59 protein-coding genes (1 of these 59 only partly in view) are annotated in these 56,420 nt (G+C 48.9%); 26 read left to right on the forward strand and 33 right to left on the reverse strand.

The genetic code is table 11. From position 1 onward, the window contains the following. Positions 1–132 precede the first annotated feature (132 nt). Together BMW93_RS08750 and BMW93_RS08755 are read left to right on the forward strand one after the other, a co-directional pair. Positions 133–1,131: an NAD-dependent epimerase/dehydratase family protein gene (locus BMW93_RS08750; RefSeq protein WP_090374834.1), complete on the forward strand. Its 999-nt coding sequence runs from the start codon at positions 133–135 to the stop codon at positions 1,129–1,131. Between the two features lie 76 nt (positions 1,132–1,207). Further along, the gene (locus BMW93_RS08755; RefSeq protein WP_090374835.1) at positions 1,208–2,614 is read left to right on the forward strand and encodes a lipopolysaccharide assembly protein LapB; all 1,407 of its coding nucleotides are present in this window, start codon (positions 1,208–1,210) and stop codon (positions 2,612–2,614) included. On the opposite strand, the gene BMW93_RS08760 is transcribed toward BMW93_RS08755, so the two are convergent. Next, positions 2,615–3,733, reverse strand: a complete 1,119-nt coding sequence (locus BMW93_RS08760; RefSeq protein ID WP_090374836.1) for a glycosyltransferase family 1 protein — start codon at positions 3,731–3,733, stop codon at positions 2,615–2,617. A 90-nt stretch (positions 3,734–3,823) separates the two neighbouring features. Here BMW93_RS08760 and BMW93_RS08765 point away from each other — a divergent pair, with 90 nt between their 5' ends. Beyond that, positions 3,824–5,116: a pitrilysin family protein gene (locus BMW93_RS08765; protein WP_090374837.1), complete on the forward strand. Its 1,293-nt coding sequence runs from the start codon at positions 3,824–3,826 to the stop codon at positions 5,114–5,116. 68 nt (positions 5,117–5,184) lie between these two features. Here the strand turns inward: BMW93_RS08765 and BMW93_RS08770 are convergent, their stop codons facing one another. Further along, positions 5,185–6,426, reverse strand: coding sequence for a pitrilysin family protein (locus tag BMW93_RS08770; protein WP_090374838.1), 1,242 nt, complete (start codon positions 6,424–6,426; stop codon positions 5,185–5,187). 138 nt (positions 6,427–6,564) lie between these two features. On the opposite strand from BMW93_RS08770, the gene BMW93_RS08775 reads away from it, so the two are divergent. Next, entirely contained in the window at positions 6,565–7,683 is a 1,119-nt protein-coding gene (locus BMW93_RS08775; protein WP_090374839.1) for a lipopolysaccharide assembly protein LapB, read from the forward strand. An 8-nt stretch (positions 7,684–7,691) separates the two neighbouring features. Here the strand turns inward: BMW93_RS08775 and BMW93_RS08780 are convergent, their stop codons facing one another. Genes BMW93_RS08780 through BMW93_RS08790 form a run of 3 tightly spaced genes read right to left on the reverse strand, consistent with a single transcriptional unit; the run spans position 7,692 to position 9,823 of the window. Beyond that, a complete protein-coding gene (locus BMW93_RS08780) occupies positions 7,692–8,831 on the reverse strand; it encodes an amidohydrolase family protein (RefSeq protein WP_090374840.1) in 1,140 nt (379 codons plus the stop codon). Between the two features lie 28 nt (positions 8,832–8,859). Next, on the reverse strand, positions 8,860–9,363 hold the full coding sequence (gene ispF / locus BMW93_RS08785; protein ID WP_090374841.1) for a 2-C-methyl-D-erythritol 2,4-cyclodiphosphate synthase: 504 nt from the start codon (positions 9,361–9,363) through the stop codon (positions 8,860–8,862). A gap of 19 nt (positions 9,364–9,382) precedes the next feature. Further along, positions 9,383–9,823: a hypothetical protein gene (locus tag BMW93_RS08790; protein WP_090374842.1), complete on the reverse strand. Its 441-nt coding sequence runs from the start codon at positions 9,821–9,823 to the stop codon at positions 9,383–9,385. Positions 9,824–10,027: 204 nt separating this feature from the next. Between BMW93_RS08790 and BMW93_RS08795 the strand changes: the two genes are divergently transcribed. Continuing rightward, a complete protein-coding gene (locus BMW93_RS08795) occupies positions 10,028–10,498 on the forward strand; it encodes a Dps family protein (protein WP_090374843.1) in 471 nt (156 codons plus the stop codon). Positions 10,499–10,572: 74 nt separating this feature from the next. On the opposite strand, the gene BMW93_RS08800 is transcribed toward BMW93_RS08795, so the two are convergent. Together BMW93_RS08800 and BMW93_RS08805 are read right to left on the reverse strand one after the other, a co-directional pair. After that, entirely contained in the window at positions 10,573–11,034 is a 462-nt protein-coding gene (locus BMW93_RS08800; protein WP_090374844.1) for a hypothetical protein, read from the reverse strand. Positions 11,035–11,046: 12 nt separating this feature from the next. Next, positions 11,047–11,499, reverse strand: a complete 453-nt coding sequence (locus BMW93_RS08805) for a hypothetical protein (protein ID WP_090374845.1) — start codon at positions 11,497–11,499, stop codon at positions 11,047–11,049. A gap of 245 nt (positions 11,500–11,744) precedes the next feature. Here BMW93_RS08805 and BMW93_RS08810 point away from each other — a divergent pair, with 245 nt between their 5' ends. Continuing rightward, positions 11,745–12,401, forward strand: coding sequence for an HAD family phosphatase (locus tag BMW93_RS08810; RefSeq protein ID WP_090374846.1), 657 nt, complete (start codon positions 11,745–11,747; stop codon positions 12,399–12,401). 18 nt (positions 12,402–12,419) lie between these two features. Here the strand turns inward: BMW93_RS08810 and BMW93_RS08815 are convergent, their stop codons facing one another. From BMW93_RS08815 to BMW93_RS35390, 3 genes are all read right to left on the reverse strand, one after another. After that, the gene (locus BMW93_RS08815) at positions 12,420–14,072 is read right to left on the reverse strand and encodes a hypothetical protein (protein ID WP_090374847.1); all 1,653 of its coding nucleotides are present in this window, start codon (positions 14,070–14,072) and stop codon (positions 12,420–12,422) included. Beyond that, complete coding sequence (locus BMW93_RS08820) at positions 14,069–15,289, reverse strand: hypothetical protein (protein ID WP_177194047.1); 1,221 nt, start codon at positions 15,287–15,289, stop codon at positions 14,069–14,071. Before BMW93_RS08820 ends, BMW93_RS08815 begins: the two co-directional genes overlap by 4 nt. A 118-nt stretch (positions 15,290–15,407) precedes the next feature. Beyond that, positions 15,408–16,064, reverse strand: coding sequence for a C40 family peptidase (locus BMW93_RS35390; protein WP_177194048.1), 657 nt, complete (start codon positions 16,062–16,064; stop codon positions 15,408–15,410). Positions 16,065–16,218: 154 nt separating this feature from the next. Here BMW93_RS35390 and BMW93_RS08830 point away from each other — a divergent pair, with 154 nt between their 5' ends. From BMW93_RS08830 to BMW93_RS08865, 8 genes are all read left to right on the forward strand, one after another. Continuing rightward, on the forward strand, positions 16,219–16,830 hold the full coding sequence (locus BMW93_RS08830) for a fumarylacetoacetate hydrolase family protein (RefSeq protein ID WP_090374848.1): 612 nt from the start codon (positions 16,219–16,221) through the stop codon (positions 16,828–16,830). Positions 16,831–16,883: 53 nt separating this feature from the next. Further along, positions 16,884–18,842, forward strand: a complete 1,959-nt coding sequence (locus tag BMW93_RS08835) for a M23 family metallopeptidase (protein WP_090374849.1) — start codon at positions 16,884–16,886, stop codon at positions 18,840–18,842. 3 nt (positions 18,843–18,845) lie between these two features. Then, a complete protein-coding gene (bcp, locus tag BMW93_RS08840) occupies positions 18,846–19,304 on the forward strand; it encodes a thioredoxin-dependent thiol peroxidase (protein WP_090374850.1) in 459 nt (152 codons plus the stop codon). Positions 19,305–19,410: 106 nt separating this feature from the next. After that, positions 19,411–20,268 carry a transketolase gene (locus BMW93_RS08845; RefSeq protein ID WP_090374851.1) on the forward strand — a complete coding sequence of 286 codons (858 nt, stop codon included), beginning with the start codon at positions 19,411–19,413 and terminating at the stop codon, positions 20,266–20,268. A gap of 50 nt (positions 20,269–20,318) precedes the next feature. After that, positions 20,319–21,272: a transketolase family protein gene (locus tag BMW93_RS08850; protein WP_090374852.1), complete on the forward strand. Its 954-nt coding sequence runs from the start codon at positions 20,319–20,321 to the stop codon at positions 21,270–21,272. 268 nt (positions 21,273–21,540) lie between these two features. Next, positions 21,541–22,083, forward strand: a complete 543-nt coding sequence (locus BMW93_RS08855; RefSeq protein WP_090374853.1) for an RNA polymerase sigma factor — start codon at positions 21,541–21,543, stop codon at positions 22,081–22,083. Positions 22,084–22,137: 54 nt separating this feature from the next. After that, positions 22,138–22,578 (forward strand): hypothetical protein, encoded by a 441-nt coding sequence (locus tag BMW93_RS08860; protein ID WP_090374854.1) that lies wholly within the window; start codon positions 22,138–22,140, stop codon positions 22,576–22,578. Between the two features lie 66 nt (positions 22,579–22,644). Further along, positions 22,645–23,061 (forward strand): hypothetical protein, encoded by a 417-nt coding sequence (locus BMW93_RS08865; RefSeq protein ID WP_229240284.1) that lies wholly within the window; start codon positions 22,645–22,647, stop codon positions 23,059–23,061. A gap of 85 nt (positions 23,062–23,146) precedes the next feature. Here BMW93_RS08865 and BMW93_RS08870 read toward each other — a convergent pair whose 3' ends face one another. The 4 genes from BMW93_RS08870 to hisB form a co-directional block, all read right to left on the reverse strand. Then, entirely contained in the window at positions 23,147–24,724 is a 1,578-nt protein-coding gene (locus tag BMW93_RS08870; RefSeq protein ID WP_090374856.1) for a SulP family inorganic anion transporter, read from the reverse strand. Positions 24,725–24,779: 55 nt separating this feature from the next. Beyond that, a complete protein-coding gene (can, locus tag BMW93_RS08875) occupies positions 24,780–25,427 on the reverse strand; it encodes a carbonate dehydratase (protein WP_090374857.1) in 648 nt (215 codons plus the stop codon). A 113-nt stretch (positions 25,428–25,540) separates the two neighbouring features. Next, positions 25,541–25,840: a hypothetical protein gene (locus tag BMW93_RS08880; protein ID WP_090374858.1), complete on the reverse strand. Its 300-nt coding sequence runs from the start codon at positions 25,838–25,840 to the stop codon at positions 25,541–25,543. A gap of 332 nt (positions 25,841–26,172) precedes the next feature. Then, positions 26,173–27,297 (reverse strand): bifunctional histidinol-phosphatase/imidazoleglycerol-phosphate dehydratase HisB, encoded by a 1,125-nt coding sequence (gene hisB, locus BMW93_RS08885; RefSeq protein WP_090374859.1) that lies wholly within the window; start codon positions 27,295–27,297, stop codon positions 26,173–26,175. Between the two features lie 145 nt (positions 27,298–27,442). On the opposite strand from hisB, the gene BMW93_RS08890 reads away from it, so the two are divergent. The 4 genes from BMW93_RS08890 (at position 27,443) to BMW93_RS08905 (ending at position 31,067) form a co-directional block, all read left to right on the forward strand. Next, positions 27,443–28,036, forward strand: a complete 594-nt coding sequence (locus BMW93_RS08890) for a riboflavin synthase (RefSeq protein WP_090374860.1) — start codon at positions 27,443–27,445, stop codon at positions 28,034–28,036. Between the two features lie 70 nt (positions 28,037–28,106). Beyond that, positions 28,107–28,901, forward strand: a complete 795-nt coding sequence (locus tag BMW93_RS08895) for a PASTA domain-containing protein (RefSeq protein WP_090374861.1) — start codon at positions 28,107–28,109, stop codon at positions 28,899–28,901. Between the two features lie 46 nt (positions 28,902–28,947). Further along, a complete protein-coding gene (locus tag BMW93_RS08900) occupies positions 28,948–30,741 on the forward strand; it encodes a T9SS type A sorting domain-containing protein (protein WP_229240286.1) in 1,794 nt (597 codons plus the stop codon). 26 nt (positions 30,742–30,767) lie between these two features. Continuing rightward, positions 30,768–31,067: a rhodanese-like domain-containing protein gene (locus tag BMW93_RS08905; RefSeq protein WP_090374863.1), complete on the forward strand. Its 300-nt coding sequence runs from the start codon at positions 30,768–30,770 to the stop codon at positions 31,065–31,067. A 46-nt stretch (positions 31,068–31,113) separates the two neighbouring features. Here the strand turns inward: BMW93_RS08905 and miaA are convergent, their stop codons facing one another. After that, positions 31,114–32,028 (reverse strand): tRNA (adenosine(37)-N6)-dimethylallyltransferase MiaA, encoded by a 915-nt coding sequence (gene miaA / locus BMW93_RS08910; RefSeq protein ID WP_090374864.1) that lies wholly within the window; start codon positions 32,026–32,028, stop codon positions 31,114–31,116. A 44-nt stretch (positions 32,029–32,072) separates the two neighbouring features. Between miaA and BMW93_RS08915 the strand changes: the two genes are divergently transcribed. Together BMW93_RS08915 and BMW93_RS08920 are read left to right on the forward strand one after the other, a co-directional pair. After that, complete coding sequence (locus BMW93_RS08915) at positions 32,073–32,741, forward strand: DUF4230 domain-containing protein (protein WP_090374865.1); 669 nt, start codon at positions 32,073–32,075, stop codon at positions 32,739–32,741. Positions 32,742–32,855: 114 nt separating this feature from the next. Continuing rightward, positions 32,856–33,476: a hypothetical protein gene (locus BMW93_RS08920; protein WP_090374866.1), complete on the forward strand. Its 621-nt coding sequence runs from the start codon at positions 32,856–32,858 to the stop codon at positions 33,474–33,476. Positions 33,477–33,550: 74 nt separating this feature from the next. On the opposite strand, the gene gldN is transcribed toward BMW93_RS08920, so the two are convergent. The 8 genes from gldN to sucD all read right to left on the reverse strand — a co-directional run bounded on the left by gldN (position 33,551) and on the right by sucD (position 42,762). Continuing rightward, a complete protein-coding gene (gene gldN, locus BMW93_RS08925; protein ID WP_177194049.1) occupies positions 33,551–34,615 on the reverse strand; it encodes a gliding motility protein GldN in 1,065 nt (354 codons plus the stop codon). Positions 34,616–34,653: 38 nt separating this feature from the next. After that, complete coding sequence (gene gldM / locus BMW93_RS08930; RefSeq protein ID WP_090374868.1) at positions 34,654–36,246, reverse strand: gliding motility protein GldM; 1,593 nt, start codon at positions 36,244–36,246, stop codon at positions 34,654–34,656. Positions 36,247–36,341: 95 nt separating this feature from the next. Beyond that, positions 36,342–37,157: a gliding motility protein GldL gene (gene gldL / locus BMW93_RS08935; RefSeq protein WP_090374869.1), complete on the reverse strand. Its 816-nt coding sequence runs from the start codon at positions 37,155–37,157 to the stop codon at positions 36,342–36,344. Positions 37,158–37,276: 119 nt separating this feature from the next. Further along, complete coding sequence (locus BMW93_RS08940; protein WP_090374870.1) at positions 37,277–38,350, reverse strand: SUMF1/EgtB/PvdO family nonheme iron enzyme; 1,074 nt, start codon at positions 38,348–38,350, stop codon at positions 37,277–37,279. Between the two features lie 355 nt (positions 38,351–38,705). Next, positions 38,706–39,683, reverse strand: coding sequence for a PorP/SprF family type IX secretion system membrane protein (locus BMW93_RS08945; RefSeq protein WP_177194050.1), 978 nt, complete (start codon positions 39,681–39,683; stop codon positions 38,706–38,708). Between the two features lie 138 nt (positions 39,684–39,821). After that, on the reverse strand, positions 39,822–40,604 hold the full coding sequence (locus BMW93_RS08950; RefSeq protein ID WP_090374871.1) for a uroporphyrinogen-III synthase: 783 nt from the start codon (positions 40,602–40,604) through the stop codon (positions 39,822–39,824). Positions 40,605–40,645: 41 nt separating this feature from the next. Continuing rightward, positions 40,646–41,827 carry a DUF4271 domain-containing protein gene (locus tag BMW93_RS08955; RefSeq protein WP_090374872.1) on the reverse strand — a complete coding sequence of 394 codons (1,182 nt, stop codon included), beginning with the start codon at positions 41,825–41,827 and terminating at the stop codon, positions 40,646–40,648. Between the two features lie 56 nt (positions 41,828–41,883). Then, positions 41,884–42,762: a succinate--CoA ligase subunit alpha gene (gene sucD / locus BMW93_RS08960; RefSeq protein WP_090374873.1), complete on the reverse strand. Its 879-nt coding sequence runs from the start codon at positions 42,760–42,762 to the stop codon at positions 41,884–41,886. A 103-nt stretch (positions 42,763–42,865) separates the two neighbouring features. Here sucD and BMW93_RS08965 point away from each other — a divergent pair, with 103 nt between their 5' ends. Further along, positions 42,866–43,468, forward strand: coding sequence for a hypothetical protein (locus tag BMW93_RS08965; protein WP_090374874.1), 603 nt, complete (start codon positions 42,866–42,868; stop codon positions 43,466–43,468). A 97-nt stretch (positions 43,469–43,565) separates the two neighbouring features. Then, entirely contained in the window at positions 43,566–44,063 is a 498-nt protein-coding gene (azu, locus tag BMW93_RS08970) for an azurin (RefSeq protein ID WP_090374875.1), read from the forward strand. Positions 44,064–44,119: 56 nt separating this feature from the next. On the opposite strand, the gene BMW93_RS08975 is transcribed toward azu, so the two are convergent. Beyond that, positions 44,120–44,683 (reverse strand): TlpA disulfide reductase family protein, encoded by a 564-nt coding sequence (locus tag BMW93_RS08975; RefSeq protein ID WP_090374876.1) that lies wholly within the window; start codon positions 44,681–44,683, stop codon positions 44,120–44,122. Positions 44,684–44,823: 140 nt separating this feature from the next. Here BMW93_RS08975 and BMW93_RS08980 point away from each other — a divergent pair, with 140 nt between their 5' ends. After that, positions 44,824–46,167, forward strand: coding sequence for a tetratricopeptide repeat protein (locus BMW93_RS08980; protein WP_229240296.1), 1,344 nt, complete (start codon positions 44,824–44,826; stop codon positions 46,165–46,167). Between the two features lie 172 nt (positions 46,168–46,339). Here BMW93_RS08980 and BMW93_RS08985 read toward each other — a convergent pair whose 3' ends face one another. Genes BMW93_RS08985 through BMW93_RS08995 form a run of 3 tightly spaced genes read right to left on the reverse strand, consistent with a single transcriptional unit; the run spans position 46,340 to position 48,024 of the window. Further along, on the reverse strand, positions 46,340–47,065 hold the full coding sequence (locus tag BMW93_RS08985) for a superoxide dismutase (protein ID WP_090374878.1): 726 nt from the start codon (positions 47,063–47,065) through the stop codon (positions 46,340–46,342). Positions 47,066–47,088: 23 nt separating this feature from the next. Next, positions 47,089–47,703, reverse strand: coding sequence for a recombination mediator RecR (gene recR, locus BMW93_RS08990; RefSeq protein ID WP_090374879.1), 615 nt, complete (start codon positions 47,701–47,703; stop codon positions 47,089–47,091). Between the two features lie 45 nt (positions 47,704–47,748). Next, positions 47,749–48,024: an ATP-dependent Clp protease adaptor ClpS gene (locus BMW93_RS08995; protein WP_090148045.1), complete on the reverse strand. Its 276-nt coding sequence runs from the start codon at positions 48,022–48,024 to the stop codon at positions 47,749–47,751. Between the two features lie 105 nt (positions 48,025–48,129). Here BMW93_RS08995 and BMW93_RS09000 point away from each other — a divergent pair, with 105 nt between their 5' ends. The 3 genes from BMW93_RS09000 (at position 48,130) to BMW93_RS09010 (ending at position 51,005) form a co-directional block, all read left to right on the forward strand. Beyond that, positions 48,130–49,596 (forward strand): sodium:solute symporter, encoded by a 1,467-nt coding sequence (locus BMW93_RS09000; RefSeq protein WP_090374880.1) that lies wholly within the window; start codon positions 48,130–48,132, stop codon positions 49,594–49,596. A 199-nt stretch (positions 49,597–49,795) separates the two neighbouring features. Beyond that, positions 49,796–50,368, forward strand: a complete 573-nt coding sequence (locus BMW93_RS09005) for a hypothetical protein (protein WP_090374881.1) — start codon at positions 49,796–49,798, stop codon at positions 50,366–50,368. 238 nt (positions 50,369–50,606) lie between these two features. Beyond that, positions 50,607–51,005: a hypothetical protein gene (locus BMW93_RS09010; RefSeq protein ID WP_090374882.1), complete on the forward strand. Its 399-nt coding sequence runs from the start codon at positions 50,607–50,609 to the stop codon at positions 51,003–51,005. A 54-nt stretch (positions 51,006–51,059) separates the two neighbouring features. Here the strand turns inward: BMW93_RS09010 and BMW93_RS09015 are convergent, their stop codons facing one another. The 6 genes in view from BMW93_RS09015 to rfbB are tightly spaced (at most 38 nt apart) and all read right to left on the reverse strand, a layout consistent with a single transcriptional unit that may run on beyond the window. After that, positions 51,060–51,392, reverse strand: a complete 333-nt coding sequence (locus BMW93_RS09015) for an MGMT family protein (RefSeq protein WP_090374883.1) — start codon at positions 51,390–51,392, stop codon at positions 51,060–51,062. Beyond that, a complete protein-coding gene (locus BMW93_RS09020) occupies positions 51,376–51,975 on the reverse strand; it encodes a DUF3109 family protein (RefSeq protein WP_090374884.1) in 600 nt (199 codons plus the stop codon). Before BMW93_RS09020 ends, BMW93_RS09015 begins: the two co-directional genes overlap by 17 nt. Positions 51,976–51,986: 11 nt before the next feature. Further along, entirely contained in the window at positions 51,987–54,575 is a 2,589-nt protein-coding gene (locus BMW93_RS09025) for a LysM peptidoglycan-binding domain-containing protein (RefSeq protein ID WP_090374885.1), read from the reverse strand. Positions 54,576–54,608: 33 nt separating this feature from the next. Next, positions 54,609–55,250, reverse strand: coding sequence for an O-methyltransferase (locus BMW93_RS09030; RefSeq protein WP_090374886.1), 642 nt, complete (start codon positions 55,248–55,250; stop codon positions 54,609–54,611). Between the two features lie 38 nt (positions 55,251–55,288). Further along, complete coding sequence (gene rfbA, locus BMW93_RS09035; RefSeq protein ID WP_090374887.1) at positions 55,289–56,155, reverse strand: glucose-1-phosphate thymidylyltransferase RfbA; 867 nt, start codon at positions 56,153–56,155, stop codon at positions 55,289–55,291. 35 nt (positions 56,156–56,190) lie between these two features. Beyond that, positions 56,191–56,420 carry the final stretch of a dTDP-glucose 4,6-dehydratase gene (rfbB, locus tag BMW93_RS09040; protein WP_090374888.1) on the reverse strand. 826 nt of this gene lie beyond the right edge of the window, so only the last 230 of its 1,056 coding nucleotides appear in the window; its start codon lies beyond the right edge, outside the window; it ends in the stop codon at positions 56,191–56,193.

A 56,420-nucleotide genomic window follows, 5' to 3' on the forward strand; every position in this document is an offset into this window, starting at 1 on the left:
TTGGTTCAATCATCGGAGCATAGCGTCGCTCCCCGGTGTGGCCGGAGCGTAAAATTAGTAAAAAGGCTTGCAATGGTGTGACAAACTACTTTTTTACTACGAACTTTGACCCAAACAATTTGTTCTGCTTACATGAAAGTACTCATTACCGGTGCGACGGGCTTGGTGGGCAGTGCAGTGGCCAGGAAGTTTCTGTCGGAAAATCATGAAGTGTTCGCACTCGCGCGCCCGGGCGCCGACAAGCGGCTGCTCGCGGATACACATGCGAACCTTACCTGGGTAGAAGGGGATATTCTCGATATTCTCTCGCTCGAAAAACTCATCGAACAGGTTGATTATGTGGTGCATACCGCAGCGGTAGTGTCGTTCGTGCCGCGCGACCGGAAAATGATGTACAAAGTGAACGCGGAAGGCACTGCCAACGTGGTGAACGTGTGTTTGAAATATAAAACACAAAAACTGGTGCACGTCAGCAGCATTGCCGCTATCGGTCGGCCAGATAAACGTAAGCAGGCGGGCGGGCAGTCTGTTGTGTTGAACGAGGAGCAACGGTGGGAGGATTCACCTGAAAATTCCGAATATGCCAAAACCAAGCATATGGCCGAGCTGGAAGTGTGGCGGGGTATCGCCGAAGGGCTCAACGCCGTGATCGTGAACCCGACATTGATCCTCGGAGAAGGCGATTGGGAGAAGAGCAGCACACAGATTTTCAGGTACGTATATAGAGAAAAGCCGTTTTATACGGAGGGCATCGCGAACGTCGTGGACGTGCAGGATGTGGCCGAAATCGTGTACCGGCTGGCAGGCTCCGACATTGCCGGGGAACGTTTCCTGCTCAACGCGGGGAGCATTTCGTACCATAATTTGTTCAACTTAATAGCGGATAAAATGCACCGCAAAAGGCCGTCCTTTAAGGTCGGTGCTGGCTTGGCCGGGGTGATCTGGCGGGTAGAGGCTGTTCGGACGTGGCTATTGGGTACCAAGCCGCTGATTACCAAAGAAACAGCGCAATCGGCCGCCAGAAAGATCACCTATGACAATGGCAAAGTCAGGAAAGCATTGGATTTTCAATTTAAGTCTATTGAGGAAACGGTGTCCCGCATTAGTGAAAGTTTGATCAGGAGGATTTGAAATCCGGGGAATTATTTTATAACTTTCTTTCATTAATAGTGGTGCATTTGCCCTCGATTCTAACCTAGCGGTTCGTATGATGGAGAAAAATTTCGGTGAAAGGAAGGATTATATGAAGGAGACACTGCTCAGGTTCGAAAGAATGCTGAAAACCGACGAGCCGGTCTTTTTTGATTTGGATACTTACGAAAAGGTTACAGTACATTACATAGAAAAGGGGGATTGGGAAAAAGCTTTCAAAGCTTGTGAGATGGGCCTGTCGGACTACCCCTATTCGCTCGACCTGCTGCTCAGCATGGTCCAGCTGCACGCCAACCGCGGCGAGCACGAATTGGCCCTCGAAATATTGGAGCGCGCCTCACTTTTCCATCCCGGCGACATTGAAATTTCTTTCATGCAGGTGGCGGTAGCCAATATGATGGGAGAATATGAAGAGGCGATCGAAATCCTTGAAAACCTGCTCGGCAGGGTGGAGGATACGGATGAAATTTATTTCCAGATCGGACAGACTTATCAGAACTGGGGCAAATACGAGGATGCGATCAAGTATTATAAACGGTCGCTCCGTAATAACCTGAATAACGAGAATGCGCTTTACGAACTGGCCCATTGCCTCGACCTGGTAGGCCAGCTGGAAAGTCATTTGGGCTATTATAATGACCTCGTCGATCGTGACCCGTTCTCGCACCATGCCTGGTATAACCTTGGTATCGCGTTCAGCAAGCTGGAACGCCACGAGGATGCCGTGCACGCGTATGAGTATGCGACGCTGATCAAAGATGATTTTGCGTCCGCATTTTTCCAGTTAGGAAATTCCTACATGAACCTGGAAAAATATGAGGATGCCAAAACGCAATACCTGCGGGCGATCGAGCTCGAAGGCGACCAGCCGGAAACGTGCTGCTGCCTGGGTACGTGTTATGAGAAATTAGGCGAATTCGAGACAGCGATTAAATATTACCGCCAAACCGTCAAGCTGGATAGCCAGTGGGACGACGGTTGGTATGGTCTGGGAATCTGTTTCAGCGAACTCGGCCGCTGGTACGAAGCGGTTGGCTTTCTTAGAAAAGCCATTCAGATTACCGAACTGAACCCGGATTACTGGCTCGCATTGGCCGAAACCGAATTTAAAGTAGGTAATGTCGTTTCTGCATTCGAAGCATTTGAAAAAGCGGCCGAAATCGAGCCTTCGAATCCGGATATCTGGTTGAAATGGTCGTATGTGCTGTTCGAGCAAGGCAATTATGCCCGCGCGTGCGACTTATTGCAGGCGGCAATCGATGAAATGTCCGAAGAAGCGGACCTGTATTATCGAATGGCAGTTTACCAGATCCACGCCGGACAATACCGCGAAGCATTGGTGAACCTGGAAATCGGTTTAACGCTCGATTACGACGGTCACGAACAGCTTTTCGATTTCTTTCCTGATCTGGAAAAACAGAAAGCATTGTACCGGATTATCGAGCAGTACCGCGAGAAATAATCAGCTGAGGCTTTGGTAAAGCTGGACCAGCTGCCCGGCAATGCGTTTGCCTGCAAATTGTTGCACATGCAGCTTACCCGCTTCCGATAAAGAATTCCGAAGATGAACATCAGTGACCAGCTTTTGCAGCTGTTCGCTGATGTTTTCTGTTTGATAGGGATCTGAATAAAGCCCGCCCGGGCCGCCCGCTTCTTCCAGGCAAGAGCCTTTTGCTGCTAAAACTGCCGTGCCGCTGTGCAATGCTTCGACAATGGGGATGCCGAAACCTTCATAAATCGAGATGTATGCAAATACTTCCGCAGCCTGATATAATGCCGGTAAATGCGGCGAGGAGACATGATGCAGCAAAAGTACCCGGTCTTCCAGTTTCAGCCGCTGGATTGTCTGCTTGATTTTTTGCAAATAGGGGGTCGGTTTTCCGACCAATACCAGTTTGAAATCATGGTTTTTCAACCGGGCAAATGCTTCTATCAACCGGTGCTGGTTTTTGCGCTCTTCCAATGTGCCTACACAAAGAATGAATGGTCCGTCAATGCCATGTTCAGCGCAAATGCGGCCTCGCTCTTCTACGGTAAGCCGCTTTTGGAATACCGGATTACAATCCTGGTAAATGACCTTGATTTTGGTGTCGTCGACACCGTATAGCTCGATGAGATCACGACGGGTTTGGTCGCTTACCGCCACCACGGCGTCTGCACGCTTGCAGGCGGACTGGAATTTGTGGCGGTAAATGGCGCGATCGACTGGCTTGAATAAATGCGGAAGCCTTTCAAAAATGAGGTCGTGAATGGTTACCACAGATTGAATGCCGGCTGCTTGCAACCCTTGCGGGATTTCGTTGCTGAGGCCGTGGTAAACGTCGATATGATCCTCGCGGAGCTGGCGCGTGATGCGCGCGTAGCGCCAGTAGGCTGAAAGTTTTTGATCAATGAAACCTTTCGGGTAATGTATTGATCCGCCAGGAAATTCTTCGAACAGATTCCGGTTGTTTTTAGGCGTGTAGGCGAGGTATTCCTGACCAGGTTCATGCACTATTAATGCATCGAGCACGAAGCGGCTGTAATTTCCCAGACCAGTTTTATTGGCAAACGCTCTTTTGGCGTCGAATCCGATACGCATAATCTTTAACTGCAAGGCTTTCCGGGCAAAAGTCCGTATTTTTGCGGATACCACCGAAAATTATTGGTGGCTATTTTGTGTTAAAAAGGAATGAAGAGAAACAATGTCCGCAAACGGGGTAACCCCAAAGCAACCTCCCTTTCAACAGCCGAAGAATATCAGATACACACGCTGACCAACGGGATCCGCATTGCACACAAGCAGGTTCCTTACACGCAAATAGCGCATTGCGGCATTATGCTCGACATTGGTAGCCGCGACGAATTGCCCCACCAGCAAGGCCTGGCGCACTTCTGGGAACATATGGCTTTCAAGGGTACTGAAAAAAGAAGCTCGTACCACGTGATCAATCGCCTGGAAAACGTCGGCGGGGAGCTGAACGCCTATACGACCAAAGAGAAAATCTGCTTCCACGCTTCGGTACTCGACGATCATTTCGAAAAGGCGATGGATTTGCTGGCCGATATTACTTTTCATTCGGTATTCCCTGACAAGCAAATAGAACGGGAGCGGAATGTCATCCTCGAAGAAATGTCAATGTATGTGGACTCGCCTGAGGACGCCATTCAGGACGATTTCGACCAGTTGATCTTTCCTGAGCACGCATTAGGCGCCAATATCCTCGGCACAGCCGAAACGGTCAATTCATTTGGCCGGGAACAGTTATACGAATTCATCAATCATAATATAGACACCGAGCGCATTGTAGTGTCGTCGGTGAGCCGTCTCCCGTTTTCAAGGGTGATCCGTATTGCCGAGAAATACCTGGGCGGCGTGCCGCATCGCACTACGTCGAGAAAACGGGATGCGCCGGTGATCTACACGCCCGTACGCCAGGAACGCGAGCGCCCGATCCAGCAGGCGCAGGTGGCAATGGGTCAGCCGGCTTATGCATTGCTCGATGACCGTCGTCTACCGTTTTTTATGCTGGTAAACCTGTTAGGCGGGCCGGGAATGAACTCTCGGTTCAATCTTTCGTTGCGTGAAAAATATGGTTTTGTGTACTCGATAGAAGCGAACTACACGCCGTATCTGGATACCGGTTTTACAGGTATTTTCTTTGGTACCGAGAAAAAACAGCTGACGAAGAGCATTTCTTTAATCAACAAAGAATTGAAGCGAATCCGGGAAGTGCCTTTGACGACGCTGCAACTACATCAGACGAAGGTGCAGCTCATGGGTCAGCTGGCGATGTCGGAGGAGAGCAATATGAGTTTTATGCTTATGATGGCGAAAAGCATTCTCGATACGGGGAAGGTCGATTCTTTGCCGGAGATTTTCGGTGAAATCGAGCAGATTACTTCCGCTCAGTTGCAGGAAATCGCTATGGAGCTATTCAATGAGCAGAATTTTAGCTATCTCACTTTCCTGCCCGAGGAATGAGATCTTGATATAAAGTAAAAAGCGCTGCCGATTCAAGTGAGTCGGCAGCGCTTTTTGCATTCAGTTTTTTATTTTGCTTCCGCCCTGTAATACATGGTCGACGTATTTTCAGGTCTCAGAATGGATTTTGCCGCATTGTTAATATCATCGGTCGTCAATGCCCTGATAATATCCGCGTCGGCATTAGCCCAATCTACATTACCCGCGTTGGCCGCAAATGCGAGGTTCATCGCGCGGTTGAGCAGTTCAACCTCCGAAAATGCCAGGGACGCTTCCGATTGGTTCTTCACCTTCGTTACTTCTTCCTCCGTTGCACCATTTTCAACGATTTCCTGCAAAACTTCGGTTACCGCAGCGTCGGCTTCCTCCAAACTCACGCCGGGGTTCAGGTTACCTTTCACCATCAGCAAGCCTGGGTCCAGCGATGAAATAATGCTGCCGCTGATGCTGTTGAACAGCGCGCGTTCTTTCAGCAATTTCTGATACAACCTCGAAGATTTACCTCTTCCCAAAATATCGCTCAGCAAATCGCTGGCATAGAAACCGGCATCATACCTTCCGGGCATATGGAAAACCTTGATCAGCGAATTCAGCGGTACGTTGGCGGACGTTTCGAGAAACCGTGCTTCGGTTTGTACCGGTTCGGCAGGAAGGTTGCGGACATACGCAGGCCCGGCGGGAATGCCGCCAAACCATTTCTCGGCGAGCTCCTGTACTTTTTCGAGCGCCACTGCCCCCGCCACGACCATTACCGCATTGTTGGGACGGTAGAACCGGAAGAAGAAATCCTGCACATCATCCATGGTAGCACGCTCAATATGACCGATATCCTTGCCGATCGTCGCCCAGCGATAAGGGTGTGCTTTGTATGCTAATGGCCGCAATTTCAGCCACATATCACCGTAGGGCTGGTTGAGATACCGCTGCTTGAATTCTTCGATCACCACTTTGCGCTGCACTTCGAGCACATTGGGATCGAATGAAAGGCTCAACATCCGGTCGGATTCGAGCCAGAATGCCGTTTCTACGTTATCTGCCGGTAATGTGATGTAGTAATTGGTGATATCCGGGGAGGTGAATGCATTGTTTTCGCCCCCCACATTTTGCACCGGAATATCGTAGCTGGGAATGTTTTTCGAACCTCCGAACATCAAATGCTCGAACAAATGCGCAAAACCGGTGCGTTCTTCGTCTTCGTCCCGGGAGCCTACATTATAAACGATATTGACCGCAGCCATGGGGGTCGAAAAGTCCTCGTGCACGAATACCCGCAGGCCATTCCCCAGTGTGAACTGCTTGTAACGAATCATATTTTATCAAAAAGGAAGTTGAGAGTTGAGATTTTAACCAAAATAAAACCGGGGACCGAAACCCGCGCATCCGATTATGGGTTATAAACAAAGCTACTGTTCAGCTGGGACACCACCAAACCAATTTAGTTGAGAGCCATGCAAATTACACTTCATTCGCTGTGCATAGGGGTTTTACTTGCCCTGTGTACAACGCAGGCCAATGCACAATTACTGAATGACCCTGCTTCGTTAAAAAACATCCAAAACAGCCTCGACAAAATCTACAACTACGAGTTCGACGACGCGACGGAAATCATCGATCAGGTCGAAAAAAAGTACCCCAATCACCCGATTTCCTACATTCTCGATTCATTTATCCTTTACTGGAAATACCTGCCTATCAAGGACAATCCGACGAAATCGAAAGAATACATTCAAAAGCTCGATCAGTGCCTTGAAGCGATCAACAAGCGTTACGGAAAGAGCAGCACCGACCCCGAAGCCGTGTTTTATACGATGGTAGCCCGGGGGTATATGGCGATGATGTACAATTATCGCGGTGAAATGATGGCTGCGGCAGGAGAGGGGAAAAAGGCTTACAATGCATTCGTCGAGGGTTTTAAGCTGATGAACAAGAACCCGGAGTTTTATTTCACCTCGGGAATGTACAATTATTATGTGGAAGTATATCCCGAAGAGCATCCCATTGTAAAGCCATTGCTGGTGTTCTTCAAAAATGGCGATAAGGCTCTGGGTTTGAAACAGGTAGATACCGCTACGAAAGTCGGGACGATTACGAAAGCCGAGTCATGCTATTACATTTCTCACATTTACCTGAAATATGAAGCGAAGCCCGAGAAGGCCGTGTTTTACATGGAAAAACTGGTGGATTCGTACCCGAGAAACCCTATTTTCCTGATGAAACAGGTGGAGGCACAAATACTTTCGGGGAAATACGATCAGGCGCATGAAGGGGTTCAGCTGCTTCGCAAGCAAAATACCGGTTTTTACCCGGTCGCCTGGCGCACATTTCAGGGAATTCTGGAAGAAAAAGACCGGAAAAACGACGCGGCCGCCCAAAAGGAATACCTGGCGGCGCTCAAAACGCCTCACGACGACCAGTACACGAAAGAATATCACGCATTCGCTTACGCGGGCCTAGCGCGCATTTCCGCACGTGCGGGCAACAAATCGAAAGCCAGGGAATATTATAAAAAATGCCTTGGCAAGGCGGAATACCGGTCGGTTGTTCGCGAAGCCAAGGCATTTAAATGATGCGCTGATTAGTTGGGGAAAAGGCTCTTATCCAGGCCCGGGATAATTTTCAGTGCGTTTTTATAGTATAGCTTTTTCAATACTTCGTCGGATAGGCCCATACCGTACATGCGCCAGAATGCATGGTACTTTTTGTGGTAGGGGAAATATTCGTCTTCTGTTTCGAGCACGCGGAAATAGGTGGCATATTCGGCGGGCACCCAGCTGTCTTTTCCAAACAGGACACGGTCCTGGTATTTATCAAAAAACTTCTTCGCGGTGCGGGGCTGGCGGCCGAGCTCGGCTATTACGGCGCCTATTTCCACATACATATTCGGGAAAGCGATCATCAGACTGTCGAGCTTTTTGAGGTTGTTGGGGTACCAGCCCATATGCGCATTGATGAACGTCGTTTTCGGGTTCATTTTGAATATATGGTGTTGCTCGGCGATGAGCGAGTCGAACGGAATGGGGTCGTTAGGCCCGCGTTTGCGTCCGGGATGCGTTTTCAGTTCGAGCCAGCGCTCGTTATAGCGGTCCATCGGGTCCCAGAACGAAGGCACGTCGGCCGTGTGGATCAGCACGGGGATACCGAGCTCGCCGCATTTCTGCCAAACCGCCTGCAAGCGCGGATCGCTCACGGGTACGCGATTGCCTTTGTCGTCCTTGATTCCCGCAAAACCAAGGCTTTTGTAAATTTTCAAACCTTTGGCGCCCATTTTGACGTCCTCTTCCAGTTGCTTCACTGCTTTGGCGGACCAGTCTTTGTCACCAAAACCTTTGAATTGAAGGTTCGTAAAAACGGCAATACGCTTCGGCTCGTTTTTGGCTACGTTTTCCAGTGAACCTTTCAAAGTAGCCGTTCCTTCGGCCCATTCCTGCGACCAGCCCCGGCCGCTGAGGTTCACCATAATGCCCATATTCAGCGCGTCCATCTCTTTTACCAATGCTTTCAAATCCTGCGAAGGCATTTGATATTGATGATTATGCACGTCGATAAATGGAAATTTCGCTTTTTTAAGCGGGTGTTCCGCCACTTTCAGCGTGGAAATCGGATCGTATTCTTCAAAACCGAGCGGCTGCTCGGCCAGTGGCGCGGATGATTGCTGGGCGCACGCGCTGAAAGTCACGCCCATGGAAAGGGAGAGGAACAGTACTACTTTTTTCATGCAAATCTATTTTAGACAGGAACGTTGGCTAGGCATTACCCGGAAATGCGCCGGGTTTGTAGATCAAGGCCACACAATGGGCGGCAATACCCTCTTCCCTTCCCACGAACCCTAAATGCTCGGAAGTGGTGGCTTTGATCGAAATATCTTCTTCTGAAATACCCGTAACTTCGGCCAGGCAGGTTTTCATGGCCGGAATATGCGGGTTCAATTTCGGGTTTTGCAATACGACTGTGACATCCACATTCCCTACCTCGTAGCCTTTTTCACGGATCATTTCCAATACTTTTGCTAAAAGGATTTTACTGTCGACACCCTTCCATTGCGGGTCTTTGTCGGAAAAATGGTAACCGATATTGCGGAGATTGGCCGCGCCCAGGAGCGCGTCGCACATCACGTGGCAAACTACATCGGCATCGGAATGCCCTTTTGCGCCGTGTGTATGGGGGATTAAAATACCGCCGAGCCAGAACGGCCGGCCTTCTACCAACTGATGAACATCGTAGCCCTGGCCTACGCGGAATGGGAACATAATAAATGTACTCGGGGTGTTATAGGTTGTCTAATTTTCTTTTGATAGCCTCGATACTGTCATCGAGCCTTTTGGTTTTGCCTCTATGTTTTCTCAATGCCGCTTCCAGGCGATCGGTATGTTCCTTCGCCAGATCAAACTTTCTCATCATATATTCGTACAATAGCGAAAGATCGTCCTTACCGAGCGTGTTTCTTGCGTAGTTCTCAATATTGATGGCGTTTTTTCGGGCAATCGCAAAGACATCCAGAAGCGTTCGATGCAATTTCGCATGTTTCATCCCATAGATTTGCTGTTGACGCTTTGTCTTCGCGGCCATAGAAGCAACAGACCGGATGTCATTGGCCAGGTTAATATCGAGCAACCGTATCTTTTTGAGATCGTTGTCAATTCTGTCGAGAATAAGATAGATATCTGCCGTCATTTCTTCCAGATTACTGATCCTTTCGCTGTCTTTCATAAAAGATAGGTTAACAAATATAACAATTCTTTCCTACCTATACGGAAGAACGGAGCTTTGGTAACGCTTCTTCTACAAGGCAATTTTCCTGCGGTAAAAATTGTCATCGAAATCACAATTTTTGACATTGCAGGGCAACTTTTTACCGATTAGCTTTGGTTACGTATACGAATTAACACAATCAACTATAACACAAAAAGACGCATGAAAACCAACATCGGAATATCTGACGAGCATACCCAGGCAGTAGCCTACCAGTTGAACAAGTTGCTCGCCAACGAGTTTGTACTTTATACCAAAACCCGCAACTACCACTGGAATATCGGTGGAATGAATTTCTTCGAACTGCATAAGCTGTTTGAAGGACAATACGAGCAATTGCAGGTGATCCTCGACGATATCGCAGAGCGCATCCGCGCCATCGGACACTATTCGGAAGCCCGGTTGTCAGATATCCTCAAACTCACAGACCTGCTCGAACAGGAATATACCACCGACCCCAAATCGCAGCTCCAAAACCTGCTCGACGACCACGAAACGATTATTCGCCTGCTTCGTCCGTTGGTGACTGAATTTGCAGATACTTACAAAGATCTGGGATCAAGCGACTACGTGACCGGCCTGCTGAGAGAGCACGAGAAAATGGCCTGGATGCTCCGGGCATTCCTGAAATAGGGGAGTGTAACGAATATAAAAAAGCCGGTCGGATCGTAAGGTCCGCCGGCTTTCGTGTGTACAGGTCGATATTTTTACTTGTGATTCAGCAACATTTCAGTTTTGATCTTTTCGATTTCTTCCTGCTGCGCTTTTGATTTAAAATAGAAATATAAACCGGCGATCAGGAAGATTTTCGACAGGATGAATACGGCGATGAATGCGGGGCGCCACAATTTATGCACCTTCATGTGCGTGTCGTTCACCTCCACGTCGAGGTATTGTTTCGCATCCGCTGGTTCTCCCACGTCGTAGCTGCTCCGGCCTTTTTTCTCGCGGATACTACGAAGCAATATGATTTCCCTTACCGCCTCGGGAGGAGGCACCGAACCCTCCGCAAAATAGCGTTTGATATCGTCTTCGAGATCATTGACATATACGGACATTTCACTGTCCGACAGCATCATTTCCGCAACGAGCTCCTGCTCTTCTTCGCTGGCAAGCCCCATTAAATGTGATTCGAGAATACCGCTCTCGATAAATTCCTGTTTGCTCAATGTGTGTAAGATTTATGCGTTGCGATATGATTTGAAAAACTCGTGAAACGAACGGAGCACTTCTGTTTTGGAAATGTTCAGTTTGCCTGCTACCTCTTCCGGTGTAAAGCCCTGGCGGAATGCCAGATCGAAAATGCTTTGCGGAGTTGCGTCTCCCTGCGCATATTCGGCTCCTGCCGGGGCGAGGGCGGTTAGTTTGCGCTTGGCTTCCACCGCTTTGGCACGCGCCAGCTTAATCACGCACGCGGCAAAGGTAAAAGGGTAACTGTTACAGGACTGCAATTGCGGAGAAGAAAATACGCTTACCAGGACTTCCTGTGCCAGATGCACCTGGGGCAAAATTTGTAATATAATGCCATATGCCATGGCGCCGTACTGATCATACACTTCGAGGGAAGTGAGCGTTTTTGGCTTCGAAAGCGCATGACCGTCGAATCCATTGCCAGCTCGTTCTAATTCATTCATATACGCAATTAATTGATCGGATATTGGTCGGGTAAATCGGGGACTTGGATTATTGTATTGAATTTAAGGAAGTTTTGGGCAAATAGTGTGAGGCGTTGCGGGTAAATTTAATAGAATGCTCCATAAAATAGTCAGTTGTTTGTAAAAAGTTTGCATTAAAGTTGTCAAACTATTTCAATTGACATAATCATTTTTACTTCTGTATTTCATTTTCAGGAAGGTTTTCTGATGGTTAACTTTACGGGATGAAAGAAAAATTAGCAGTCATTTTCGATATGGACGGTGTGATTGTCCATACCAATCCTTACCATTCCCGCGCCTTCCGCGAATTTTTTTCAAAACGAAACCTTTCTCCTACCGAAGAGGAATTTGCCCAACACATGTATGGCAAAAGCAATAGCTATATTCTAAGCCATTTTCTGCAACGGGTGATCGAAGGGGAGGAATTGTTGCAAATGGAAGAGGAGAAAGAAGGGCTTTTTCGTGAACTGTATGCGCCTTATGTCGACCCTATCAAAGGCATTGTCGATTTTATGCACGATTTGAAGGCTAATGGGGCCGTACTTGGCGTGGCTACCTCTGCACCGCGGGCGAATCTCGATCTGATTCTCGGCAAGGTGCCCATTCAGGAAATGCTGGGTTCGATTCTGGCCAGCGAAGACGTGAAAAAGCATAAGCCAGATCCCGAAGTTTACCTTAGCTCGGCGAAAAATCTGGGTGTCGGACCTGGCCAGTGCGTAGTATTCGAAGATTCATTCTCGGGCGTCTCGGCCGCGCTCAATGCGGGTATGCGTGTGGTAGGCGTGCTTAGCTCGCATACGCGTGAGGAATTGCCGCCTTGCAATCTTTATATAAACGATTACAGCGACCTCTCCTACGAAAAGATCGCTGCGCTCTTTTAAATGCAGGATTCCGAAATGTTATAAAGTAACCGGGTCGCTGACCTTCACGTCGAAAGCGCCGGTCAGCACTTTTTCGTTTCTTTTAATTTGAAGGAAAATACGGTATTGTCCGCCTTTCGGGAATGCATAGGGGAATGAAATGCGTGTGCCGTGTTCCATGCCGGTCATACCGCCTTCGGCGACATTGTACATGCCCATTTCTTTCATGAGGAATATCTCGCGATCTACGGTCGGCATGGCTTTGAGATTGGCTAAATGCCGGTCGATGCTGTCTCGGAAAACGCCCGGTTTGGGCCATTTGGCCACATGTGCCGTATCCGAAATGCGGCTTTCGAAAGATTGCTCGGCGGCCATCGAGTAGGAGCCGCTCGGGTGCAGGTGAATGTACACCGAACCGTCGGAGCGCATAATCACCGCATGGCCGAGCATTCCCAGATAAGGTTCCGGGAAGCACGGGCTGTTGTCCGGATTGAATATTTCAAAATTGAGCTGATAAGGCTTCCCGGCTTCGAGTGCCTTGTCCGGCTTGCCTTCCCAAATGGCGTAGGAGCCGTCCTTGAAAACCGTTTTAGTACCCGGTTTCCCACAAATGACCACATTTTCACCCATTGGAACCTTGCCCGGGGTATCGAGCGGGTCAGTAATAATGTAGGTATCGTCTTCGGATAATGCTTTTGTAATACGCGTTGCCGGTTTTGCAGGAATCACCAGCGTGTCGACGATCGTTTCCGCAAAGCCGGTGTATTGTACAATATCCGAATAAACGAGGTACTTCCCTGCCGGAAGATCGGGCAATGCGGCTTCGAATGTGAGGCTATCCTTGCGGTCGGGGTGGACGTGCGCAAATGCGTCGAGCCCCGGCGTGCGGACGAGGAATGTATGCATGATCTTCCCATGATCGGGGATCAATGTGCTGAGCATACTTCCTTTCATCCGGTGATCCCAAGTGGTAGTGTCTATTTTTAATTGAAAAACCCGTTGGGAATCCGCTTCGATGACGGCGGTTTTGGCTTTTAAAGGTTTATACAACCACTGTTTATATTCAGCAGCCCAGCTATCCCACCAGCTGCTTCCGCCATAGAGAATCAGCGAGCATACTACGGTAGCGATACCCATATTGATCCAGCGCTTCTTTTTCTGTGCCGCGGTGAGGTTTTGGCCGGGTTTCAAAAGACCGTCGCTCACACTCGCACCGATGGTTGTGATCATGAGCAGGAAAAGCAGCAACCCGAGAATGCTGAGGGTAATGCCCAGTCCTTTCGGCATCTCGCGCTCGGCGGTTGATACCGCTACAATGGGGACGATCAATTCTGCGTCGCCCTGCATGCCCTGGATGCTGATCTGCGCGCTGGACGAGCCCGGTTCCATCAGCCAAACGGCTCCCTGAAACTGCCCTTTCTGCCCGGGAACCGGCGCCAGCGGATCGGAAGTAGGCGCGCCTTTGTCACCCGAGTAAAAGTAAATCGGCCGTACCGACACTTTTCGAGCCTCGCCGTATTCAATAAAAACAGAAACCTGGGCCGTTCCCGGAATTACGTCGGGAGGGGTAACGCTCACGAGCACCTTGTACGCGCCCGCCTGCGCCTGCATTTGCACGCCCGCGCTGCCCACGTGCGCATACGAGGTAGCGCTGAGCAACATTAATAGAATGAGGGAAATATATCTTTTCATCGTTGAATTTTGTGCATCCAGTTACCCCACGCCAGTCCGATGCGGGTTGAGATTAATGTTGATACCAATGCAATGCCCAGGCCTTTGAGCAATTCGGGCAACTCTTCCACCATCCACGGCCCGAATTTGTAGCGGTATTCCCAGTCGGGGTCGTTCCCGAAATACCAGTAGTGGCTTCCGAAGAACCAGTTTCGTGCATAGGGTGATTCCATCAGAAATCCGCCGAAAAACCATTGCACGACAAAGAATACAACCAGAAATGCGGTGCCGAGCAGTAATGCGAGCTTCCAGTCGTTCCAATGCGCGAAGCGGTAACGCAGGATATCGATCACAATCGCCGGGGCGATGAGCAGAAGCGGGAAATGAAAACCCTGGTAATGGGTAATGTGGTTCAGGATAGGCCCGAGTTTGGGTTCCGCCGGAAAAAGCGGGATGATCCACAGCGTGCCGAGCATTAATGCGGTGTAAACCCCCGCGACGGCGGTAACCGCCCATTTGTGCGAAACGGCCTTCCCAACGGCTATCAGCAGCAGCGGAAACGCAGCGCCCGCAAATATGTAGTAGCTCGACCGGTGCACACGCATTCTGCCCAGTTCCTCGGAAATTAATGTAAACCAAATAGTTAAAAGAAAACCGGCCGATAATGCGAACAGCCAGAAAAGTGTTTTATCCAAAGCCTTGGCCCTTTCTTCTCCGAAACTGCCCCAAAGTTTCATCTGGTTTTTTACGGCAATCACGCTGATCATCGCGCCAAACTGGATGCCGATAATGCCGAGTATCAATACGGTATGCGGCGGGGAGAGGATCGTAACGTCCAATCCGTAGGTATTGTGCCACCAGTCGTCGAAAGGCGCAGAAGTGAGCATGGATAGCGCCCCCCAGACGCAGAATAGCGAGCCTAGCGAACTGTAAAAGAAGCCCCAGATTTTGACGCTGGCGGCTTTTTCAATGTCATTTCCCCAGAATGTCTTTCTCAAAATCTCATAACCCGAAAACAGTCCGGCCACGACGGCGCCAAGGTAAATGACTAAATGCGGTGGTGACAACAGCCCGTCGCGGCCGATGCTCATGTGCCAGCAAATATCCCAGATAAGCCCGGTGATCACGCAAAACGATGCGAAAACGGTTGCGTAAATGTAAACGGGGATGCCCGGACTGGCCTGCATGGTGAATGTCCGGTCGCCGGATATCGGCGGAGGAGCGATGGTGTCTTCCATAATGCGGAGAGGAAATTGAGTTATGACTGCAAATTTCGAAAAGGACAACCAGATTCCGCGCTACCCCTATGGCTATTGTGTATTTTGATCAGGCGAAGTTCGTGAACGGTCGGTTCGCTCAGAAAGGCCGCATGGCTTTCACGAAACGACCTTTAAAATAGGTCGAAAACAAATTGTCCTCGCGTACGCCGCGGGAGGTGGAAGCGTGGATGAATATGATCTCGTCGCGCCCGCGAACGTCGGTAACGATGCCTGCATGCGACACGTAGCCTTCCTTACCGGCTTCGGGTACGAAAAACAACCAGTCGCCGGGCTTGATATCGGCGACGCTGCCCACTTCCTGCCCGAATTCGGATTGCTGCCATGAAATGCGGGGCACTTTCACGCCCATTTCGGAATAGACCTGGCAAATGAGGCCGGAACAGTCGATGCCGCCTTTGTCGTTGCCGCCTGAGCGGTACGGCGTGCCGGTGTAGGTTCGGGCGATTTGAACTACCTCGGGTACATTTGCCGTATTGGCTTCGCCGGGGCGTGAGTAAGTGGTGGTGCTTCGTGCGGGCGCGGGTTTGCGGTCAGACGGTTTGCGTGCAGGGGCTTTCGCTACGGGCTTCCGCGCAGGCGGCCTCCGGCTGGGCGAGGTGCGGCCTCTTGTGGCTGTACGCGACGAGGTATTTCTTTCCGGTGTTGTACGGAACACTTCGCATGAGAATAGTAACGTAGAGATCAGGAGCGTGAAAATCGTGCAGGAAAGGGATTGGGAAAGGTACTTCTTCATGCGTAAGCGGAATTGGCCTGATTACTTTTTCAAACAACTTACTATTTTAACTGCAATCGGGCCTGAAAAATTGTGACAAATATTGTGAGGCCCCGGCTTTGTAAGTAGCTTTGTCCCTGACGTTCATTCCTTTTAAATTAGCATTTGATCCCTGATGAAAATTATTTGTGTAGGCCGGAATTACGCAGAGCATATCGCCGAATTGAACAACCAGACACCCGATTCCCCTGTTATATTCCTGAAACCTGAAACCGCACAGATCCGCCTCGGAGATGATTTTTATTACCCCGATTTCTCCAAAGACGTTCATTACGAAGTAGAACTCGTAGTGAAGATCGATAAGGTGGGAAAGAATATCGAGGAAAAATTCGCGCACAAATATTATAGTGAAATAGGGATCGGAATCGATTTCACGGCCCGTGATCTGCAATCGGAGCTGAAAGCGAAAGGGCTTCCCTGGGAGCTCGCGAAGGCATTCAACGGTTCGGCGCCGGTTTCGGAATTTGTGCCGGTTGCGGATTTTGCGGATGTTCAGGATATTAATTTTAGTCTGGACGTCAATGGCGAGACGCGGCAGAACGGGAACTCGTCGCTGATGATCTACCGCATCGACTACCTGATCTCCTTTGTTTCCAAATATTTTATGCTCAAAAAAGGCGACCTCATCTTCACGGGAACGCCTAAGGGCGTGGGTCCGGTGAAAATCGGCGACAAGCTGACGGCCTCGATCGAAGGCAAGAAGATGCTCGAACTGTTCGTTAAGTAAACCGTACTCTTCATATCACCCCGTCGGTGTGCCGACAATTCATACACTTTTTCATGCGTCATTATTTTCGGGCATTTGTCCGTTCCGGGCTGTTTGTATTGGGTTTGGCAGGTGTTGTACAGGAATCTTTCGCCCAAAAACAATCGTATCCAAAAGGTTACTATCAGTTTCCGATCCGTCCGGGTTTGCCCAATTCGCTGGCGGGCGGGCTGGGCGATTTGCGCAGCAACCACTTTCACGCGGGCCTGGACATCCGTACCCAGCAGCGCGAGGGCCTGCCTGTGTACGCAGCGGCGGAAGGTTACGTGTACAAAGTGGCTGTTCAGCGCACGGGTTACGGTAATGTGATCTATTTGCGGCACCCGAACGGGCAAACCACGGTGTATGGCCATTTGCTCAAATTCGGCGATCCGTTAGCGACCTGGGTGCGGCAGGAGCAATATAAAAAGCAGACATTCGAGATCGACCTTTTTCCCGAGTCGGGCCAGTTTCCATTCAAAAAGGGCGAGGTAATCGCATTGTCGGGTAACACAGGCGGTTCGGCCGGGCCGCATTTGCATTTCGAAGTGCGGGATTCGAAGGATAATTACCTTAACCCGTTGTATTTCGGCTTTGACGAAATCAAGGATGTTACGCCTCCGAAATTCGTTAATCTCGCCATCAGGCCGATGGACATTAACGGCAGGGTGAACGGGCAGTTCGATCGTCGGGTTTACACACCGGTAAAACTAAAAGATGGTTCCTGGCGTTTGTCCGAGCCGGTTTCGGCAACAGGCATTGTCGGCCTGGATCTCATAGCATTTGACCAGATGACAGGCACCGGCTTCCGTTATGGTTTGCAATGCATTGAAATTAAAATGGACGGGCAGGAAGTATTTTCCTACAATATTGAAGTGTTTCCAAATGCCTCTACCCGTGACTACAACAACCTCATCGACTATGAAACCGAGCAGGCGACCGGTCAGCGTTTCCTGAAATGCTATGTTCCGGACGGGAATCAATTCAATTTATACAAAACCAATGCGATTAATGGCAAACTGAATATTGCTGACACATTGAGCCACGAGGTGAAAGTCCGCATTTCGGATTCCTATGAAAACTTCTCCGAGCTGATATTCACGGTCAAAGGCGAGCCACAGAACCCGCCGTTGCCGGTTTACAATACCGAAGTAAATCCGGAATATGTGCAAACTGAAATCAGGGAGAACACATTGGTCGTGAAAGCGAAATACTACCGGAGCCAGGAGCCTTTCGCAACATTCTATATTAAAGGAAAAGAGGAGAAGAAAGTCCCTAACCTGTACGCAGGCGAATCGGCGGTTTTCCTGACTGATTTGCGGAAAGAAATGCCGGATTCCGTGAAAGTGGGTACGACGACGGTGAAGACATTTCTGCGCAGTGAGGTACTGCCGGGGATCGCGTCGTCATTCAAAGAGCCAAAATGGTCGGTGGATTTTGATAATACCAGCTTGTTTGATACGCTCTTTTTAATGGGCCAGCGTAATTTCAATGCATTGACTATCAACAATCGGGGCACTGCATTGAACGACTACATTCATGTGACATTCACGCCCGAAAAAGTGCCGGAAGACAAGTCGCATACTTACATGTACCGTTACCTGAACGGCGACTATCGTTTTCTGGGCGGTAAATGGGATGGTGACCTGATCCGTTTCGATACGCGCGAGCTGGGTACGTTCGTGATCCAGCAAGATACCGTGCCGCCGCGCGTGCGGCTGGTCGAGCATAGCAAGAAGAGCATCCGGGGCTATATCGGCGATGGCTTGTCGGGGATAGCCAATTTTAAAGCACTCGTAAACGGGGAGTGGGTGCTACTGAATTATGACTTTAAAAAGGGCTATATCTGGTCGGAAAAACTTGATGAAAACCAGGTTTTTGATGGCGAACTCGAGTTGGAGGTAACAGATAGGGCGGGAAATAGTACTATCTTGCGAACAGAATTGGTAGACCTGGTTGTTAAACCTAAAAAAACCAGAAAACGCAGGAGATAGATTATGGGACTACAAGTGGGTGACCCCGCACCAAAATTTTCAGTAAAAGACCAGGATGGAAACGAAGTAAAACTGTCGGATTTGAAAGGAGAAAAAGTCGTTTTGTACTTTTATCCCAAAGATAATACGCCTACCTGTACCAATCAGGCCTGCAATATCCGGGACAACTACGGAGCGCTCCTGAAAAAGGGTTATAAAGTGTTCGGAGTGAGCCCCGACAGCGAAAAATCGCATCAGAGATTTATCAAAAAACATGGCCTCCCATTCCCCCTTCTGGCTGATACGGAGCACAAAATGATTGAGGCTTACGGCGTTTGGGGAGAAAAAACAACTTTTGGACGGACCTACATGGGTGTACTCCGCACAACTTTCGTCATCAACAAAAAAGGGATCATTGAGGAGATCATTTCCAAAGTGGAATCGTCGAAACACACTGATCAAATTCTTGGAAAAACTGAATAATAATCAGTCATTTTAACATTCCGAATAGCAGGACATTTACGCCGCCTAAATCGTTCTGAGCTTCGGATAAACCGATTAAGGACAGTCCAATAGAAAATAAATAAAAATGGAAATTGAACAATTAGAAAAAGTAGCATCCCAGGTTCGCAGGGACATCGTACGAATGGTACATGGTTGTCAGTCGGGTCACCCTGGCGGGTCGCTGGGTTGCACCGAATTGTTGGTAGCATTGTACTTTGAGCGCATGAAGCTTAAAGAGAATGACGGCAAGGTCGTATTCGATATGAATGGCAAGGACGAAGACCTTTTCTTCCTTTCGAACGGTCATATTTCCCCGGTTTGGTACAGCGTATTGGCACGCAAGGGCTATTTTCCTGTATCTGAGCTGGCTACTTTCCGCAAGCTGAATTCACGTCTGCAAGGGCATCCCACCACGCACGAGCACCTCGAAGGTATCCGCATCGCGTCAGGCTCACTGGGCCAGGGATTGTCGGTAGCATTGGGCGCGGCAACGGCTAAGAAACTGAACAATGACAAAGGAACGGTATATGTACTGATGGGCGACGGCGAGCAGCAGGAAGGCCAGGTTTGGGAAGCCGCTACTTTCGCACCGCACCACCAGGTGGATAACCTGATTGCATTTATTGACCTTAACGGCCAGCAAATCGATGGCCCGACTGTCAAGGTAATGAACAACCGCGACCTGGGTGCCAAATATGAAGCATTCGGATGGGAAGTAATCTCTATCGAAGAAGGAAACGACATGGCGGCAGTGCTGAAAGGCCTGTATGAAGCGAAAGGCCGTCTGGGACATGGCAGACCGATCATGGTATTGCTCCACACCGGCATGGGCTACGGCGTCGACTTCATGATGGGCAGCCACAAATGGCACGGTGTAGCGCCAAACGACGAGCAATTGGCGGCGGCACTGGCTCAGCTTGACGAAACTTTGGGAGATTATTAATATCCGGACCAGCGCAGTAATGCGCGGTTTCATAAACAGACATATTCAAAATGAAAAAATACACCTTCACTGAGAAGAAAGATACGCGTTCGGGCTTCGGTGCCGGAATGCACGTGCTGGGTCAACAAAATCCCAACGTCGTAGCGCTTTGCGCCGACCTCGTTGGTTCTTTGAAACTCGAACCGTTCATCAAAGAGAACCCTGAGCGTTTTATCCAATGCGGTATTTCCGAGGCTAATATGATCGGTGTTTCGGCCGGTTTGACCATCGGAGGTAAAATTCCTTTCGCTACTACTTTCGCGAACTTCGCAACTGGCCGTGTTTACGATCAGATCCGTCAGAGCGTAGCATATTCTAACAAAAACGTGAAAATCTGTGCTTCACACGCAGGTCTTACATTGGGAGAGGACGGTGCTACCCATCAGATCCTGGAAGATATCGGTATGATGAAAATGCTTCCGGGCATGACGGTTATCAACCCTTGCGATTACAACCAAACCAAGGCTGCCACCATCGCCATTGCTGATTACGATGGACCGGTTTACCTGCGTTTCGGTCGTCCGGTGATTCCTATTTTCACCGATCCGGATCAGAAGTTTGAAATTGGAAAAGCATGGATGGTCAACGAAGGTACGGACGTAAGTATCATCGCTACCGGTCACATGGTATGGGAAGCGATCCAGGCAGGCGAAATCCTCGAAGCGGAGGGTATCAATGCCGAGATCATCAATATCCACACCATTAAGCCACTCGACGAGGAAGCGATCCTGAAATCTGTTGAAAAAACAGGTTGCGTGGTAACAGCCGAAGAGCACAACCGCATTGGTGGCCTAGGCGACAGCGTTGCGCAGGTTTTGGTTAAAAACAAGCTAGTTCCGCAGGAATATGTGGCAGTGAACGACAGCTTCGGAGAAAGCGGCACGCCTGCACAGCTCCTTGAAAAATACGGTCTGGATGCGAAGCATATCGTAGAAGCCGCAAAACGCGCCATCGCAAGAAAATAATCTTGCCCATCCCCTTACCGTCGACTTAAGTCGACGGAATTGGACTAAGGAGCGTCTTGCGTACCAGATTTTTTCCCTACCGCCGACTTGAGTCGACGGAATTGGACCCAGCCTTTTGCAAAACCTGTTTTTTGCTCGGGCTGGGCTCTTTTTATTTGCCCTGAACCAAAAAATAAACTATTATTGACCGCCGTTGACTTCCGGCTCTGGTACAATTATTGGTCACGCGGATTTCCCTTTAAAAAACGATCGGGTTAATACTGATTAAATGTCCGACGAAGAATTATTATCCCTTTTTGAAAATCCCGAAACGCGGAGGAACGCTTTCAATCAGCTGGTGCGGAAGTACCAGCAAAAAGTATATTGGCTGGTGCGCAAGATGGTGGTCGATCATGATGATGCCAACGACATTACCCAGGACGTATTTATCAAAGCATGGAGCGCGCTGGAAAACTTCCGTGGCGATGCCAAGTTTTATACCTGGCTTTACCGCATTGCCAGCAATGAGGCCATCAATTTTCTCAATAAAAAGCGACGGAAATATTTCATACCGATCTACGACGTCGAGAATGAACTGAGTGAAAAACTGGAAGCCGACCCCGACGTAAGCGGCGACGCGATCCAGCTGAAATTGCAGAAGGCATTATTAAAATTACCAGAAAAGCAGCGTTTGGTATTTAACCTGAAATATTTTGAAGATTTACCCTACGAAGAGATTTCAGAGATCACCGGAACGTCGGTAGGGGCGCTAAAAGCCTCATATCATTGGGCTTCTAAAAAAATTGAGGATTTTTTGAACAATACGGATTAAACTATTTGCATTCACATTGGTCAAACCTTTACAAGACAGGAAATATAAATAATCATGGACAAAAAACGTATACGGCTGGATGATCTGAAAAGGGAGACGCCCTTTTCCGTGCCGGAAGGTTATTTTGACAAGCTGCCGCAAATGATCCAGTCCCGGATCCCCGCGGAGCCCGTCCGTAAACCCCTCGTAAGTTGGTCGTGGCAACGTTCCGTTGGCCTGGCCGCAGCATCGGCGCTGATTCTCGTGCTGGTGTGGGTAACGGTACCGGAGCGCCAGGGATCGCTGGGGCAGGAGCCTCTGAGCGGCATCAGTAATGCCTCTATCATCAGCTACCTGGAAGACCAGGACATCAGTTATTACGATTTAAGCGAACACAAGGTGGTTCAGAAGGCATTCGAATCCGATTCGACGGTGCTGAATTACCTGGACGGCCTGGAAGACGATATTCTTCGCCAGCAGTTGGAGGAGGTTATGGTTGCCCCGGAGAAGATTTGACCCTAACGAACAATCGAAATGAACTTACAAATTGAATTTAAACGGTATCGGAACACTTTTGCTCTTTTGCTCCTATTCATTGGCGCCGTGTCCACAACGGCTAATGCTCAACGACGTTCCGAAGAAGAAATAAAAAAGATCCAGGATGCCAAGGTGGCGATTATTACCAACCGCCTTAACCTGACGCCCGAGCAATCCACCGGCTTCTGGCCGATGTACAACGAGTATTCTCAGAAAAGAAGGGAAATACACCGGGCTCAGCGGAAGATCATCAACGACAAAAAAGCAGAAGGTCAGAACGACGAGGCGGTGCTGAACAACCTGAAAGAGGTTCAGGAACTTCGCCAGAAAGAACTCGATCTTGAAAAGGAATATCAGAACAAGTTTTTGAAAGTGATCACGGCCAGTCAGGTGATCGAATTGTACAAGGCCGAACGTACATTTAATGACATGTTGATTCAGCGATTGAAACAAAAGAATTGAGTTAACCTGCTTGTCGACTTATTACAAAAGCAAAAGGCCCGCTTTCCATATTGGAGGCGGGCCTTCACTTTATAGAAGGTTAATGCTAATGAGCTCCCACGGCTTCCACTTCGCCCACACCCCGCGTTTCGAGGGTGATATTGCGCAGTGGTGCCTGGTGTTTTTTGAAATCCTGGATGATTTCGAGGACATCGTAATCGATATTCATCGACTTGGAACCGTCGATCACCACGGTAGCGCCGTCGGGCAGATTATCCAGCGTTGCGCTGATGCTTCCCTTGTTCAGGAATGTAACTTCCTCCGAAAGCAGGAGCGTGATAACCTCGCCGTCGCGGTGCTCTTCTTTGATATAATGGTAAGAATGCTTGTGATTCTTTTTCAGGATAAAATAGATCGCGACCACCATTCCAATACCGATACCTTTAAGCAAATCGGTACTCAGGATCGCGATAATCGTCACTACAAACGGAATGAATTGTTCGAGACCCAGCTTGTACATGCCCTTAAACAGCTCTAATTTAGCCAGTTTGTAACCCACCATCAACAAGATGGCCGCCAGTGATGCGAGCGGGATATAGTTGAGGTATCTGGCAATAAATACAGCCGAAATAAGGAGGATTGTACCGTGAATGACGGTGCTCAGCCTCGTCCTTCCTCCGGAATCGATGTTGGCGGAACTGCGGACGATCACCTGTGTCACGGGCAAACCGCCGATCAGACCGGATATCATATTACCCGTGCCCTGTGCGATCAATTCGCGATTGGTGGGCGTAGTGCGCTTGAATGGGTCGAGACGGTCCGTTGCTTCCACCGAAAGCAGTGTTTCAAGACTGGCAACGATAGCCAACGTTAAGGCTACCGTGTACACCTCTGGCTTACTGAATGCGGAGAAATCAGGTGTTTTGAAAAAACTGAAAAACTCCTTTGCGCTTGAAGCAACCGGAAGTTGCACCATATGCTCACCACTCAATACCCATTGCGGGGCTACCGAACCAAACACGAGGTTCAGAATAACACCGGTTAACACGACAAACAACGCACCGGGAATGTACCGGAACAGCTGTATTTTCTTCATGAACGGCTTATCGAACAGGATCAGCATCGCGAGCGAGATTGCCGAAATGATAATGGCACCGGTGCTGTTATACCTGAATGAATAATATACCTCCGTGAACGTATTCCGGCCATCTTTCTGGGCGAAAGCTTCATCACCCATGAAATCGGCGTCATAGCCGAATGCGTGTGGTATTTCCTTTAAAATCAGGGTAATACCAATGGCTGCCAGCATTCCCTTGATTACCGAGGACGGGAAATAATAACCGATAATACCGGCTTTGAGAAGGCCTGCGATGATCTGCAAAGCCCCCGCAAGCACCACTGCCAGCAAAAACGCCTCGAAGCTGCCCAGGGTATCGAGCGCATTGAGTACAATCACAACCAGACCCGCTGCCGGACCTGCCACACCCAGGGAGGAGCCGCTCAGCGAGCCTACTACGATTCCGCCTACGATACCGGCAATAACACCCGAAAAAAGAAGATCGGAGCGCCCGGTCGAGGCTAGCGCGATACCGAGACATAACGGCAGCGCTACCAGGGATACGACAAGCCCGGCAGGTAAATCGTATTTGATATTGGCGAACAAACTTTTATTATTCAATGACATACGATTGATTCAATAAGGATCAAAAATTGGACTACTCAGAATGCAGAACCGCTGATTATACTAGGTGCGGTATGTCAAGACGGTATACGTCGTCGGCGAAGTTGCTGGCGTCGATCGTCACGTCCATATCCTTCAGGATACCGTTGCCGATATCGTAAACGACGCCGTGAACTTGCAGCCTCTTGCCGTTTGCCCATGCGGTTTGTACGATGGTCGTTTTGGCAAGGTCGCGCACTTGCTCCTGAACGTTGATTTCGACGAAACGGTCAGCTCTCGCTTTGGGGTCTTCAATCTCGTTCAGTTCCTGTGCGTGCAGGCGGTAAACGTCTTTGATGTGGCGTAACCAGTTATCGATCAGTCCTACCTGCTTGTTGCCCATGGCCGTGATCACTCCACCGCATCCGTAATGTCCGCACACGAGGATATGTTCCACGCCGAGTACATTCACGGAGTAGTCGAGTACGCTCAGCATACTGATATCCGTGTGGATCACCATGTTAGCAATGTTACGGTGCACGAAAATGTCACCTGGCTCAGTGCCGGTAAGCTGATTGGCAGGCACGCGGCTGTCGGAGCAGCCGATCCACAGGAATTTCGGTGACTGTCCTTTCGCCAGGTTTGAGAAGAATTCGGGGTTATCCTTGGTTGTTTCTTCCGCCCACTTTTTATTGTTTTCAAATAACTGATTATAAGCCCTTATCATGATTTCTTGATTAAAAATTAGGATGAAAAACAGAGGGACACACGCGTAGGGACACGGAAATACCGCGTCGCGTTACGACGGCATCGGACTCGAAAGAGTCTGGATCAAAGAAATCAGATGAGCTCCGGAGGTGGAGATAGCAGGTTGCGGTAGATTTCGTTATCGAAATTCGCAGTGTAGAAGAATGAGCTTTTGACCGGTATCAGTGTTACAAAATGGTCAAAATTTACGCTATGTGAAATGAGTAGCTGGTCGTCGTTAAGTTTTTCGACCTCTGTTTTTTCCTCGTTGTCACAGGTGCCTGAATCACAAACCACAGATGCCTTTTCCTTGGCCAGCAGCAAGCTGGCAACATCTGTGGCTTTACAGATGAGGAAGGCCGTAAGTAGTATGAGGCAAAGTGTTCTGAACACGGAAAAACAGTTTTTTAAGAACTAAGGTAACACGCAATGTGTCTAAAACGTTCGGAAGGTCACATTTTAGTGTGGCTCCGAAATGGATTTTCTATTACGCATTCAAGCAAAACAAATAAAAAAGGGTCGTATCAACAACCCTTACTTATTCGTTTTCCATTGCTTTTCATTGTTCTCCAACCAACGCCCAACCAGGAACGCGGAGCTCAGAAGAACCACATAAAAAGCAATCATAATAATGGTCATTGTCATAGTTGTACTCGATTATAATGCAACGTAAGATGGGCAAAAATAGCTAAAAAATGCCACATCGGCTCGCTGTTAACGAAAAATTAAAGCACTTCTTTGGTCGATGGCATGAAATCCAGCGCTTTAAGGTCGCGTTTCACAGCCATTTTGATCGCTTTTGCAAATGCTTTGAAAATCGATTCGATCTTGTGGTGCTCGTTGTCGCCTTCTACTTTGATATTCAGGTTTGAAAGCGAAGTGTCTGAGAATGACTTGAAAAAGTGAAAAAACATTTCGGTTGGCATTTCGCCGATCTTTTCCCTCTTAAATTCCGCATCCCAAACAATCCACGGGCGTCCCGAAAAATCGATCGCTACTTGTGCTAATGCTTCGTCCATAGGCAGCAGGAAGCCGTAACGGCTGATGCCACGTTTGTCGCCGATCGCCTGGCGGTAGGCTTCGCCTAATGCAAGAGCGGTATCTTCGATGGTATGATGCTCGTCGATATGCAAATCTCCTTCGACGTGGATCGACAAATCGGCGCCTGAATGGCGGGCGAGCTGGTCGAGCATGTGGTCGAAGAAGCCGAGACCGGTGTGAATGTCCGAACGACCGCTGCCATCGAGGTTCAGTTCGACTTTAATCTGTGTTTCTTTCGTATTTCTTTCCACAAATGCTTTGCGGGAAGGTAGTTTCAAATGCTCGTAAATCGCGTCCCAGTCACTGGTAACCAATGCAGTGGATTGGTTCATCTGGTCGGTAATGCCTTCTTCGGGCAGCTCCGGGCGGAAAAGGATGGCTTTTGCGCCCAGGTTTACGGCCAGTTGCACATCAGTAAGACGATCGCCGATGACGTAGCTGTTTGCCAGATCATATTCGTGTGAAAAATAAGCGGTAAGCATTCCGATCCCCGGTTTGCGGGTAGGAAGGTTGTCTTCGGGAAAGCTGCGGTCGATATGCACGTCGGCGAAATGAATGTCTTCGCCTTCGAGGGTTTTGACCATCTTGTTCTGAGCGGGCCAGAAAGTGTCTTCCGGAAAGGAGTTTGTACCGAGGCCGTCCTGGTTGGTGACCATGACCAGTTCATAATCGGTTTCCTCCGCGATTTTGCGCAATGCGGAAATGGCTTTGGGCAGGAATTCGAGCTTTTCCAGGGAATCTACCTGAAAATCGGTAGGGGGCTCAACGATGATCGTACCGTCGCGATCGATAAATAGGACTTTTTTCATTAACGCAATGCTTATTTTCCCGCAAAGTTCGCAAAGAATGCCTAATTGAAAAGCAGTTGGACGTGAATAATGCCGGATCGGGGAATTTTGTGCGATAGAAGAGCGGTTAGGAAATTGTAACTTTGCATTATAATCCGATATTAAAATGTTTACAGGAATCGTAGAATCAACCGCGGAAGTGGTGAATGTCGAAACGGAAGGCACCAACAAGACCTTTACATTTAAATCCGGCATCGCCAACGAGTTTAAAATAGATCAGAGCGTGAGCCATAATGGGGTTTGTCTCACGGTAGTGGCGACGGAAGGTGATCAATACAAAGTGACAGCCATCGAAGAAACGTTGCTGAAAACCAACCTGGGCGACCTCGCGCCGGGTAGCAAAGTAAATCTCGAACGCTGCATGCCCGCAAATGGCCGTTTCGACGGGCATATTGTGCAGGGACATGTAGACCAGACAGCCACGTGTACGCAGGTGCAGGAGCGGGACGGAAGCTGGCTGTTCGATTTTGAATACGATGCCTCAAAGGGTAATATTACCGTGGAGAAAGGGTCAATATGCATTAATGGGGTGAGCCTGACGGTTTTCAACTCCGGTGAAAATACATTCCGGGTGGCCATTATCCCTTATACCTATAACTTTACCAATTTCCATTCGTTAAATGCCGGGGATACGGTAAACCTGGAATTTGATATTCTGGGTAAATACATCAAGAGAATTCTCGGTTCGTATGCGGTTTAGCATATTTGCATCTTGGAATATTACGTTTATTTTTACCCGTTTATAATCCCAAAGCGCATCAAATACATTCATGGCCAAAATAAGTACACAGTCCAGAACTGATCTTTTCATACACATCGGAATCATTGTCTCGCTGCTTTTGGTCCTTTTTCTGGGGTTTTTCTTCGTTTACCTTCCTTTTACAACCAATCATGGTGAGGCGATTACCGTGCCCGACCTGAAAAAGAAGAATGTAGAGGACTTGGAAGACTTCCTGGGTGACCGCGACCTGCGTTACGAGGTCGACTGTACCTTTGTGACCAATGTGCCGGCATTAACCATTATTTCCCAATATCCGCTGCCTGGTTCGAAGGTGAAGGAAGGGCGGAAGATCTATGTCACGGTGGTGTCGCGCACCGCGCCGCTGATCAAAATGCCGAAACTGACGGATATGACGCACCGCAGCGCGCAAATGTTGCTGAAAAGTGTGGGATTGGAAGAAGGAAATATCTCTTACGTTCCCGATATGGCCCAGAATGCCGTTTTGAGGCAACTATATAACGGTAAGGAAATTCTGCCGGGCCAGCCAATTGCAAAAGGAACAAAAATCGATCTGGAATTGGGCGAAGGGTTAGGTACGGCACAGTTTGAAGCGCCGTCGGCCATCGGCATGCCTTTGGATGAAGCGAAAATTGCGATTGTGGGAGCGGGGCTGAAAGTTGGTCAGGTAATGGAAGTGCCGGCCGAAGAAGGCCAGGCGCCGGGCTCGATTGTGCGGCAAAACCCCGACGCGGGCAATAAGGTAAGAATAGGGGACGTAATCGACTTGTGGGTGACACCGCAGGCACCTGAATCGACGGATAATGAGAATCAACCGGAGCAGTAGAAAATTCTTCACACACAGGATTTTTATTTGGGTTTGTGTGCTGACTATGGTACAAAGTCAGGTTGCGCGTGCGCAATTGCGTATTGTGCCGATTGATCAGGCGAGGTACCAGAATAGGGACAAGGAATCGGAATCGGGTAACCTCCGTACACAGGCTTCGCTGAACCTGCCCTTTTTCGACGATTTTTCTACGACTAAAACGCTCGCACCTGGCAGCAAATACTGGCTGCCGGGAAGTGGGGTTTATATTAATAATACACTTACTACATCCCACCCGTCGGTCAATGTGGCGACATTCGATGGTTTGAATGCCAATGGCGTTCCCTATAATCTCGTGAACCCATTGACACAAGGCTATACTGATACACTCACTTCCCAGCCCGTCAACTTGAATGGTAAGGTAGCGGCAGATTCCGTTTACCTCAGTTTTTATTGGGCTGCGAAAGGCCTGGGCGAATTGCCCGATTCCAGCGATTACCTGCAATTGGAATTTTATAGCAAAACACAGGGATGGGTGCCGGTATGGAAGCAGCTGGGCTACGAGGTGGATACGCTGTTTCACCAGCAATTTGTTTCCATTAAAGATGCCAATTACCTGCACGACGCATTCCAGTTCCGGTTCAGGGCCTATGGCCGGAGTTCAGGCCCTTACGACACCTGGCATTTGGATTATGTGTATTTAAACACCAAAAGATCGGTCAAGCAGCCCTATTTGTTCGATGTGGCGATGCGGAAGCCTGTTTCCAACATCCTCAAAAAATATACTGCAATGCCGCTCCGCCAGTACCGCGTGAACCCGGCAGCGGTGACTGCGGACTCTGTCAGCACCGATATTGTCAATCATTTCAATAACTTCAACGTTCTCACGAGCACCTACACGCTCACGGACGCGCAACGCGGGACGGAGTTTGCACGCGTTGTGCAACGTTCGATCGTTGTCCCGGCATTGAAATCGCAGGCATTGGCAGCGAAAATCGCACCTATTAATGCAGCCGCACAGCTTGACAGCTTGCATTTAATCAGCAAGTTCTTCGTAGCCACTACGGATACCATCCCCGGCGCTAGCCTCAAAACAAACGATACCATCACGGCAAGGGCCGCATTGACAGACTACTTCGCCTATGACGACGGAAGTGCCGAATATGGTGTGCAGGTAAACCAGAAGCTGGGGCGCGTGGCCGTGCAATACGTGCTCGCGAAGGCCGATACGATCGGCGGCGTGCGGATGTCGATGGTTTCTTTTAACAAAGATATTTCGGGGCAGGGTTTTACCATCCAGATTTACGGGAGCAAAGGTGGCAAGCCCGATCAGGTGATCGCCCAACGGTCGGTAGCGGTGCGTTACCCGGCCGTGCGTGATGGTTTTATCGATTATGCATTCGCAACGCCCATTGCCGTGCCCGATACTTTCTATGTAGGTTGGTTGCAGATCAACGATCAGCCCGTAACCGTTGGTTTCGACCGCAATTCGCTTTTGGGCAGAAATGCGGTGTATTATAACCTCGGGACCGAGTGGGCGAAGGAAACATCGCTGAAAGGCTCGATCATGATCCGTCCGTATCTGGGCAAAAAGGCGCAGGGTATCATCACGGGGAATGAACCGGCGGACCAGGTAAATGCCATTTTTTATCCTAATCCGGCCAGGGGTGAAGTGCGGTGGAACAACAAATCGCTCAAAAAGATCGAAGTTTACAACACCGGCGGTAACCTCGTACATGCGCTGGCGCCCGTGCGCGACCAGCAATCCGCGCCGGTCGGGCATTTAAGTCCAGGCATTTATATTTTTAAAGCCACCGATGGGAAACGTTCTTTTGTACAAAAAATGTTAATCTCTCAATAGACCCAGTCGTCACAAATTTTTGAAATATGGATATTACCGTTGAAGAATTGAAAGAGCGTCTTGAAAAGGGCGAAGATTTGCACTTTTACGACGTTCGCGAAGAACATGAATACGAAGAGGACAACCTCGGCGCAATATTGATCCCACTCGGAGAGCTTCCCGACCACCTGGATGAGCTGGAACCTTTGAAGGATGAAGAAATCATCATTCATTGCCGTTCAGGTGCGCGTAGCGGCAAAGCTGCCCGCTATCTCGAATCGCAGGGCTTCTCGAATGTACGTAATGTGCTTGGAGGCATTCTTGCCTACCGCGAGCTCGAAGACTAAGGGACGTTATTTGACGGGGCCAGGGCGCCGTCAAATTTTTTTAATGCTATCCCGCCTGCTCCCGTACATATTCCAGAATGCGGCCATATTCGTCGGGGTGGAACCATTCAAAGTTCCCCTGATGCCTGAACCACGTAAGCTGCCGCTTGGCATAGCGCCGTGAATTCTGTTTTAAAAGCCGCACCATTTCTGCTTCGTCGTAATCACCGTCCAGGAAGCTGTAAACTTCGCGATAACCCACTGTTTTAAGCGCATGGTGCTCTCTGTATGCGATCACGCTTTTCGCTTCTTCTACCAGCCCTTCTTGTAGCATAACGTCCATCCGCTGATCTATTCGTTGATAAAGCTCGGCGCGGTCGCGATCCAAGGCGATGTTAATGGGCTGAAATGGCCTGCTACGCTTACTATTTAACTTAAATTGGCTGATAGGTGTACCGGAGGTATGAAACACTTCCAGTGCGCGCACGACGCGCTGCGGGTTAGCTATTTCGGGCGTAGCTGCAAACTCGGGATCGATGCGCCGTATTTCGTCTTGAAGAGGCGGAAGCCCGTCGTCGTTTAGTTTCTGCATAAGCGATTCACGCAATCCGGGAAGAGGAGCGGGGAGATCGTCGAGCCCTTCCAATACGGCTTTGACATAAAAGCCGGAACCGCCTGTCATCACTACAATATCATGCTCCTGAAAAAGTGCTTCGAGAAGGGCTAACGCGTCGCGCTCGAAGTCGCCGGCGCTGTATACTTCCGTAATGGAATGGGAGTTTACGAAATGGTGCTTCGCCTGCATGAGTTCTTCCGGCGTCGGTTTCGCTGTGCCTATGCTCAGTTCCCGAAAGAACTGGCGTGAATCGGCGGAGATGATTTCAGTGCCGAGATCTTGGGCGAGCCTGATCGCCAATGCGGTTTTTCCTACTGCGGTGGGGCCTGCTACGGTTACCAGATATTTCTGCGGGCTATTTGGCATTGTGCCGTTTTTATTTGAATTTTAATCAGTACAAAAATAGAGATATGGATTCCACAACACTATTTTTTTTGATCATTACCCTTATTGCCGGTGGCCTGGCCGGTGCTGCGCTCAATACCTGGTTGCAGAGCAGGAAGTCAAAGAAATATGTGTCGACGCGGGAGGCTTCCGTATTGATCGAACGGATTGAGAAAGTATTTAAAGTGGTAATGGCCGAAGGCTATTTTACCGAAATATATAATTACCAGAATGACAAGAATATCTGGAACCTGATCAATGATAAAAAGAAAGCGCTGATCATCGCCAAGGCCAAAGTCCTGGTGGGTTACGATTTTACCAAAATGAAATTCCATCGCCCCGATGGCGAGCGTAAGTTGGTCATTGATTTTTTTCCTGCCCCTGAAATCCTGTCGATCGACACGGATTATAAGTTTTACGACATCGAACAAGGCTGGTTAAACCGCTTTCACAGCGACGATTATACGGCAATCCTGAATGAGGCCAAGCAAACGATGAACGACAAGGCTATGGAGAGTGATTTGCCGCGTATTGCGGGTAATCAGGTGCAACTGATGATCTTTCAACTGGCCGCTTCCATGAACTGGTCGATAGAGATGAAGCTGCCGGATGGTAATGTGGCCATGTTGCGCGAATTTTCGCATTACCGTACAGTGGAAGCACAAATCGATTCTTTGGATACCCAACAGGAATAGTTAATTTTTTTATATAATTTATGCGTTAAAGGCCTTTGTCCTCGTCAGAACAGGATTTGGCTGCGTATTGACTCGTACAGTTTCATATTAATCACTTTCTAAACTTTAACAGTTATGTTCAAAAAATTATTACTATTTGCCTCCGTGGTGTTGATGATTGCTATGATAAGTTGTAAAGGGGACGACGGAGCTGTCGGGCCTGCCGGACCTGCCGGAGCTCAGGGCCCTGCCGGTCCTGCGGGACCCGCTGGTCAGGATGGTGAAGACGGGACGGGTGGTGGCTCAGGCTCTATCATCGCGTTCATGGGCGAATTGGAAACTGATACCGCTGGTAATGCAATTGTTGGAGATACTGCATTTTTTGCTGACTTCACAGCGGAGCAAATTGCCAGTGTTGAAAAGGGTGCTTTCCAGGTTTTCATCAAAGATGATGGCGCATATTTCCCGCTGCCGGGTTTTGTTTTATTTGCGGATGAGGCAATCAGCTACGGCTACTACTATGTTGTCGATGGTCTGGGCTTATACTTTCCAATTTTCAGAACTTCCCAGGCTACAAAAAAGAAGCGTACGTTTGAAGAGATCAGAATACTCGTAATTCCGGCTGCTAATTTGCGACTTAATCCAAATGTGAACTGGAACAATTATGACGAGGCTGTTGCAGCTTTGGGGCTGACTGAGGCGAATGTGAAGAAAGTGAAGAGCTCGAAGATTCTTAAAAAATTCCAGAAAAAGTAACAAACACTTTGATACTAAAAAGGGCTGGCAGATCAATTGATCTGCCAGCCCTTTTTACTTAATGTCGGAGTTTCTTAGTATTCCCAAAGTCCGTGTTCCAGTTCCATCAGTTCCTGCTCGTAGTTCAGGGATTTGATAAGGGCCTCTTTTTCGCCGTTGTAGATGTCGAGGAATGCCTTATCGTTGGCATTGGAGAATTTGGTGATCCGTCCGTAGAACAAGCGAAGATCGAATGCATCTGCCAGGTTCTTGTTTTGGGCGGTGTTATGGGTATTGTACCATATGTATTTCTTAGGATCGCTTCTGAAAAGTCTTTCAACATCTTTCCAGCGGAACGACGCAACCGGCAATTCAAGTCCTGTTGCAGTTTGATCAGAAGGAAGGACGATCGTCAGCGTCTGGATGTCGGAGTACAAGCGTGAACGTTTTTTGTCGAAAACCCAGTCTTCCTTCACTTCGAGAATGCTCAGCTGATCGGGGAAGTATTCTTCTTCGCTTGCAGCAATTTGTTGTGTTTCGAATGAAGTACTATCTGGTTTAGGAGCTTCCACTTTCGGTTCTTCTTTCGCTACCTCAGTTTTACCACCTTTTTTCGAAGACTTCTTCTTAGGAGGACCCCATCCGTCATCTACCGGCTCAGCTTCTTTTTTGGTATCCTTTTTGGCATTACCCCATCCATCGTCAGCATTGGCAGCTTGTTTGCTGGGGTCTGTTTTGGCTTTTGAATCCCAGCCATCGGCTTTGGCCGGTTCCCCAAAACCTGCCTTGATTTCCTCTTCGGAAAGCCCTGCTGTCTGGTTAGGGATCAGGATACGTTTATGTAGTTCGTCACCACCGATTTTGGTTGCACAGGAATCGTTTGTATAAGCATCGATTAACCCTGCTTTCGCCGCGTCCAACAAGTAACGTGTGATCTCATTGTTTTTAGAGAACATGGAAATGTTCTGCTTTTCTTTCAAGTCGACCCGTCTCCAGAGCGTTTTTTTCATCATGATGTCGCCGTCGGCAATCGGCCGTGACGAGAACTGATTCGCAGTCGAATCCTCTTTCTCCTGCGCAAATGCGCCAGTACTTGCGAGAGACAGCGACAGCAAAGACCATGCAATCGTTTTTCCGTTCATTCTTCTCATATCATACATAAAGTTGTATTGTCCAATCAACGACTAAAAGCGGTGGATTAGTATAGTGTCACACTGCGAGTTTGGTTACCCATTTCTACCTCGCTCACAGCACCTTTAAAGTTCTGACGCTCTACTTTCAGGATCGAAATTACATAACGGTCACCAGGTTGCGCTTGTGCTGCCAGAGAGGAGATAGAACCGCCTCCGCCATTCAACGTCACACCATTAATCCTTCTCGGGCCACGGGCCAGGGAAATTTCAACCTGCGACACACGAAATTTCGCGTCCTCGGGCGAGAAGTTCTTGAAGCTCTCGTCGGGAACAGCAACTACCTGGATGCTTCTGGTGCCAGCAGCAGGAGCCCCCCGACGTTCGTCAAATACGGCACCATTTACACGTACTTCCAGAGATGGTTTCGGAACACGGTTTACACGGAAAGGCTCTGAACCTAGTACGTTCCCTGCATTGCTTACCGTAATATTTAAGCTGGCTTTGCTAGGAACGATTGTGAATTTACCTTTCTGACCGCTATTAATGATCTCACCACCATCAGTTGTAAAGCTAGGTGCCCAAAGTGGTCCCAGCGCGGGGCTTTGGATGCTCAGCTTGTTGGAGCAACCCAGATACAATGGGGGCAATGTCCCCGTTTCGATCTGGTACGAAGGCTTCACAACGAAGTATTCCTGGCTCATCGTATAAGTAGTGTCTTTGCCGGATGGGGTAGGGATGGTGATTTGTCCGCGAAGTTCTCTTTTAGCAAGACCCTCTGCATTGTAGCCACCACCTTGCGCCGTGAATTCGATCATACCAACGCCGTTTTCAACTTTAACGGGCGATCCGTTCAGGCTCATGCGTGGAGTAATCCCGGAAGCAGAAGCCGCAATGAACATCTGGCCTTTGAATTTGGTACCTGCTACTACTGTTTTAGCGTCGGCACTAACCATTGCCAATACTCGGTCGAATTTGATATCCGCAGCACCCACTTTACTGGCGAGGTAGTTCAGTACTTCACCTTCCATACGACGGATGTCGGTTTGTTTCTGGCTCAATACGGCCAATGCAGCCGCAACAGGAGTCGATTCGAAGTTAAGCTCTGCAAAGTCTTTGTTACGCTGGTCTTTGTTCCCTTTTGCAACAGGATCTTCACGGCCGTCGAGTGCAAGCCCGGGAAATTTGTTGGGAGAGTAGTTGCTCAGCGATGACGAATAGGAGTTCAGTGTTTGTTTTAACTGGTAGGCCTTACCATTTTTTCTTACACCAATCATTAGCTCCGCTACTTTGGCTTCTTCTTGCGGGTTTTTGATTCCGCCTTCTTCATTAAAGCCACCACCCGCATTGGTAATAATTTCTTGTTTCAGTGCATTCAGTTGGTTGGTCATGTCCGATGAAAGCTTACGGACTTCGTCAGCCTGTTTGATCACAGCGACGTCAGCTGCACGGTTACCCGATTTTTCAACTGCGGCTTTGATTTTAAGTACCGTTTCCTGATTGATTTTATTAGCTGCTCCGGAGGATAGTTCCAAAGAATTGTTCAGTAGGATGAATTTTTCGATGATAGCTGAACTTACTTGCAATGCGAGCATCGCGGTAAGTACCAGATACATCATTCCAATCATCTTTTGACGGGGTGTTTCTTTTCCACCTGCCATATTATTGTATAATCAGTTTCAGTGATCGAATTATTTAACTAACAACAATGACTCCGTTGCCCGTGCAGGGTCACAGAGTCATCGTCCGGGCGCTGTTACGCATTACCACCACGCATTGCGGTCAGCATGTTGCCGTAAATGCCGTTCAATGAAGAGATATTGTTGGTCAGTCTCGCCATTTCGCTTTTGAACACTTGTGATTCCTTCGTAGCGTCAGCCATGTTTTCCATAGCGGCCGTCAGGTTACCATAGAAAGCGTTCATCGCTTTAAGGTGTTTTGTAGTGTCTTGCAATTCCAGTTCATATACGGCGTTCAATGCCCCCATATTCTTGGTGATTTGCTGGAACTGGTCGCGGTACGACTGCGCATCTTTAGTAGCATCAGCCATTGACGTCATTGCAGTAATTGCAACACCGTAAGACTTGTTCATATCGCTGATAGCGGTCGAAGCAGTCTTCACATTTCTTGCATAGTCGTTAGTAGCAACTGTCGCGTCGGTGAGGTCACTGATTTTGCCTACTGTTTCAGACAAGTTTCTGAAACCTTTGCCCAGACTATCGAAAACCTCGGGAGAGATTTTAGCATTGTCCAGCATGTTATCCAGTTTGGCAGTGATATTGCTGCTAGGGGCTGAGCTTCTTGAGATGGCAGGGCCGCTGTAATCGTCGGCAAGTTCAGGGTAAACTCTGGTCCAATCCGGCTCTTTATCTGTGGACTGGGTCAAGGTTTGCAATGCATAAAGCAAAAAGATGAGAACCTCGGTTCCCAGACCTGCGGTCAAAAGAGGGCCACCGAAATCCCAGTGTTGAATTTTTGCCAAAGCTCCTAAAATTACGACGGCAGCACCCGCACTGTATATTGTTGGTACTAGTTTATCCCAAAAAAAATTAGGTCCGCTACTCTTAGCCATGTGAATTGAAATCGGTTACAGTGAAAAAATTATAGTAAGTAAAGTGTTGGATTGATTCGGTCTGATCGTAAAAAAGAAGCAGTGTAAAAACGCTGCTTCTTTGAATGTGAAAGTGTATTCTAGCGACGACGGGCACGGGCGCCTCCGCGGTCGTTTACATTGTCCATTACGCAACGGAAGCCGATAAATGCGCGGGTTTCGGTTTCAAACTCGTAAGTACGGGTACCGGTTTGCAGGTAATATGCGATGTCTTTCCAGGAACCGCCTTTCACCACCTTGCGTGGCTCGTTCGGGTCGCTGTATTTAGGGTTCATATCCCATACTATCGCAGTTGCATTGTCGGTGTAAGCGTCCGAAGTCCATTCTGCCACGTTTCCTGCCATGTTATAAAGTCCGAAATCGTTCGGGTTGTAAGCATTGGCGGGGCCGGTGTAAGGGTATCCATCTGCGTCGTAGTTTCCTCGTTGTGGCTTGAAGTTTGCCAGGAAGCAACCTTTTGCATTCATAGTATACGGGTTACCCCAGGGATATTTAGCAACGGCACGTCCGCCTCTGGCAGCCCATTCCCATTCAGCTTCTGTCGGCAGGCGGAAGCCTGTAGAGTTGAATTGACCTTCTTTGTTCTGGAAGTCATGGAGCAAGTTGGTGCGCCATGCTGAAAAATAGGTGGCAGCGATCCAGCTAACTCCTACCACAGGATAAGTGTCGAAGCCTGGGTGCTGGTAGTAATATTCTACGAAAGGGTCTCCGTTGGAATAGGCAAAGTCTTTTTTCCAAACGGTTGTATCGGGATAATACTTGGCCATGATTTCCTCCTCACCCAGTACGGATACGGAGTCAACCAGCAACGCGTTCACGAACTGACGATATTCGTTGTTGGTGATTTCGGTGTCATCCATAAAGAATGAGCTGATAGTCACCCGACGGTTCATGTTGTTCATGGAGGAAGCGATGTCTTCGTCAGCCTGGCCCATCACAAAAGAACCTGAGGGGATTACGACCATCCCGGCCGGTGTGGTCTGCTTGAATCCTTTACGGGCAGTAGCAGTGATTTCACCGTTTTGAATACCGCTTTCTTCTTTTCCTCCCTTGCCAAACTTGCTCTTAAGAAAACCGCAGCTTTGCAAGAGCATCAATGCGGCTACCAGAAGCAGGCTTTTGACTCCATCCCGATAGAACACTTTCACATTCATAGTGGTTTTGTAAATTTTGATAATAAAATGCTAGCCTAAAAACGTCAACGAATGATATCTAGTATACTTGAAATAAAACAAAATGTGAACGCCTGTCAGAATGAGTATTGCTTGATTTCAATGCTGAAATCGCTACGGATCAGTTACTAAATCAGGCGTTTATCGACTTAACGTAAGAATAATGCAATTGGTATGGAAGCCGAACATTTTACAAATATAAATCAAAGTTTCGCAAACTGATTCATACGACTTACCAAGAGGTTTGTAAAAAACGTCGATTTGACATTCAAATCTTGGATTTTTAATAATTAGGTGATAAAATATTAATATATCCGATGGCGTTTAGGCACTTCTATTAAAAGCGGAATCGTGGCGTACGGATAGGGGCCTTCTTGCCTAATTTCGGTGACGGCAGTGCATACGAAAGCATTACCTCGAAAGAAGAAGGTGATTTGGCTTTATTGCCCCCTACGACCATATCATACGCGCCCGAGAGCCGTAAAGATTGATCGGAGAGCAGGTAAATACCACCCATGATGATGAAGTAGGTGTCCTGTTGCCGGTAAGTACCGCCAATCCAGTAACGTTTGTTGTAGGTAAGCGTTGCTCCTCCTTCAACCGAAACAGTGCTGATATCGGATTTTACGAGAACGATCGGCTGGATATCGAGCAGATAACCCAGTTCCAGATTGACGCCTGCATTGAAATACAGCGTACGCGGTAGCGGATTGGTACCGGTTTCGGAGCCGAGCTGGTATTTAGGTTTTAGAAAATGGTTCAGCGAGAGGCCCGCATAAAAGGTTTCGTTCTCATAACGCGCGCCAACGGAGAAATCCGGATTCATTTCGGCGACAGTTCCTGTCTGGATCAAGGGATCATCCGGGTCACGGGCACGAAGTTTTCCATAGTCGATAGCCTGGCGGAACAATCCTGCGCTAAGGCCTACACCCAATTTACCCCCGCCGAGCGGAATGTGATATGCGGCAGTGAGTTTGAAATCCTGATCCGTTCTTGGGCCGCTTTTGTCATTCAACGCGTAAAAGCCGATGCCGAAGTTCTTGATAGGCATGCTGAATGAGAAAAGTTGTGTTGAAAGCGCTCCGCCGGTGTCGTCGATGTTAGTGCCTTGATAACCTGCGTACTGGGTCCTGTGTGTGAGTTGAAATTTGGTAAGGCCGTCGGAGCCGGCTGCTGCCGGGTTCAGATAAAGCTGGTTCAGCGAGAATAAACTGAACTGCGCGTCTTTCTGGGCAATGGCGCAGAGCGGTAGGAAGAACAACAACGCAAAGGGCCGGATATATCTGGTACTTCGAAGGGTAAAGGTCAAAGTCATGCCGCAGGAATAGATTTAAGGATCACGCTGATATGCTTTCGGATTTAGATTGATAACGCATATTGCTTAAAAAAATTGATATATACATGAAAAAGCCCCGGATTTTTTCCGGGGCTTTTCGTGCTTTTGTAAAGCTGTTTATACGTTGTTCGCTTTGCGGATGTACAGGTCGAGTGCGCCAGTCATCGAAGGGGCGTTCGGTAGCGGGGCCTGAATATCCAGGAAGAGCCCGGCGTCCTCCACGGCCTTTGCGGTAGTTGGGCCGAATGCCGCAATGCGGGTATTGTTCTGTTTGAAATCAGGGAAGTTGTCAAATAGTGACTTAATCCCCGAAGGACTGAAAAATGCGATAATATCGTAGTACACATCTTCCAGGTCAGACAAATCGGCAGAACCTGTCTGATACATAGTCGCTTCCGTGAAATGGAACTCTTCGGTATCCGCAAACTCGGGAATGTCGTTCTTCCGGACATCGGAGCATGGGTAGAGGAATTTCTCTTTCTTGTGCTTGCGCATGAGTTCGATCAGCTCGGCAGCAGTTTTCGTACCCGTGAAGATCTTTCTTTTGCGGATCACGATGTATTTCTGAAGGTAATTGGCAGTCTGCTCGGAAATACAGAAATATTTCATCGTAGCTGGTACTTCAACCCGGCCTTCGTTACAAATGCGGAAGAAATGGTCGATGGCATTCCGGCTTGTGAAAATAACAGCCGTGTGGTCCAGGATGTTGACTTTTTGCTTGCGAAAGTCTTTATAGGAAACCCCGTCGACCTGAATGAATGGCCGGAAGTCAACCTTGATATTATACTTTCTGGCTAATTCGTAATAAGGTGAATTCTCGTCTGCTGGTCGGGATTGACTTACTAAAAGGCTGGTTACTTTTTTAAGTCTGTCCTGATCAAAATTGATGGTATCACTCATGTATAATCCTCATTAGTTTATTCCCAACTCATGTTTCCTGACTACAAAGCAAACTTCATACTCACAATGAGCGGGATTATTTCGATGACACAAAGGTAAGAAAATAAATAGAGATTAATCAACGAGCCGGTCGGCTTGGCTACAACATAAAGTGCGATGAACCGGGCTACATAGAAGAACAGGAACGGCAAAAGGATATAGGGCCTGCTCGCTTCCAACCAGTTGATATGGTTGGAATACAAGCCGAAAATGACCAGAAATACCAGCGCATAAAACAGGTACGATGACTGTACGATTTTGATGAAAATAATGTCGACTTGCTTATCCAGATTGAGCATATTTCCTGCCAGGACCATGAATATGTACTTCGCGTAGATCAGCAGGAAGAAGATCACCGACAGCACACAAAAGTCGCCCAGGATTTGAATCGTATTAACTTTTTCAGAGAGTATCGTGCTGACGGAGAACAGGTTGAGTCGGTTAATCGATAAGTATATCACCGTAAAGCCCATCATCATCGAGCTGATAATGACAAAGAAAATCACCGTGTTGCTGTACGGCTTGTTGATCTTCGAAAGCTGGTCGCGCGGGTCGTTGTTGAAAAACTCGATGGGATTTATTAAACGGATAAAAGAAAGTGGGTTGAGGTTGAATATCCACGCATTCAATATCAGAATAATAACCAGCGCGATTCCGGCAAATGTACCGAATGGCGTGAAACTAACAGGCTTGATGTTGATGAAACTCGAACGCCCCGGTGCGATGGTTTCTGAGTCGGTCAGCTTTTTCTTGTTACATAGGATAGCAGTCTTGTCGGCAATACCCGGACTGCCGTAAATCGTCAGTAGCAGCTCGTCTTTGTGGTAAATGCGGTACAGACTGTCCAGATTGAGTTCCTGCCATGTCCCACCTGCAATGCGGTTTTGCAATGCACCTTCAAGAAACAGGTAGCTCTCGTTTTCGGAGTGTACCAGAAGCGAATATCTTCTGTTCTTGACCAGATCGATGTAAAGACTCGCGAAACGCGTGCCTTCATTCACGCCCTGAGAGAAAGGGACGTAGTTTTTGTACTGCTCGTTGTATACAAGCCAGTCGTCCTGGTAATTATAAACCGGGAAGAACTGGCCCGGCGGGTTTACTTTTGCCGCGCCCTGCGCCAGTGAGCCCAACAAGGTTACTGCCGTGAAAAAAGCCCAAAAAACAGCCGAAAATATGGACTTCATCGGTACAAAAAAGGCTGGGTTTCCCCAGCCCTTTGATCAAAGTCAGTTAGCAATGATTATTTCTTTCCAAGAGCGAGAAGCATCGTTTCGCCGATCAATGCAGGAGATTCTGCCACGAAGATGCCCGACTCTTTCATGATTCTGATTTTCGCTTCCGCAGTATCGTCGGCGCCGCCGATGATCGCACCCGCGTGGCCCATACGACGTCCTTTCGGAGCAGTCTGGCCGGCGATGAAACCTACGACCGGTTTTTTGTTGCCGGTTGATCTGATATATGCAGCGGCATCCGCTTCCATGCTTCCGCCGATTTCACCGATCATCACGATCGCTTCCGTTTCGTCGTCGTTCATCAGGAGCTCAACCGCTTCTTTGGTAGTAGTACCGATGATAGGGTCACCGCCGATACCGATCGCCGTGGTCTGGCCCAGGCCTGCGCGTGACAACTGATCTACCGCTTCGTAAGTAAGCGTTCCGGATTTCGATACCAGACCGATCGTTCCTTTTTTGAAGATAAAGCCAGGCATGATACCTACTTTACATTCTTCCGCAGTGATGATACCAGGGCAGTTGGGGCCGATAAGGCGTGTGTTTTTGCCTTTGATATATTCTTTTGCCTGCATCATATCTTTGGTTGGGATACCTTCGGTGATACAAACAATAACGCCGATACCAGCATCAGCAGCTTCCATGATTGCGTCGGCAGCGAAAGCCGGTGGAACAAAGATGATGGAAACGTCTGCCCCGGTAGCGCGCACGGCAAGGTCAACAGTATTAAAAACAGGTCTTTCCAAATGAGAAAGCCCACCTTTGCCAGGCGTAACACCACCTACGACATTCGTACCGTATTCAATCATTTGCTGGGCGTGGAACGAGCCCTCCGAACCGGTAAATCCCTGAACTATAATCTTGGAGTTTTTATTAACTAAAACGCTCATGTTGGTAAATCAGTTTTTTCGGTAAAAGTAGGACGAAAAGCACGAAGTAGCAAAATGTAGGCATAATTTGTAAATTGCTTTTTTGACATCATGATGGCTGTTTATGAACATATTTCTTAATCCGCATATATTTTCTAACCTCGTTCTGGCGATCACCAGTTTATTTGTCTTCGTCCGGTATTTCAGGCAGCAACCCGTTCTCGTCCGATGGCTCTGGGGCATTTTCTTCGGAAGCATTTCGCTCGTAGCTTTCACCGACCTCCTGTTTTATGCCGGTGTGGAAGGATTGGGGATGGCCCACGAAATATTCGAAGCGGGGGAAATGACGCTCGGTGCGCTGTGCCTGGTGACGGCCTCGTGGTGCCTCATTATGCGGTATGAAAGCGGTTCGTTTCTCTTTTACTGTACTGTTGGCCTCGGAGCGTTGCTGTTTTATTGCATTACCTGGTTCCGGGTGGAATATGTAGGACTGATCATTAAAGCTTTTTGCATTCTGGTAACATTGCTGATATCCTGCGTGGGGCTTGCTAACCGCCAGAAGAGTGCATTATGGACACTGTTTTCGATGATGTTGCTGGCGCTTTCAACCAAGTCGGGGAAGCTGCCGTTGCCGATGGACCCGGTGGATATCAACCACTATATGATGGTGTTATCGATCATTTGCGTCGGTAGGGCCGTCCGCGACCAGTACAAGATCCTTTTTTAAGTTCAAACAATTGTTAATGGATTGCATTTTTCGGAGCGCGTGTCGTAAATTGCACCAGTTAAATCTTAACCAACACAAGTTTACTAATACTCAGAATATGAAAAGGACCAAGTATGGCGTAATGCTTCTTGCCTCAGTTTTGGCTTTCGGAGCAGTTACATTGAACCCTGTTTCGGCTAAAACATCTCCTGCAAAAGAAGTAGCAAGCGATGTGAAGCAAGCTAAGACGATCGTGATCAAAGGAAGTGATGCAATGCAGTTCGACCTGAAAGAGATTAAAGTGAAAGCCGGACAAAAAGTAAAATTGACGCTGACACACTCAGGTAAACTTGCGAAAGCTGCTATGGGCCACAACTGGGTGCTCCTGAAACCAGGTACCGATGTAGCAGCATTCGGCTCAAAAGCGGCTGCCGCGAGAGAAACAGATTATATCCCTGCTGCTGAAAAAGCGAGCATCATCGCGCATACCAAACTGGTAGGCGGCGGCGAAAGCGACACTGTTGAATTCACAGCTCCTGCAAAAGGAACTTACACTTACATTTGCAGCTTCCCAGGCCACTACGCGCTGATGAAAGGTAGCTTCATCGTTGAATAAGCAATCCTGAGCTTAACATATAAAAGGCGTCACATTTACGTGGCGCCTTTTCTGTTTTATATCTCCGCTAATTGCTTTTCGATCAGTTGGATGACCTCAGGTCGGTCCCATTGCGAGGCACCTATTTCCTGCGCGAGAATTTTGCCCTTATATATAATGTACGTCCGCGGAATGGCATTGCCGTCGAGTTGCGACGGGTAGGGACCTGCATATTGGTAGAATGGCAGGTTATAGCCTTTCCGCGCAATGAACGGGTTCACGGTTTCGGCGTCTTCGTCGGAGATAATGTAGAATGCGATCTTGCTGTGGTCTTTGTATTTATTATAAAGCGTCTGAATGCCGGGCATTTCCATATTGCACGGCCCGCACCAGGTTGCCCACACGTTCACGAAGGCGATTTTGTTTTCATCCATCGCCACTTCCTTGCCCGTCAGGTCGGTAAGCGGCAGGTATACCGACTCCTGAGCGGCGGGTGCCTCGTCGGTAGGCGCTCCCGCGGCGGGCGCTCCCGCAACCGGGCTGCTCTCCTGCACCGGCGATTTGAAAAACACGAAATAGACAGCCGCCCCGGCCATTAACAGGAGTAAAACGAGCGACAATTTTTTGGTGGTTGATGACATAACTGGTGTAGTTCTGGTGATTGGTTGTGGATACGGACCATTCCAAAAATAGGGCTTTTCTTTTTTTGATGCTGACTCGGAATTTGAATACTTTTATACACTATTTAAAAAACATTGATTTGAGGAAAAGGTTTACATTCATGAGACTTCAATTTACTGGCATTTCATTTCTCCTTGCGCTTACTTTTTATTGCCCCGCCTTCGCCCAACGTTCAGCTGCCGAATATTTCGAAGACGGTAATACCAAAGCCGGTACAGGCGATTTCAATGGCGCAATGCAGGCGTACACCACGGTGATTTCCATGAATCCGGATCATGCGCCCAGCTACTTCAACCGAGGGCTCGCCAAAGCCAACCTCAAAGACTACCGCGGCGCGATGCAGGATTACGATAAAGCCATCGACCTGAACCCCAAAGAAGCACTTTACTATCAGAGCCGTGGCGTGAGCAAAAGCTTGCAGGACGATTTCCGCTCGGCGATCGAAGATTATTCCAAATCCATCGAACTCAACCCGGAAGAGCCCAAAGCCTATTATAATCGCGGTGTGAGTTATGCAAAACTGAAAAACCACCGGAATGCGCTCATCGACCTCGATCACGCATTGGCGCTAAATCCCGACGAGCTGGCCGCATTATACGCAAGGGGCAATTGCAAGCAGGATTTGCAGGAATACGCGGGAAGCCTTGCCGACTTCACGCGCGTGATCGAGCTCAGCCCTAAACGTACGGGCGCGTATGCAGGCCGGGGTTTGGCCAAACTGGAACTCGGAGATTACCAGGGTGCCGCTGCCGACTTCACCCGCGCCATCGAGCTAAGCCCTAACGACAGCGAGTATTACGCGAATCGCGGCTTTGCCAAGAACAAAATAGATGACTTCCAGGGCGCTATCATCGATTTTGATAAAACCATTCAGCTCGATCCTGAAAACTACAATGCCTATTACGGTCGTGGATTTGCCAGAGGTAAACTAAACGACCCACGCGGCGCTATTGCCGATCTTTCCAGAGCCATCGAGGTGAAAAATGCCTACACCGGCGATCCTAAGAAGAATGCATTCACAGGAAAAATCAATAAAGAGAAGCTGGATGAACTGCGCGACCAGGTACAGACGCATGTAAAGATCGAAACCCTCACGAACGAGCGCGCGGAGGCGTATTACGTACGGGCGATCGCGAAGTCGAAAGTGGGGGAGTTTAAAGGGGCCATGGCCGACCTTACCACTGCCGTCGAGCTTAACCCAACCTATTCCAATGCCTATTTCTCCCGTGCTATGATCCGTTCGGCCTCGGGCGATCAAATGGGCGCGGTCCTGGATTTTACGAGCTCCATCAAGCTCCGCTCCGATTATCCGGAGGCGTATTATTTGAGAGGAATTGTGAAAAACAGCCTGGGGGAGATTAATGACGGCTGCCTGGATCTAAGCAAGGCAGGCGAATTAGGTTACCAGCAGGCTTATAAAGTGATTGGGGCGTATTGTAACTGAGTTCTTCGGAGGAAAGGCAGGAAGGAAGGTGCTAATATGCTGGTGCAAATCTCTGATTTGTACTTATCATTCGAATGCCTCCGGCCGGGCTATACTGCAAAACGACATTGCGGTACTGCCCGGCCGGAGGCCTTCGAATATTTAGGCGCGAAGGAAGACCTTCGCACCATTTTTAAGCTTTCTTCAGATTCTCAGCCACTTTATCCCAGTTCACCACATCCCAGAACGCTTTCACATAATCCGGGCGTTTGTTTTGGTAATGCAGGTAATAAGCGTGCTCCCAAACGTCGATACCTAGGATAGGCGTTCCTTTAAAATCCGAAACGTCCATTAATGGGTTATCCTGGTTGGGCGTCGAGCCTACGGCAAGTTTTCCGCCTTTGGCCACGAGCCATGCCCAGCCTGAGCCGAAACGGGTAGCAGCAGCTTTGCCGAACTCTTCTTTGAACTTATCGAACGAACCGAACTGGCCATTGATGGCATCGGCTACCGCGCCGGTAGGGGCCGCGGTCTTTTTCGGGCCCATTACATCCCAGAAGAATGTGTGGTTCCAATGCCCGCCACCGTTGTTACGGATGGCCGTTGGCGCTTTGCTGATGGTTTTGATAATATCTTCCAGGGATTTCTTCTCCCATTCGGTTCCTTTTACAGCGTCGTTGAGGTTTTTGACGTACGTCGCGTGGTGCTTGCCGTAGTGGATCTCCATCGTGAGCTTATCGATGCTAGGCTCCAACGCGCCGAAATCGTAAGGAAGCGGAGCTTGTTTGAATGGAGCGGTTTCCGCCAGTATGGTCTCGGATGCACTGGTGTTCGAGGCACCGGCAAACGATTGTTCAGCCAATGCTCCGACGGTGAGTGCGCTGCCAGCGAGTGTCTTCAAAAAGTCTGTTCTATTCATAACAGTACAATAAGTGTTTAGTGTTAATCATAAGCCACCCGGCTTACAATGCTGCGGCCAAGTGTGATCTCGTCCGCATATTCCAGGTCTCCGCCAATGGGGATCCCTCTTGCGATAGTGCTGATCTTGATACCTGTGGCTTTCAGCTTCTTTTGCAGGTAAAAAGCTGTCGTATCGCCTTCCATGGTGGGGCTCAATGCTAGAATGACCTCCTGAACCGCCTCGTCGCCCTCGCGCTTTTCAACTCTCGTCATCAGGGAATCGATTTCCAGGTCCGACGGGCCGATACCTTCAAGTGGGGAAATAATGCCGCCCAATACGTGGTACAGTCCCCAGTACTGGTTCGTAGATTCAATAGCGAGTACGTCGCGCGTGTCCACCACGACGCATATGGTCGTCTGGTCGCGCTTGTTGCTGCTGCAAATATTGCAAAGTACGTCGTCGGCGATGTTGTGGCAGCGGGTGCAGTAGGTGGTTTTGGTACGCATGTTCAGCAGTGCATCGGACAGCGAGCGGGTTTGCTCTTCGTCCCTTTTCAGCAAATGTAGTGCCAGGCGCAATGCGGTTTTTTTGCCTATCCCCGGCAGGCGGGAAATTTCGGCGACGGCTTCCTCAATAAGACGTGAGGGATAGTTCATGAGAAGATGCTGAGTGTTGATGATGCTTTGCGGTGAAAGGGCAGCTTAATGCACCTCCGCTGAAATGCCTCTCCGGCATATTTCGTTGCGCATCCCGGCAAGCTCTTCAAACGATCCTTCTTTCACAGAGCATTTGCCTTTGTAATGGATGATTATTGTGCATTGTTCGGCTTGCTCGTTGCTATGACCGCAAACTTCGATCAGCGTATCGATCACCCAATCGAAGGTATTCACATCGTCATTGTAGATTACCAGCTTTTTAATGTCCGTATCTACGGTTTCTTCCAGAATTTCCAGCTCTGTTTCTGTGAGCGCTTGCATAACAACCAAATTTCTGTTTGATTAGCAAATCTAATTAAAAACGGAGACTATCCGAAGCTTTAAGCGCCTTTTAATCCACTCCTGAATCCCCAAATACCCACTTTAATGAACCCTTACATATCCCTGGCGATACTGGTAGTTTACTTTGGAATGCTGATCACCGTGTCCATTTTCACTTCCAGGGGTGCGGATACCAACACCTTTTTTACCGCAAACCGACAATCGCCTTGGTACCTGGTGGCGTTCGGGATGATCGGTACTTCGTTGTCGGGCGTCACGTTCGTGTCGGTACCCGGGGCGGTGGTGAATATCCAGTTTTCCTACTTCCAGGTAGTGATCGGGTATATTCTGGGGTATTTTGTGATTGGTACGGTGCTGATGCCGCTCTATTACCGGCTGAACCTGATTTCGATTTACTCGTACCTCGAACAGCGTTTCGGTTTCTGGTCCTACAAAACGGGTTCGGGCTTTTTCCTGCTCTCGCGCACGGTTGGTTCCGCGGTGCGCCTTTACGTAGCCGCGCAGGTGCTGCAACTCGCATTGTTCAGGCCGCTGGGCATTCCGTTCGAAGTAGCGGTAGCGATTACGATATTCCTGATCTGGATTTATACTTTTAAAGGTGGGGTCAAAACGATCATCGTAACAGATACGCTCCAAACCTTTTTCCTCATTACGGCCGTTATTCTGACGATCGTGCTCGTTTCCAGCGAGCTGAACCTGAACGGGATCGGCGATATCTGGACCAGTGTTCAAAAGAGCGGTTATTCGAAGATATTCTATTGGGGTATCAACGATCCTAAAAACTTCTTCAAGCAATTCTTCGCAGGTGTATTCATCGCGATCGTGATGACGGGTCTCGACCAGGATTTAATGCAGAAAAATCTCACCTGCAAAAACATCGGCGAGGCGCAGAAGAATATGTTCTGGTTCGTCGTGGTGCTGGTGATCGTCAACTTCCTTTTCCTCTCGCTCGGCGCATTGCTTTACGTATATGCAGAGGCGCAAGGCATACCCGCAACCGCGAAGACAGACAATTTCTACCCCATGCTTGCATTGAACCACCTGGGATTGGTCGTAGGTATTACTTTCCTGCTGGGCATTACCGCCGCCACGTACGCCAGCTCCGATTCGGCGCTTACTGCATTGACGACGGCATTCTGTATCGATTTCATGAATATTGAGAAACAACCGGAAGAAAAGCGGTCGTCGATCAAGTTCTGGGTACACGTCGGTTTCTCGGTGGTTTTCTATCTGGTAATCCTGATTTTCAACCGGATGAATAATAAAGAAGTGATTACGGCGGTATTCGACCTTGCCGGTTATACTTATGGGCCGCTGCTCGGGCTGTTCTCCTTCGGTGCGTTCCTGAAACGACCGGTGAAAGACCGCTTCGTGCCGTTCGTCTGCATCCTTGCGCCGATATTGACCTACATTATCAACGACCACTCCGCCGAATGGTTCAATGGCTATAAATTTGGATTTGAAAGGCTCATTATCAATGGCTTAATTACGTTCGTCGGGCTCTGGCTACTCCACGACCGCGCCGGAAAACGGTATGTACCACAGGCATAATCAGAGAAGTCAATTTTAGAATTATTTTAATATTCAAAATCCCTCGAAACGGTTACACAATTCGAGGGATTTTTCTTGCATATATTCAAAAAAATCTTAACTTTCTGATAAAATCAGGCGTGTAATTCATGCCACCTGATGGATGTTTTGTTGAAAGATTGAGTTCGGTTATTTATTTAACAAACTAAACTTTTGCAGTATGAAAACACTGTCAGTCATTTTACTAGGCCTTGTCCTCTGTGTTTCGTGCAAGGACAAAGCCGCAGAAGAGGAAGCTGCCCGTCAGGCTAACCTCGAAAAGGAAAAACAAGCCATTAAAGCAGTCATAGAGAATGAAACGAAGTCATTTTTCGCCCGGGATTTCAATGCCTGGAAATCGAATTATGCGCAAACAGACTACGCCTTTCAGGCTTGGAGCAATGATGACGGTACTTTCGATTCCAACGTAGGTTGGAAGGATATCAACAAGCAGGTAGGGAAATATATTCAGGATAATCCTGAACCGGTATCCAGCCACCCGATCGTGGAACGGAAGAATATGATCTTCAAATTTTATGACGATGACGTGGCCTATCTCACCTGGGACCAGTTTAACAGCGATAAAACCGAGAAGAATTTTCACCATAGCAAAGAGGTAAGGCTGCTTGAAAAGATCAACGGCGAATGGAAGATCGTGTGCGTATCGGCATTCTGGGATTATCGGCATCCGATACCCGCCAGCAGGCTGCCGATGATCCAGAAAATTGCTAATGAAAACAAAGGAAAAATTTAACCCCATGCAACCTTTAAACCGTTCGGTTTCAGGCACAAATGTTCGGTTCTGAACAAGTTGCTACCGGACACTAAGTAGCAGAAAAGTTTTTGAAAATAATTGTAAGCTACTCACTGTCAGTGTATTAAAAGTAGGATGTGCCATTGTTTGGTTATTGAAAACCAGGTTTGGCACATCCTTTTTTTATTTAAAGTCAACTGTGCGATTGTACAGAGCCAAACTTTAAATACTTATAGCCATGAAAATCTCCATTGTTTCCATCCTGACCAGCGCCTTCGCGCTCACTTTGTCTTTCACCTCTTTTGCGGCTGACAAAAAGAAAAGCAAAGAAGAAAAAGAAACCGCAAGCGCGGTAGTTTTTGACGCTGCATTGTACAAAATCGGCGATACCAACAAAGTTCGGTTGTCAGTCGACAAAAGTGCCAATGAAAGATTGCGCGTGGTGCTGAAAGACAAAAGCGGTAAAATTTATTACTCGGAAGTGTTCAACGAGCGCGACACCAAATACCGCCGCGTATTTAACCTCGACGAAATGACCGACGGCACTTACTACTTCGAGCTCTCGCACAAAAAAGACAAAAAGGTGAAGGAAGTGAACATCGAAAGCACCAGTGCTAAAATGATCTCGCTGCAATGAAGCGCCTAACCCATAAAAAATCCCGGTCTTGCAAAAAGGCCGGGATTTTTTATGTCAATGCAGTTCCTTTTCGGGGTCCCAGAAGCATTGCTCCCAGTTGACGATCCGGTTGTTTTCTACTTTCACGCCCTCGGCTTCGAGGCGTTCCTGCATGGTGGTGGGTGTTTCGAAAAGCTGGCTCGCACTAAGCTCCCCGACTTTATTCACGACGCGGTGCGCCGGAATGCCCTCTTCGTTATAGCTGCTGCCCATGGCCCAACCGACCTGCCTCGCGCCACGTTTATTACCGAGATAAGCGGCAATGGCACCGTAGGAAGTGGCCCTACCCGCAGGAATTTGCCTTACCACGTCGTAAACATCATTGAAAAAGTCATTTCCCTTTTTCATGCTCGTTCGCGCGGGCTTGTTGTCTTTCGTCGATTTCGTCTGAAAGCTGACGGTACCAGTCTTCGCCGTAAGCGCGGATGAGCGGGGCTTTCAGGAATTTGTAAACCGGCACTTTCAATTGCTGGCCAAGGCTGCAAGCAGGGCTGCATATCTCCCAGCGGTCGTAGTTGAGCGCGTGGTACTGCTCGTATTTTGTCACCCTTATCGGGTACAAATGGCAGGAAATTGGTTTTTTGTAGCTGATCTTGCCATCGTTGTATGCTTCTTCGATGCCACATTTGAGAATGCCTTTCTGGTCGTAAATGGCGTAGGCGCATTCGCGGCCGTTGATGATCGGCGTCACATAATCGCCGTCCCAGTCCTTGGTCCAGGTGCCTTCAGTTGCAATTACTTTTTTGCCGGCTTCGGTGAGGTATGGCTCTACTTCGGGATAGATCTCATCGAGAATCGCGAGCTCATCCTCATCCAGCGGCGCGCCGGAATCTCCCTCCACACAACATGCGCCCTTGCATTTGTCCAGATTACAGACAAACTCCTGGTCTTCGATGTCGTCGCTAACGCACGTATTTTCAATGAGAATCATAATGGAACAGCCTATTGCTGAGGTATTTTAAGTTTTTGTCCCACCATAACACTATTTCCGGACATATTGTTTAATTTTTTGATATCGTCCACACTGGTATGGTAGTTCTGGGCAATGCGGAAGAGTGTTTCGCCGGGTGCGACAGTATGCGTTTGCGAACCGGACGGTTGGCTTTCAGCGGTTGATTCGCCTCCTTCGCCTCTTTTTACCCGCAGCTTTTGGCCCGATTTCAGGCGGTCCGAATCACTCAGGTTATTTAGTTCGAGCAGCTCCTTAATGGAAATACCGTAAGCTTTTGAAACGCTGTAATAGGTCTGTCCGCTTTGTACCGTGTGGAATTCGCTGCCGGGCGTAGCGGAAAGCCTGGTTTCTTCCTTGATTTCCTCCGGCGTCTTGAATGTGGAGGCCGCGGTAGGGCGTTCTACCGTTACTTTGGTTGGTGCCGGCGCCGCTTCACCCGATTTTGAGACAATCAGTCGTTGCCCGGTCACGAGGCGACTTTGTGCGGAACGGTTATTAAGCGTCAGCAATTCACGTAGCGACAGATTGTATTTGCTCGCAATGCCGAAATAGGTGTCGCCCGACTGCACCGTGTGATAGGCAGGTGCCTCCGATGAAACGGATGCGGCCACATTTTTCTCTTCGGCAGTGCTCCATTTGGCGGGTTCTGTTTCTTTCTTCGCAGGAGCTTCGTTCTCACCTTCGGCCGCGCGTTCGGCACGCATGCGGGTGTACACGGAGCCGGAAGGTGCTGTCGTCCGGGTAGTGTTTGGCGTAACAACTTTGCTAGGCGCACTGGATTTGCCCGCAGGCTTTTCTTCGTCAGTCGATTTGAATGTGCTATTGGTGTCGTCCTGCGTAATGATCACCACGCGGTCGTTTGTATTCGCAGAAGAAGAGGCTCCGGCAGGCGTTCCTGCGGCAGGCGACCCTGCGGCAGGCGACCCTGCGGCAGGCGCTCCTGCGGCAGGCGCTCCTGGGGCAGACGCTTTGCCGGATGGTTTGTAAAGCCCCGGTGCATTGCTCGTGGTTTTTCCTGCCGATGCGGCTGTGCCTGCGGGAGCAGCGGCTGGCTCGGTTTCTTTTGCAGCGCTGCCTTCATTTTTCTCTACTAAAACTGGCGTGTATTTCTTGCGTCCCGACGCGTTGCTCGGAATGTCACCATTCGATGCTGCCGGCGATGTAGTTGCAGAAGCAGGTGTTTTTTGAGGAACAACCGCTACGCCGGCCGCCGCGATATCCGAATCTTTTTTAGCTGGCGAGGCCGGTTGCGGCGGAGCGATAATCTCGATCGGCTGCTTGCGGGGCCGTTTTTTGTTCAGGAAAAGTACCTGTCCGGTCTGGATAGGGTAGTTACGGCTGGTCGTCCGGTTGAACTTCAAAAGGCTTACCAAACGGATACCATATTGCTGCGAAACGCTCAACCAGGTATCTCCCGGCCGGGCGGTATGCGAGGGCGTGCTTGCTTTCTTGTGCTTGCGCGAGAGGTAATATACCTGTCCTGGAACGAGCGGCATATCTGCGAGCAGGTCGTTGTACCGCATGAAGCGCGGCGTGCGGATACCTGCGGCTTTGGCCAATGTCTTGGGCTTGTCGCCGGCGCGGGCTTCGATACCCGGCAAACCGTTGATTTCGTAGAGTGTGGGTGAATTAGGCTCTTCCAGCTGAATGGCCGACTTTTTGATGACAGGATAGCCAGTATCTTCATATACCGAAGCAACGGCAGTCTGGCTTGGAGGCAGCGAAAGCTTTTCGCGGACGGACGCTACCTGATCCAGGGGAACCGGCAGAGTAATAAGATATTCCCGGTCATTGGGCACTTTGTCGTCGTTGAGCCATTTGTTATGGTTTTTCAGCTCGGCAGCGGGAACGTTCAGCGATTGGGCAATTTCATCAAGTGACTGTCCTTTGCCATAATCGGATTCCATCAAAATGTAGGTATTCGGCGACTTGTACCGTTCGATACCTGATTCCAATGCAATTTTATGGGCGAAAAAGCGGAGCATATAGCGGTCCGTTTTGCTCGTAAGCGTCACTTCCCGTGCGTACGCCCAGCTTGCAGGAACGACTTTTTTTACGCCTCCCGCACCCTGGTAATAGGAATACAATGTCGTTACCCAGTTGTTGAATTGCTGGTTGTTCTTCTTCAAATACCAAGCGGCAGCGTGGGTGGAAGAACTGATATTCTTTCTTTCATCCACATCGTTATCCACACGCAGGTTCAACTCGCGGGCTGTTTCCGGCTTAAACTGCCAGTAACCTACCGCATTGGAGCTCGAAACGACATCGGGACGGAAGGAGCTTTCCTGAACGGCCAGGTATTTGAAGTCGATAGGCACTTCCTCATCCATCAGAATACCCTCCACGATGGGGAAGTGCATAATGGCGCGGTCCATTTTTTCTTCCCAGAACTTTTTGTTCGACATCAGACTTTTGACGTCTTCCTCGATAATATCCTGCGCACCGCGGTCGAATTTAACGGTAATGCCGCCGAATGAGACGCTGGACGGGATTTCGGGAGCCTGTGCAAAAACGACGTTGCCGGTCAGCAGCAGGACAATAGCAAAAGAGATGATGTTGTTAATGGAAGTTCTGGCCATAAAAAAGGTAAATGGTCGCCTGACTATTGAGTACTATAATTTTTGAAGAATCATCAACCCGTCGCGGATTGGTAGCAGCATGTTGGAAACCCTCGGGTCCTCGTGCACCATCCGGTTGAAATCCAGCAATGCCTGCGTGTCTTTGTCAATCTTTTTCAACTGCTGCACGACTTTGCCGCTCCAAAGCACATTATCGGCTATCAGGAAGCCACCTGTGCGGGTTTTGTCGAGACAGAGGTTAAAATAAGAAGAATAATTGATTTTATCCGCATCGATGAATACGATGTCGAACGTATCGGTGAGCGTCGGGATAATATCCAGCGCATTGCCGAGGCGGTAGTCGATCTGGTCTTTGAAGGGCGTCTGGTCGAAATAATTCCTGGTAAAGCTTTCGAGTTCCTCGTTCACGTCGATGGTGATGAGCTTGCCGCCGGGATTGAGGCCTTCGCAAAGGCAAATGCCCGAGTAGCCCGTATACGTGCCGATTTCCAGGATGCGGTCGGGCCGGATCATCCTGGAAATCATGGAAAGAAACCTTCCCTGCATATGCCCTGAGAGCATACGGGGGCTGAGAACGTTGGCGTGGGTTTCCCGGTTGAGGGATTTCAGCAATGCATTCTCTTCTTCCGTGTGGGCCGCGGAATATTCTTCGATTTCCTCTACCAAAAACTTCATTCGAATATAATATGTGCTAATCCCTTTGCCGCTGCCTGTCAGGCATGAGCTACAATGCGTTCCAGATAAGTGCCGTAGCCGCTTTTTACCAGAGGCCGGGCGATTTCACGCAATTGTTCTGCATTTATAAAGCCCATACGGTATGCGATCTCCTCAATGCAGCCCACTTTTAAACCCTGGCGTTCTTCGATCACCTGAACGAACTGCCCGGCCTGCATGAGCGACTGGAATGTGCCCGTATCGAGCCATGCCGTGCCGCGGTTGAGGACACCTACTTTCAATTTGCCACGTTCGAGGTAAACCCGGTTCACATCGGTGATTTCAAGCTCGCCGCGTGGGGAAGGAGGGATGGTCTTTGCGATTTCCACCACATCGTTGTCATAGAAGTACAAGCCCGGCACCGCGTAGTTAGATTTTGGTTCAACAGGCTTCTCTTCAATGGAAATCACATGATTGTCCTTGTCAAACTCCACAACGCCGTAACGTTCCGGATCGTGTACCTGATAAGCGAAGATTACGCCGCCATCGGGGTCGTTGTTGGATTGGAGCAGGGACGAAAGGCCCGATCCGTAGAAAATATTGTCACCGAGTATCAATGCAACTTTATCATCTCCGATAAACTCCTCGCCGATGATGAATGCCTGAGCAAGGCCGTCCGGGCTCGGTTGTACCGCATAGCTGAACTGGCAACCCAGTCGGCTGCCATCGCCGAGCAGCTTTTCGAAATGCGGCAGGTCGTGGGGAGTCGAAATGATCAGGATTTCACGGATACCCGCCAGCATCAGGATCGACAGCGGGTAATAGATCATCGGCTTGTCGTAAACCGGCATGAGCTGCTTGCTTACCGCCAGCGTAAGTGGGTGTAACCTCGTACCGGAACCGCCGGCCAGAATAATGCCTTTCATAAATAGAGTTTCAATTGAGTAAAGAAATGACCGGATTAACGATCCTGGTACATTTCATCATAATATTTCTGGTAGTTACCGGAGGTCACGTTGTTCAGCCAATCCTGATTCGTAAGATACCAGTCTACCGTTCTTTCCAGGCCTTCTGCGAATTGCAATGAAGGTTTCCAGCCCAGCTCTTCCGATAATTTGGTAGCGTCGATCGCGTAACGCAGGTCATGTCCGGCGCGGTCGGTTACGTAGGTGATCAGTTTTACGCTTTCCC

Source organism: Dyadobacter sp. SG02, from assembly GCF_900109045.1.
In the GTDB taxonomy this organism is placed as follows: Bacteria; Bacteroidota; Bacteroidia; order Cytophagales; family Spirosomataceae; genus Dyadobacter.

Excerpts from the sequence above, each read along its gene's own strand:
- BMW93_RS08750 (WP_090374834.1), top strand. The coding sequence starts at position 133 with ATGAAAGTACTCATTACCGGTGCGACGGGCTTGGTGGGCAGTGCAGTG.
- BMW93_RS08755 (WP_090374835.1), top strand. The coding sequence starts at position 1,208 with ATGATGGAGAAAAATTTCGGTGAAAGGAAGGATTATATGAAGGAGACA.
- BMW93_RS08760 (WP_090374836.1), bottom strand. The coding sequence starts at position 3,733 with ATGCGTATCGGATTCGACGCCAAAAGAGCGTTTGCCAATAAAACTGGT.
- BMW93_RS08765 (WP_090374837.1), top strand. The coding sequence starts at position 3,824 with ATGAAGAGAAACAATGTCCGCAAACGGGGTAACCCCAAAGCAACCTCC.
- BMW93_RS08770 (WP_090374838.1), bottom strand. The coding sequence starts at position 6,426 with ATGATTCGTTACAAGCAGTTCACACTGGGGAATGGCCTGCGGGTATTC.
- BMW93_RS08775 (WP_090374839.1), top strand. The coding sequence starts at position 6,565 with ATGCAAATTACACTTCATTCGCTGTGCATAGGGGTTTTACTTGCCCTG.
- BMW93_RS08780 (WP_090374840.1), bottom strand. The coding sequence starts at position 8,831 with ATGAAAAAAGTAGTACTGTTCCTCTCCCTTTCCATGGGCGTGACTTTC.
- ispF (WP_090374841.1), bottom strand. The coding sequence starts at position 9,363 with ATGTTCCCATTCCGCGTAGGCCAGGGCTACGATGTTCATCAGTTGGTA.
- BMW93_RS08790 (WP_090374842.1), bottom strand. The coding sequence starts at position 9,823 with ATGAAAGACAGCGAAAGGATCAGTAATCTGGAAGAAATGACGGCAGAT.
- BMW93_RS08795 (WP_090374843.1), top strand. The coding sequence starts at position 10,028 with ATGAAAACCAACATCGGAATATCTGACGAGCATACCCAGGCAGTAGCC.
- BMW93_RS08805 (WP_090374845.1), bottom strand. The coding sequence starts at position 11,499 with ATGAATGAATTAGAACGAGCTGGCAATGGATTCGACGGTCATGCGCTT.
- BMW93_RS08810 (WP_090374846.1), top strand. The coding sequence starts at position 11,745 with ATGAAAGAAAAATTAGCAGTCATTTTCGATATGGACGGTGTGATTGTC.
- BMW93_RS08815 (WP_090374847.1), bottom strand. The coding sequence starts at position 14,072 with ATGAAAAGATATATTTCCCTCATTCTATTAATGTTGCTCAGCGCTACC.
- BMW93_RS08820 (WP_177194047.1), bottom strand. The coding sequence starts at position 15,289 with ATGGAAGACACCATCGCTCCTCCGCCGATATCCGGCGACCGGACATTC.
- BMW93_RS35390 (WP_177194048.1), bottom strand. The coding sequence starts at position 16,064 with ATGAAGAAGTACCTTTCCCAATCCCTTTCCTGCACGATTTTCACGCTC.
- BMW93_RS08830 (WP_090374848.1), top strand. The coding sequence starts at position 16,219 with ATGAAAATTATTTGTGTAGGCCGGAATTACGCAGAGCATATCGCCGAA.
- BMW93_RS08835 (WP_090374849.1), top strand. The coding sequence starts at position 16,884 with ATGCGTCATTATTTTCGGGCATTTGTCCGTTCCGGGCTGTTTGTATTG.
- bcp (WP_090374850.1), top strand. The coding sequence starts at position 18,846 with ATGGGACTACAAGTGGGTGACCCCGCACCAAAATTTTCAGTAAAAGAC.
- BMW93_RS08845 (WP_090374851.1), top strand. The coding sequence starts at position 19,411 with ATGGAAATTGAACAATTAGAAAAAGTAGCATCCCAGGTTCGCAGGGAC.
- BMW93_RS08850 (WP_090374852.1), top strand. The coding sequence starts at position 20,319 with ATGAAAAAATACACCTTCACTGAGAAGAAAGATACGCGTTCGGGCTTC.
- BMW93_RS08855 (WP_090374853.1), top strand. The coding sequence starts at position 21,541 with ATGTCCGACGAAGAATTATTATCCCTTTTTGAAAATCCCGAAACGCGG.
- BMW93_RS08860 (WP_090374854.1), top strand. The coding sequence starts at position 22,138 with ATGGACAAAAAACGTATACGGCTGGATGATCTGAAAAGGGAGACGCCC.
- BMW93_RS08870 (WP_090374856.1), bottom strand. The coding sequence starts at position 24,724 with ATGTCATTGAATAATAAAAGTTTGTTCGCCAATATCAAATACGATTTA.
- can (WP_090374857.1), bottom strand. The coding sequence starts at position 25,427 with ATGATAAGGGCTTATAATCAGTTATTTGAAAACAATAAAAAGTGGGCG.
- hisB (WP_090374859.1), bottom strand. The coding sequence starts at position 27,297 with ATGAAAAAAGTCCTATTTATCGATCGCGACGGTACGATCATCGTTGAG.
- BMW93_RS08890 (WP_090374860.1), top strand. The coding sequence starts at position 27,443 with ATGTTTACAGGAATCGTAGAATCAACCGCGGAAGTGGTGAATGTCGAA.
- BMW93_RS08895 (WP_090374861.1), top strand. The coding sequence starts at position 28,107 with ATGGCCAAAATAAGTACACAGTCCAGAACTGATCTTTTCATACACATC.
- BMW93_RS08900 (WP_229240286.1), top strand. The coding sequence starts at position 28,948 with ATGGTACAAAGTCAGGTTGCGCGTGCGCAATTGCGTATTGTGCCGATT.
- BMW93_RS08905 (WP_090374863.1), top strand. The coding sequence starts at position 30,768 with ATGGATATTACCGTTGAAGAATTGAAAGAGCGTCTTGAAAAGGGCGAA.
- miaA (WP_090374864.1), bottom strand. The coding sequence starts at position 32,028 with ATGCCAAATAGCCCGCAGAAATATCTGGTAACCGTAGCAGGCCCCACC.
- BMW93_RS08915 (WP_090374865.1), top strand. The coding sequence starts at position 32,073 with ATGGATTCCACAACACTATTTTTTTTGATCATTACCCTTATTGCCGGT.
- BMW93_RS08920 (WP_090374866.1), top strand. The coding sequence starts at position 32,856 with ATGTTCAAAAAATTATTACTATTTGCCTCCGTGGTGTTGATGATTGCT.
- gldN (WP_177194049.1), bottom strand. The coding sequence starts at position 34,615 with ATGTATGATATGAGAAGAATGAACGGAAAAACGATTGCATGGTCTTTG.
- gldM (WP_090374868.1), bottom strand. The coding sequence starts at position 36,246 with ATGGCAGGTGGAAAAGAAACACCCCGTCAAAAGATGATTGGAATGATG.
- gldL (WP_090374869.1), bottom strand. The coding sequence starts at position 37,157 with ATGGCTAAGAGTAGCGGACCTAATTTTTTTTGGGATAAACTAGTACCA.
- BMW93_RS08940 (WP_090374870.1), bottom strand. The coding sequence starts at position 38,350 with ATGAATGTGAAAGTGTTCTATCGGGATGGAGTCAAAAGCCTGCTTCTG.
- BMW93_RS08945 (WP_177194050.1), bottom strand. The coding sequence starts at position 39,683 with ATGACTTTGACCTTTACCCTTCGAAGTACCAGATATATCCGGCCCTTT.
- BMW93_RS08950 (WP_090374871.1), bottom strand. The coding sequence starts at position 40,604 with ATGAGTGATACCATCAATTTTGATCAGGACAGACTTAAAAAAGTAACC.
- BMW93_RS08955 (WP_090374872.1), bottom strand. The coding sequence starts at position 41,827 with ATGAAGTCCATATTTTCGGCTGTTTTTTGGGCTTTTTTCACGGCAGTA.
- sucD (WP_090374873.1), bottom strand. The coding sequence starts at position 42,762 with ATGAGCGTTTTAGTTAATAAAAACTCCAAGATTATAGTTCAGGGATTT.
- BMW93_RS08965 (WP_090374874.1), top strand. The coding sequence starts at position 42,866 with ATGAACATATTTCTTAATCCGCATATATTTTCTAACCTCGTTCTGGCG.
- azu (WP_090374875.1), top strand. The coding sequence starts at position 43,566 with ATGAAAAGGACCAAGTATGGCGTAATGCTTCTTGCCTCAGTTTTGGCT.
- BMW93_RS08975 (WP_090374876.1), bottom strand. The coding sequence starts at position 44,683 with ATGTCATCAACCACCAAAAAATTGTCGCTCGTTTTACTCCTGTTAATG.
- BMW93_RS08980 (WP_229240296.1), top strand. The coding sequence starts at position 44,824 with ATGAGACTTCAATTTACTGGCATTTCATTTCTCCTTGCGCTTACTTTT.
- BMW93_RS08985 (WP_090374878.1), bottom strand. The coding sequence starts at position 47,065 with ATGAATAGAACAGACTTTTTGAAGACACTCGCTGGCAGCGCACTCACC.
- recR (WP_090374879.1), bottom strand. The coding sequence starts at position 47,703 with ATGAACTATCCCTCACGTCTTATTGAGGAAGCCGTCGCCGAAATTTCC.
- BMW93_RS08995 (WP_090148045.1), bottom strand. The coding sequence starts at position 48,024 with ATGCAAGCGCTCACAGAAACAGAGCTGGAAATTCTGGAAGAAACCGTA.
- BMW93_RS09000 (WP_090374880.1), top strand. The coding sequence starts at position 48,130 with ATGAACCCTTACATATCCCTGGCGATACTGGTAGTTTACTTTGGAATG.
- BMW93_RS09005 (WP_090374881.1), top strand. The coding sequence starts at position 49,796 with ATGAAAACACTGTCAGTCATTTTACTAGGCCTTGTCCTCTGTGTTTCG.
- BMW93_RS09010 (WP_090374882.1), top strand. The coding sequence starts at position 50,607 with ATGAAAATCTCCATTGTTTCCATCCTGACCAGCGCCTTCGCGCTCACT.
- BMW93_RS09015 (WP_090374883.1), bottom strand. The coding sequence starts at position 51,392 with ATGAAAAAGGGAAATGACTTTTTCAATGATGTTTACGACGTGGTAAGG.
- BMW93_RS09020 (WP_090374884.1), bottom strand. The coding sequence starts at position 51,975 with ATGATTCTCATTGAAAATACGTGCGTTAGCGACGACATCGAAGACCAG.
- BMW93_RS09025 (WP_090374885.1), bottom strand. The coding sequence starts at position 54,575 with ATGGCCAGAACTTCCATTAACAACATCATCTCTTTTGCTATTGTCCTG.
- BMW93_RS09030 (WP_090374886.1), bottom strand. The coding sequence starts at position 55,250 with ATGAAGTTTTTGGTAGAGGAAATCGAAGAATATTCCGCGGCCCACACG.
- rfbA (WP_090374887.1), bottom strand. The coding sequence starts at position 56,155 with ATGAAAGGCATTATTCTGGCCGGCGGTTCCGGTACGAGGTTACACCCA.